Genomic DNA, 56,398 nt, shown 5'->3' with positions numbered 1-56,398 from the left:
TTCGAGCACATCGACCCCGCAGGCTGGCGCCGGTCCGGGCGCGATCCCATCGCGTTCCTCGGCGACGTCGACGCGCGGCGCCTCGACGAACTGGCGGCCGACGATGGCTTCATCGCCTGGGCCGAGCGCGAGCGAGACGCGCTGCGCGCCTACGTGTCCGAGCCGCGCTGGTACCAGTCGCTCGGCGCAGACACGCCGAGGACCGTCGCGTACTTCTCGCCCGAGTTCGGCATCACCGAGGCGCTGCCGCAGTACTCCGGCGGACTCGGCATCCTCGCCGGCGACCACCTGAAGGCCGCCTCCGACCTGGGGGTCCCGCTCATCGCGGTCGGCCTGTTCTACAAGGCCGGGTACTTCTCGCAGGCGATCGCGCCCGACGGGTGGCAGCAGGAGCGCTACCCGGCCCTCGATCCCGACGGGCTCCCGCTGTCGGTCCTGCGGCGCGCCGACGGCACGCCGGTGCAGGTCACGCTCGCGGTGCCCGGCGGACGCAGCCTGCACGCCCGCGTGTGGCAGGCCGCGGTCGGCCGGGTGCCGCTGCTCCTCCTCGACACCGACATCCCGGCGAACGACGACGACCTGCGCCAGGTGACCGACCGGCTCTACGGCGGAGGTGGAGAGCACCGCCTCCAGCAGGAGCTCCTCCTCGGCATCGGCGGGGTCCGCGCGATCCGCGCCTGGAGCGGACTGACCGGCCGCCACTTCCCGGACGTGTTCCACATGAACGAGGGCCACGCCGGGTTCCTCGGACTCGAGCGCATCTCGGCGTGCATCGGCGACGGGCTCTCCTTCGCCGAGGCGCTGGAACTCGTGCGCGCGGGCACCGTCTTCACGACGCACACGCCGGTCCCAGCCGGAATCGACCGCTTCGATCGCGCCCTCGTCGCCAGCTACCTCGAGTCCGGACTGCTGCCCGGGATCGACCCCGCCGACGCGCTTCCGCTGGGCCTCGAGCCCGGCCTGCCCGCTGAGGACAGCGCGTTCAACATGGCGATGATGGGCCTCCGGCTCGCGCAGCGCGCGAACGGCGTGTCGAAGCTGCACGGCGAGGTGAGCCGGCGCATGTTCGGCGAGCTGTGGCCGGGCTTCGACGCCGACGAGGTGCCGATCACGTCGGTCACGAACGGCGTGCACGCCCCGACGTGGACCGACCCGGCGCTGCTCGCGCTCGCCGAGGAGCGGCTCGGCACCGGGGACACCGAGCACGCCGACTGGATGAGCGCCGCGGTCAGCGACGCCGAGCTCTGGGGCGTGAAGCGCGGCATGCGCCTGCAGCTCGTCGAGGACGCCCGACGCCGGCTCGCGAGCGCCTGGGCGGGCCAGCACGGCGGCGCCGTGGCGCCCGACTGGGTGCGCCGCGTGCTCGACCCGGACGTCCTCACGATCGGCTTCGCCCGCCGGGTGCCGACGTACAAGCGACTGACGCTCATGCTGCAGGACCCCGACCGGTTCGCGGCGATCCTCACCAACCCCGACCGTCCCGTCCAGTTCGTGATCGCGGGCAAGGCGCACCCCGCCGACGACGAGGGCAAGCGGCTCATCCAGCGCCTCGTGCAGTTCGCGCAGCGGCCCGAGCTCCGCGAGCGCATCGTGTTCCTGCCCGACTACGACATCGGCATGGCCCAGCTCCTCTACCCGGGCTGCGACGTCTGGATGAACAACCCGCTCCGACCGCTCGAGGCGTGCGGCACGTCGGGGATGAAGGCCGCCATGAACGGCGCGCTCAACCTGTCGATCCTGGACGGCTGGTGGGCCGAGTACGCCGCCGACGACCACGGCTGGGTGATCCCGACCGCCGACGCCGCCGGCGACCAGGCCGAGCGCGACCGGCTCGAGGCATCCGCCCTGTACGACCTCATCGAGCACCGGATCACGCGGCTCTTCTACGATCGCGACCGCGACGGCGTGCCCACCGAGTGGATGGCGCGCGTGCGCCGCACGCTCGCGCACCTCTCGCCCGAGCTGGGAGCGGACCGCATGGTGCGGGAGTACGTCGAGCGGCTGTACCGCCCGGCGGCCGAGCACGCCGCCGTGGTCGGAGCGGAGGGCGCGAAGCCGGCGCGCGAGCTCGCGGCCTGGGGTGCGCGCGTGCGCGCCGCGTGGCCGGGCGTGCATGTGGCCCACGTCGAGTCGGGCGGCGTCGAGTCGACGCCGCACGTCGGCGACGAGCTCCACCTCCGCGCGCACGTCGCACTGGGCGACCTCTCCGAGTCCGACGTGTCCGTCGAGGTCGTCTACGGCCACTCGCACGGCGACGACCGCATCGACCACGCGAGCGTGGCCGAGCTCGTGCCCGACGGAGCCTCGACCACCGACACCGCCACCCGCGTGTACGTCGGCACGGTCACGCTCGACCGGGCCGGGGCGTTCGGCTACACGGTGCGCGTCGTGCCCCGGCATCCGCTGCTGGTCTCGACCGCGGAACTGGGACTCGTCGCTGCCGCGGGCTGAGCGTCGGGCGGTTCAGCGGGTGCGCGCGATCGGCGCGTACCCGCCGGACGTCACGGCGAGCAGGTCGTCGGGGGCGAGTTCGAGGTCGAGGCCGCGGCGCCCGCCCGAGACGAGGATGGTCTCGAAGAGGATCGCCGACTCGTCGAGCACGGTCGGGAGCGCGACCTTCTGCCCGATGGGGCTGATGCCGCCGACGACGTAGCCCGTCTTCCGCTCGGCGAGCGAGGGGTCGGCCATCTCGGCACGCTTGCCGCCGAGCGCCGTCGCGAGCGCCTTGAGGTCGAGCTGGTCCGACACGGGCACGATGCCGACCGCGAGCGATCCGTCGACGTTCGCGAGGAGCGTCTTGAACACGCGCTCCGGCTCGATGCCGAGCTTCTGCGCGGCCTCGAGGCCGTAGGCCGCCGCCCGGGGGTCGTGCTCGTACGGATGAGCGGTGAAGCGGATGCCCGCCCGCGTCAGCGCGACGGTGGCGGGCGTGCCCGCCGTGCCATCCGATCGCCTCGTCATCGGGCCGGCGCCTCGGGAGCGACGTCGGCGCGGCGCCCGTCGCGTGCGTCGTCGGCCTCGTCCGCCCCGGCGCCGAGCGAACCGGCAGCGGCATCGACGAGCACAGGTGCGGGATCGCCCGAGGCGCGGAAGAGTCGCATCGACTGCGGCGCCATCACGAGACGGGTGCCCGGCTCGTGTCGCGCGCCGAGCTCGTCGCCGGGCTCGTCGACCGCCGAGTCCCACAGCAGCTCGTAGTCGTCGACGCCGGGGTGCTCCGGCAGCAGGACCTCGACCTCGCGCTCGGAGGCGTGGACGACGAGGAGGATGCGGTTGAAGCCCTCGAACTCGGGCGTCGAGGCCGCGAGGAACTGCAGCGTGCGCTGCGACGGGTCGTGCCAGTGCTCGATGGTCATGGTCTCGCCGTCGGCGTTGTACCAGTCCATCTGCGAGGCGCTCGGGACACTCTCGCCGAAGCGGCCGTAACGCACGGGCCGCAGGGCGGGGTGCTCGCGGCGCAGGCGGAGCAGGTGCCGGGTGGTGGCCTCGATCGCGACGTCGCGCTCGTCGGGCGACCAGGCCAGCCACGTGAGCTCGGAGTCGTGGCAGTACGCGTTGTTGTTGCCGCGCTGGCTGCGACCGTACTCGTCTCCGGCCGTCAGCATCGGCACGCCCGCCGAGAGCAGCAGCGTGCCGAGCAGGTTCCGGATGCTCCGTCGACGCGCCGCGGCGATCTCGGGGTCGTCAGTCGGTCCCTCGACGCCGTGGTTGTAGGAGTTGTTGTGGTCGGCGCCGTCGCGGTTGTGTTCGCCGTTGCCGAGGTTGTGCTTGACGTCGTAGGCCGTCAGGTCGGCGAGCGTGAAGCCGTCGTGCGCGGTGATGAAGTTCAGGCTCGCGAGCGGGCCGCGCTCCTCGGCGAAGGTGTTCGACGAGCCCGCCAGGCGCGTCGCGAAGCGGCCGATGCCGCTGCCGTGCTCGTCGTGGCGCTCGCGGCGCAGGTCGCCGAGCCAGAAGTCGCGCATGCGGTCGCGGTAGCGGTCGTTCCACTCGGAGAACCCGGGCGCGAAGTTGCCCGTCTGCCAGCCGAACGGCCCGACGTCCCACGGCTCGGCGATGAGCTTGCCCGCGCCGATCACGGGGTCGGAGAGCATGGCGGCGAGGAGCGGATGGTGGGGGGAGTAGGCGCCGAGCGCGTCGCGGCCGAGCGTCGCGGCGAGGTCGAGGCGGAAGCCGTCGACCTGCAGCTCCTCCGCCCAGTACCTCAGGGAGTCGAGCACGAGGCGCATCGGCGCGTCGTGGCCGAAGTCGAGCGTGTTGCCGCACCCCGTCGTGTCGACGTACCGGCCGTGCACGTCGTGCCGGTAGTACGAGGCGTTGTCGATGCCGCGGAAGCTGTATGTCGGCCCCTGACGACCCTCCTCCGCCGTGTGGTTGTAGACCACGTCGAGGACGACCTCGAGGCCGGCCTCGTGCAGTCGCTTGACCATGCCCGCGAACTCGCGTCGCACCGCGGACGGACCCGCGGCCTGCGCCTCCGGGCTCGCGTACGGCGCATGCGGCGCGAAGAAGCCGAGGGTGTTGTAGCCCCAGTAGTTGACCTGGCCCTGGCGCACGAGCCGCTCCTCGGCGACGAACGCCTGCACCGGCAGCAGCTCGACCGTCGTGACCCCGAGGTCGGTGAGGTACTCGAGCGACGCGTCGTGCGCGAGTCCCGCGTAGGTGCCGCGCAGCGGCTCAGGGATGCGCTCGTTCAGCCGGCTGAACCCCTTCGGATGGGCTTCGTAGACCACGGTGTGGTCGAGCGGCACGCGGGGCTTGCCGACCCCGCCCCACTCGAAGCCCTCTGCTGCGAGGGAGTCGAGCACGACGCCGCGCCACGACCCGTCCGCCGCCGGCTGCAGCCCGCGCGCCCACGGATCGAGCAGCGTGTGCGCGGGATTGAACGCGTGCTCGATGCCCGCGGGGCCGTCGACGCGCAGGCCGTAGCGGGCGCCCGGCACGAGGGCGGGGGATGTCGCCTCCCACACGCCGTCCGCACCGCGCATGAGCGGCAGCCGCTCGACGGCCCAGTCGAGGTCCTCTGGGGCGAACACCTCGAGGTCCACGGAGGTCGCGTGCTCGGACCAGACGCGGATCGTGCCGCCTGCGGGTCCGGTGCGCACGCCCAGGTCGCGGAGCGGATCGGCCGGAGACATGCGAACTACAGTAGTTCGTGGGGAACCGGTTCCCGGTCAGGAGGTGCTCGATGCCCCGCCGCGACCCGGTCTACCTCGACCACGCCGCCACCACGCCGCTCCGTCCCGAGGCGATCGACGCGATCACCCACGCGCTCCGGCTCGTCGGCAATCCGGCCTCGATCCACGGCGCAGGGCAGCACGCCAAGCGGCTGCTCGAGGAGGCCAGGGAGCAGGTCGCCGCGACGGTCGGCGCCGACCCGATCGAGGTCGTCTTCACCGGAAGCGGCACCGAGGCCGTGAACCTCGCGATCAAGGGCCTGTTCTGGCGTCGGCGCGCCGAGGCGTCAGCCCGCCGCATCCTGCTGCCCGGCGGCGAGCACCACGCCACGATCGACACGGTCGAGTGGCTCGCGGGGATGGAGGGCGCGGAGGTCGTCGAGCTGCCCCTCGACGCGGTCGGGCGACTGCGGGTCGACGCGCTCGCCGCCGAACTGGGGCGCGACGCGGCGTCCGTCGCGCTCGTCACCATGCTCTGGGCGAACAACGAGGTCGGCACGATCGAGCCGGTGCGCGAGGTCGCCGACCTGTGCGCACGGGCCGGCGTGCCGCTGCACGTCGACGCGATCGCCGCGTACGGGCACGTCCCCGTGGACCTGCACGCCGTCCGGCGCGAGACCGGAGCTCCCGCGGGCGCGGGCCTCGTCGCGGTCAGCATCTCGGCGCACAAGGTCGGCGGTCCGGTCGGCATCGGCGCGCTCGTGCTCGACCGGTCGACGCGCATCGAGCCGCTCCTCCACGGCGGCGGGCAGCAGCGACGCATCCGCTCGGGCACGCAGGACGTCGCGGCGGCGGCCGGGTTCGCCGCTGCCGCCCGCGCGACGGCCGAGCAGGCGGCGGCCGAGGACGAACGGATGTCGCGCCTGCGCGATCGGCTCGTGGCGGGGGTCGCGGCGTCCGTGCCCCACGCGCGACTCTCGGGCGACCCGGATCCCGCCGGGAGGCTGCCCGGCAACGCGCACTTCTCGTTCCCCGGGTGCGAAGGCGACTCGATGCTGTTCCTGCTGGATGCCGCGGGCGTGGCGGTCTCGACCGGGTCGGCGTGCCAGGCCGGCGTGCCCGAACCCTCGCACGTGCTGCTCGCGATGGGCCGCACCGAGGGGGAGGCGCGCGGTGCCCTGCGGATCACCCTCGGGCGCACCACGGCCGACGCCGACGTCGACGCGTTCCTCGAGGCGCTCCCCGCCGCCGTCGAGCGTGCGACCCGGGCCGGCATGGCCGACCGGGTCACCAGCTTCGACCGCTGATCGCCGCGCGCGGCATCCGCTCAGGGGCCGTTTCGTACACTGGAGGGCATGCGGATCCTGGCAGCGATGAGCGGCGGCGTCGACAGCGCCGTCGCGGCCGCGCGCGCCGTCGAGGCGGGCCACGACGTGGTCGGCGTGCACCTCGCGCTCAGCCGAATGCCGGGCACCCTCCGCACGGGCAGTCGCGGCTGCTGCACGATCGAGGACTCGATGGACGCCCAGCGCGCCGCGAACGTCCTCGGCATCCCGTACTACGTGTGGGACTTCTCCGAGCGGTTCAAGGCCGACGTCGTCGACGACTTCATCGCCGAGTACGCGGCGGGCCGCACCCCCAACCCGTGCATGCGCTGCAACGAGCGCATCAAGTTCGCCGCCCTGCTCGAGAAGGCCCTCGCGCTCGGCTTCGACGCGGTCGCCACGGGGCACTACGCGAAGATCACGACGGATGCCGCGGGTCGCCGCGAGCTGCACCGCGCGAGCGCGGAGGCGAAGGACCAGTCGTACGTGCTCGGCGTGCTCACCACCGAGCAGCTCGCGCACGCGTACTTCCCGCTCGGCGACACCCCGTCGAAGCAGCTGGTGCGCGAGGAGGCCGCACGGCGCGGCCTGTCGGTCGCGCAGAAGCCGGACTCGTACGACATCTGCTTCATCTCCGACGGCGACACGAAGGGCTGGCTGGCCGAGAAGGTCGGCACCGCGCCCGGCGACATCGTCGACCGGTCGGGCGAGGTCGTCGGCGCGCACGAGGGCGCGCACGCGTACACGGTCGGGCAGCGCCGCGGGCTCCGGCTCGGCACCCCGGCCGCCGACGGCAAGCCCCGGTTCGTGCTCGAGGTGCGGCCCAAGGAGCGGACGGTCGTCGTCGGCCCGAAGGAGGCGCTCGCGGTCGCCGAGGTCGCCGGGTCCCGGTTCTCGTGGGCCGGCGCCGACCCCGTGGCATCCGGCCTCGTCGTCGTCGACGGCGACGCCTTCGACTGCGAGGTGCAGATCCGGGCGCACGCCGACCCGGTGCCCGCCGTCGCGAGGGTGGCGACGGATGCCTCCGGCTCCGCCGAGCTCGTGATCACGCCGGGCACGCCCCTCGACGGCGTCGCGCCGGGCCAGACGGCCGTCGTCTACGTCGGCACGCGCGTGCTCGGCCAGTGCACGATCGACCGCACGGTCAGCGCCGTCCCCGTCGACGTCTGAACGCCCGCTGGACGTTCGCTGGACGGCGCGAGTGTGCCATCCGGGCGTTTGTCAAGGCCTCCTCGCCCGATCCGCACCCCGCGTAGGGTCTCAGGCGCGCCGAGGGGCATCCCCCTGCGGCGACGAGACGACGAGAGGGACCACACCATGAGCACCTCCACCGACCGACCCGGACACGATGCGAACCGCGACCCGCGCACGGGAACGACGCCGACCGACCGGCGCGTCGACGCCGACGGCGACGGCATCCGCGACGACCGGGAGGCCACGGCCACCGACCGGACGGACGCCGACCGGAACGCGGACTCGCCGACCGCCGCCTACGACCGGAAGGTCGACGAGCGCGCCGCGGCATCGGAGCGCGGGGACGCCGTCCCGGCCGACCGTCGCCGCCCGGAGGACGAGCGCCCGCTCGCCGACCCGGCGGTACGGGCGGCCGTCATCGACCGGGAGCGCGAGCGGTTCGGCGGCATCAAGTTCGGCGCGGCGTTCTTCGGCTGGCTCACCGCGCTCGGCCTCGGCGCGCTCCTCACCGCGTTCCTCGCCGGCACGGGCGCAGCGCTCGGCCTCGGCAACGTCGGAGCGGCCGTCGACGACGCCGTCGCGGAGGATCCGCAGGCGATCGGCGTCGTCGGCGCGATCGCGCTGCTGGTCGCGCTGTTCGTCGCGTACTTCGCGGGCGGCTACGTCGCCGGGCGGATGGCGCGCTTCAACGGGCTGAAGCAGGGTGTCGCGGTCTGGCTCTGGGCGATCGTGATGGCGGTCGTCGGCGCGGCGCTCGCCGCGCTCGCCGGCACCCGGTACGACGTGCTCGCGACGCTCAACACGTTCCCGCGCATTCCCGTCAACGAGGGCGAGCTCACGGTGGCCGGCATCGTCACCCTGGTGCTCCTCGTCGTCGTCACGCTCGGCGGCGCGGTCCTCGGCGGCAAGGCGGGCACCCGCTACCACCGGAAGGTCGACGCCGTCGGGTTCGGCGCGTAGTCGGGAGGTTGCACGACGATCGGGGCGCGCGGGGATCCGCGCGCCCCGATCCGCGTCCGCGCGAGCCGCACCGGGACATCGCGCCGCGCGCCGCACTCCGCTGCGGCGACGTCGGCGGTGGCTTCTAGGATGACTCCGTGAGCGACATCCCCACCGAGTTCGACGACGCCCGCATCGAGTCCGAGGCGCTCCGCGAGCGAATCGATCGGTATCGGACGACGTACTACTCCGAGGGCGTGAGCCTCGTCAGCGACGCCGAGTACGACGCCGACTTCCACCGGCTCGAGGCCCTCGAGCGGGCGTTCCCGGAACTGGCCGGTCAGGACAGCCCGACGCAGCAGGTCGGTGCGGCGCTCGTCTCCGCCGGCTTCCCGTCGCACGAGCACGCCGAGCGGATGCTGAGCCTCGACAACGTGTTCAGCCTCGACGAGTTCGCCGAGTGGGCGACGAAGGCGCAGGCAGCCGCAGGGCGGACGGTCCGCTGGCTCTCCGAACTCAAGATCGACGGACTCGCGATCAGCCTCGCCTATCGCGACGGCGTGCTCGAGACCGCGACGACGCGGGGCGACGGTCGCGTCGGCGAGGACATCACCGAGAACGTCGAGTTCATCCCTGCGATTCCGCGTCGGCTCGAGGGCGCGGGGTTCCCGCCGTTCTTCGAGGTGCGCGGCGAGGTCTTCCTGCGGTCCGCGGACTTCGAGGCGCTCAACGAGCGGCAGCATGCGCTGCAGGCCGAGTTCGCCGCGGAGCAGCGTGCGAAGGGTCGGGCCGACGAGGCGATCCCGACCCGGTTCCCGGAGTTCGCGAACGCCCGCAACACCGCCGCGGGCAGCCTCCGGCAGCGGCGCGAGAACAAGAGCCCGCTGCAACTCGAGCTCATGCGCGAGCGGCTCGGCCGGCTCGCCCTCCACCTGCACGGCATCGGCGCGTGGCAGGACCCGCCCGTGTCGAGCCAGTCCGAGATCTACGGGCTGCTGTCCGGGTGGGGGCTCCCGGTCTCCCCGCACTCGCGCGTGTTCGACACGATCGAGGAGGTCACCGCGTTCATCGCCGATCGCGGCGAGCACCGTCACGACGTCGAGCACGAGATCGACGGGATCGTCGTGAAGATCGACGAACTGGCGCTGCACGACGAACTCGGTGCGACGAGTCGCGCGCCGAGGTGGGCGATCGCGTACAAGTACCCGCCGGAGGAGGTGCACACGAAGCTCCTCGACATCCGCGTCGGCGTGGGCCGCACGGGTCGCGCGACGCCGTACGCGGTCATGGCGCCGGTGAAGGTCCAAGGGAGCACGGTCGAGCAGGCGACGCTCCACAACCAGGAGGTCGTGAAGGCCAAGGGCGTCCTGATCGGCGACACGGTGGTGCTGCGCAAGGCGGGCGACGTCATTCCCGAGATCCTCGGCGCGGTCGAGGAGCTCCGCGACGGCACCCAGCGCGAATGGCGCATGCCGGAGCGCTGCCCCGAGTGCGGGACGCCGCTGCGCCCCGCGAAGGAGGGCGACATCGACCTCCGCTGCCCGAACGCGCGCAGCTGCCCGGCGCAGGTCCGCGGCCGGGTCGAGCACATCGGCTCGCGGGGAGCACTCGACATCGAGGCGCTCGGCGAGGTCACGGCCGCCGCGCTCACCCAGCCCGTCGTCCCGTCGACGCCGCCCCTCGTGACCGAGGCTGGGCTCTTCGACCTCACGGTCGACGAACTCGTCCCGATCGAGGTCATCGTCCGCGACGCCGAGACCGGCGAACCGCGAACCGACCCGGTGACCGGCGAGGAGGTTCGACGAGCACCCTTCCAGAAGGTTCGGGTCACCTATCCGCCGGGCACCGAGCGGATGTCGGCCGCTGAGCGCCGAGCGGCCGGGATCCGGAAGGACCATCGCGAGCTGCTCCCGTCGGAGGCGGCCACGAAGCTCCTCTCCGAACTCGAGAAGGCGAAGACCAAGCCGCTCTGGAGGATCCTCGTCTCGCTCAACGTCCGGCACGTCGGACCGGTGGCGGCGCGAGCGCTCGCCGACCACTTCGGCTCGCTCGACGCGATCCGCTCCGCGAGCCGCGAGGAACTCGCCGAGGTCGAGGGGGTCGGCGGGATCATCGCCGACTCGCTGCTCGAGTGGTTCGACGTCGATTGGCACCGCGACATCGTCGAGCGCTGGGCAGCGGCCGGCGTCCGGTTCACGACGCCCGACCACCCCGGCCCGGGGCGGGCCGCCGAGGCCGGCGGCGTGCTCGCCGGACTCACCGTGGTCGCCACCGGCAGCCTCGAGGGGTTCACGCGCGAGGGCGCGCAGGAGGCGATCATCGCGGCGGGAGGCAAGGCAGCGTCGAGCGTGTCGAAGAAGACCGACTTCGTCGCAGCCGGCCCCGGCGCCGGGTCGAAGCTCGCGAAGGCTGAGGAACTCGGCGTCCGCGTGATCGACGCCGCGCAGTTCGCGATCCTGGTGACGGAAGGGCCCGACGCGCTCGTCGGGTGAGAGCGGGAGGGGCGAAGATGCATCCGCTCACCTGGCCAGTCACCATGCCGCAGTCGCACCTGGCCGGCGACCACGCCGCAGTACACCCCGCCGAACCCCGAGGCGACGCCGTCGCACCCCGGCGACGCGCATCGAGCCGCCACGCTGAGCCCGCCGGTGAAGGGCCCGCTCGGCCTGCTCATCGCCAAGTCCGGCCACGGCGAATCGGAGCCGACGTCCTACGGCGAGGCGGACGAGTTGCTGCAGAAGCACGGCGTCGGCCTGTTCGGCGCGCCTCGGTAGGATTGCTGCATCCCCATTCCCGGACGACGGAGCAGCATGTCTGAAATCAGCGCCGAGCAGGTCGCGCATCTCGCGAACCTCGCACGAATCGCGCTCACCGAGGAAGAGATCGAGCACCTCACGACGGAGCTCGGCCAGATCATGCAGGCGGTCGAGAAGGTGAGCGAGGTGGCCACGCCAGACGTGGTGCCCACGAGCCACCCCATCCCGCTGCACAACCCGCTTCGCGAGGACGTGCCGGCCGACGTGCTGGGCGTCGAGCAGGCGCTCTCGGGCGCCCCCGAGCACGACGGCACGCGCTTCGTGGTCTCGGCGATCCTGGGGGAGGAGCAGTGAGCGACCTGATCCGGCTGAGCGCCGCCGACCTCGCCGCGAAGCTCGCCTCCGGCGAGGTCTCGTCGGTCGAGGCGACGAAGGCGCACCTCGACCGCATCGCGAACGTCGACGGCGCGGTCCACGCGTTCCTGCACGTGAACGCCGAGGCGCTCGAGACCGCCGCCGACGTCGACCGCCGTCGCGCCGCAGGCGAGGAGCTCGGCCCGTTGGCCGGCGTGCCGATCGCCATCAAGGACGTCCTCGTGACCAAGGGGATGCCGTCCACGTCGGGTTCGCGCATCCTCGAGGGCTGGATCCCGCCGTACGACGCGACGCCCGTGCGCAAGGTCCGCGAGGCCGGCATGGTGCCGCTCGGCAAGACGAACATGGACGAGTTCGCCATGGGCTCGTCGACCGAGCACTCGGCCTACGGCCCGACGCACAACCCGTGGGACCTCGATCGCATCCCCGGAGGCTCGGGCGGCGGCTCGGCCGCGGCCGTCGCGGCGTACGAGGCGCCCCTCGCGCTCGGCAGCGACACGGGCGGCTCGATCCGCCAGCCGGCGCACGTGACCGGCACCGTCGGCACCAAGCCCACCTACGGCGGCGTGAGCCGGTACGGCTCGATCGCGCTCGCCTCGTCGCTCGACCAGATCGGCCCGGTGAGCCGCACCGTGCTCGATGCCGCGCTGCTCCACGACGTCATCGCCGGCCACGACCCGCACGACCAGACCTCGATCCCCGAGGCGTGGCCATCCATGGCCGAGGCCGTGCGACGGGCGGATGTCTCGGGCCTGCGTATCGGCGTCGTCAAGGAGCTCGACTCCGACGGCTTCCAGGCGGGCGTCCGCCAGCGCTTCCACGAGTCGCTCGAGCTGCTGCAGGCGAACGGCGCCGAGATCGTCGAGGTGAGCGCGCCGAACTTCAAGTACGCCATCGCCGCGTACTACCTGATCCTGCCCGCCGAGGCGTCCTCCAACCTCGCGAAGTTCGACTCGGTGCGCTTCGGCCTGCGGGTCGTGCCCGAGGGCGGCGGCACGGTCGAGGAGGTCATGGCCGCGACCCGCGAGGCGGGGTTCGGGCCCGAGGTCAAGCGCCGCATCATCCTCGGCACCTACGCCCTCTCGGCCGGCTACTACGACGCGTACTACGGCAGCGCCCAGAAGGTCCGCACCCTGGTCCAGCAGGACTTCGACGCCGCGTTCGCGGAGGTCGACGTCCTCGCCACGCCCACCGCGCCGACCACGGCGTTCAAGCTCGGCGAGAAGCTGCACGACCCGCTGTCGATGTACCTCAACGACGTCGCGACGATCCCCGCGAACCTCGCGGGCGTGCCCGGCATCTCGGTCCCCGCCGGCCTCGCTCCGGAGGACGGCCTGCCGGTCGGCATCCAGTTCCTCGCGCCGGCGCGCGAGGACGCGCGACTGTACAACGTCGGCGGCGCCCTCGAGGCGCTCCTCGTCGACCGTTGGGGCGGGCCGCTGCTCGCCCAGGCGCCCGACCTGTCCACCCACGAACTCATGGCGACCGAGGAGGGCGTGGTCTGATGGCGCGCGCAGCACTGATGGACTTCGACGAGGCGCTCGAGCGCTTCGACCCGGTCATCGGGCTCGAGGTGCACGTCGAGCTCAACACCCGCACCAAGATGTTCTCGTCGGCGCCGAACCCGGCGAACGACGAGTTCCACGGCGCCGAGCCGAACACGCTCGTCGCGCCCGTCGACATGGGCCTGCCGGGGTCGCTCCCGGCCGTGAACGGAACGGCCGTGCGGTACTCGATCTCGCTCGGGCTCGCGCTCGGCTGCTCGATCGCGCCGTCGAGCCGGTTCGCGCGGAAGAACTACTTCTACCCCGACCTCGGCAAGAACTACCAGATCTCGCAGTACGACGAGCCGATCGCCTTCGAGGGGGCGATCGAGGTCGAGCTCGAGAGCGGGCGCACGTTCGAGGTCGCGATCGAGCGCGCGCACATGGAGGAGGACGCGGGCAAGCTCACGCACGTCGGCGGCACCACGGGGCGCATCCAGGGCGCCGAGTACTCGCTCGTCGACTACAACCGCGCGGGCGTCCCGCTCGTCGAGATCGTGACGAAGCCGATCGTGGGGGCCGGCGCGGATGCTCCCGCGCTCGCGCGCGCGTACGTCGCGACGATCCGCGACATCGTGCTCTCGCTCGGCATCTCCGAGGCGCGCATGGAGCGCGGCAACCTCCGCTGCGACGCGAATGTCTCGCTCCGCCCGAAGGGCCAGGAGAAGTTCGGCACGCGCACCGAGACGAAGAACGTCAACTCGATGCGCTCGGTCGAGCGCGCGGTCCGCTACGAGATCCAGCGCCAGGCGGCGATCCTCGCCGACGGCGGCACGATCACGCAGGAGACGCGCCACTGGCACGAGGACACCGGGACCACGAGCCCGGGTCGCCCGAAGTCCGACGCCGACGACTACCGGTACTTCCCGGAGCCCGACCTGCTCCCGGTCGTGCCCGACCCTGCGGTGATCGACGAACTCCGCGCCGCGCTGCCCGAGCCGCCGGCCGCGCGTCGGCGTCGGCTGAAGGCGGAGTGGGGCTTCACCGACCTCGAGTTCCAGGACGTCGCGAACGGCGGGCTCCTGAACGAGGTCGCCGCGACGATCGACGCGGGTGCGACCCCCGCTGCCGCCCGCAAGTGGTGGACCGGCGAGCTCACGCGCCTCGCGAACGCGCAGGGCGCGGATGCCGCGGGCCTCGCCGAGCCGGCGCACGTCGCCGAGCTGGCGGCGCTCGTCGAGGAGGGCACGCTCACCGACCGCCTCGCCCGCCAGGTGCTCGAAGGCGTCGTCGCCGGCGAGGGGTCGCCGCGCGAGATCGTCGACACTCGAGGCCTCGCGGTCGTCTCCGACGACGGCGCGCTCATCGCCGCGATCGACGAGGCGCTCGCCGCCCAGCCCGACGTGCTCGCCAAGATCCGCGACGGCAAGGTGCAGGCCGCGGGCGCGGTCATCGGCGCGGTCATGAAGGCCATGCAGGGCAAGGCCGACGCGGCACGCGTGCGCGAGCTCGTGCTCGAGCGCGCGGCCTCCGACAGCTAGGTCGACCCCGTCGACGGATGCTGCGGCGCGCATGGTCGCGCCGCGGCATCCGTCGGCGTCTCCCAGCCCGCTCTTGGCGGGCGTCAGTAGCCTGAACCTCCCCGAACCACTTGCGAGGACACCATGGGATTCCTGGACCGACTCTTCGGCGGCGGCGACGACCGCTCCGCCCGCCCCGCCCCGCCCGTGCCCCAGGCGCGGCGACTCAGCGAAGACGAGCTCGCGATCGAGCGCTACCGCTACCTGCTGCGCACGGCGCCGCCCGAGTCGATCGAGGCGGTGCACGCCGAGGCGTTCTCGAAGCTCACGCCCGAGCAGCGACAGCAGGTGTACCGGTCGCTCGCCGAGCAGGCGCCGGCGGGGGAGCGGCTGGTCTCCGACGACCCCGGCGCGCTCGCCCGGGCCGCAACGCGGCAGGAACTGCGGCAGCCGGGCTCGATGGAGCGCGCCTTCGCGGGCGCGCCGGGGGCGGCGGGCGCGGCGCCCGGCGCGCGTGGCGCAGCGCCGTCGTTCGGATCGATGGTGGGCGGTTCGATGCTCGGCACGATCGCGGGCGTCGTGATCGGCTCGGCGATCGCGCAGGCGTTCCTCCCCGACCCGTGGGCGTTCGACGCCGCGGGCGCGACCGACGGCGGGGCCTCGGGCGGCGACGACGTGGGCGCTGACGCCGGTGCCGACGCGGGGTCGATCGACGCCGCGGGTGCGGGTGACGCAGGCGGCGACTGGGGCGGTTTCGGGGACTTCGGCGGTGGCGGAGACTTCGGCGACTTCGGGTTCTGACCCGGGTGTCGGCGGCGCGCGCTAGGGTCGCTGCGTGAGCAAGCAGGACGGCTCGTCGAGGCAGGTCACGATCGGTCCGGTCGACGACTCCGCGACCCCGATCCTGCACGTCGACATGGACGCGTTCTTCGTGTCCGTCGAGCTCCTTCGCCGGCCCGAGCTGCGCGGCAGGCCCGTGCTCGTCGGCGGGACCGCGGGGCGAGGGGTCGTCGCCGCCGCGAGCTACGAGGCCAGGCGCTACGGGGTGAACTCGGCGATGCCGATGTCGGTCGCGCTGCAGCGCTGCCCCACCGCGGTCGTGCTCCGGGGCGACTACCGGCGCTACTCGGAGTACTCCGAGCGCGTCATGGAGATCTTCCGCGAGCTCACGCCCGTCGTCGAGCCGCTCTCGATCGACGAGGCCTTCCTCGACGTGTCGGGCGCGCGCCGCCTGCACGGCAGCCCGGCCGAGATCGCCTGGACCATCCGCCGACGGGTCCACGACGAGACCGGCCTCACCTGCTCGGTGGGCGTCGCCGCGAGCAAGTACGTCGCGAAGGTCGCGTCCTCGCGCGCCAAGCCCGACGGCATGCTCGTCGTCCCCGCGTCCGAGACGACCGCATTCCTGCACCCGCTGCCCGTGTCGGCGCTCTGGGGCGTCGGCCGCGTGACCGAGGAGTCGTTCCGCAAGCTCGGCCTCCGCACGGTCGGCGACGTGGCCGACATGCCGGAGGACGCGCTGGCCCGCGCGGTCGGCCCGGCGCTCGCGGCGCGCCTGACCCGATTGGCCGACGGCGTCGACCCGCGCGACGTCGAGACGCGGCGGGTCGAGAAGAGCATCGGCCACGAGACGACGTTCCATCACGACCTCGTCGCGCACGACGAGATCGCGCGCGAGCTCCTGCGATTGGCGACCGACGTCGGCGTTCGGCTGCGCCGTGCCGGAATGCTGGCGCGTACCGTCACCCTGAAGCTCCGCTACGGCGACTTCACGACGGTCACCCGGTCGCGCACGCTGGCCGAGCCGACCGACGTCGCGCGACGCATCTACGAGGAGGCGCTCGTGCCGCTCGGCGAGCTCGTGGGCGATGGTCGGCGCGTCCGGCTGATCGGCGTGCGAGCCGAGCACCTCCGGCACGCCGGCGACGGGGCACCACTGTGGGACCCCGACGAGGAATGGCGCGACGCCGAGCGGACGATCGACGAGGTCGTGCGCCGGTTCGGCCGCGGTGCCGTGCGGCCGGCGGCGCTCGTCCGGCCGGCGGCCGAGTCGGCGGCACCGACGGTCCGCGACGCGGCAGAGGAGGAACCGCCGCCCGGGCCGCGTTCGTTCTGGTGACCCGACGAGCTCGCCCGGCCGTGCGGCGCGCGACCGCGGGCGCCGCCGCGCAGTCCACGGGGCGAGGCATCCGTCAATGCCCTTCCGACCGCCGCGCCGCGCCGGTAGCGTGGCGACATGGCTGATTTCGTGCTCGAGCTCGCAGACAAGGTCGCCGGGGTCGGCGTCCGCACCTCCTACGCCGACAAGGTCGAGATCGGCGGTGCCGAGGTCGTGCCGGTCGCGCTCGGCGCCTACGGCTTCGGCGGGGGCGCCGGCACCGACGACGAGCAGAACGAGGGGTCGGGCGGCGGTGGCGGCGGCTGGTCGGTTCCGCTCGGGGCGTACGTCGGCCGCGGCGGCGACGTCCGGTTCGAGCCGAACGTGCTGGGCCTGCTCATCGTGACGATCCCGCTCGTCGTGGTGACCGGCAAGGCGCTCCGGATGGTGATCCGCGCGCTGAAGAAGTAGGCCCGCACCGCGACATCCGAACGAGCGGTCGCCCGGCGTCACCGACGACGCAGGCGGCGCCCGGCGCGCGTATACTCGTCGTCGAACACGGGAGTCCGGTGAGCCGGGCTGAGAGGAAGGTTCTCCAACCTTCGACCGTCGAACCTGATCTGGGTCATGCCAGCGCAGGGAGGGCATCCAATCTCATTTCCCGTGCCGCTTTCCACGAGACGAAAGGGCACGACAGTGCACGAGACATCCACCGACCAGACCCCCACGGCCGGCTCGAACGGCGCGCGTGAGGGCGCGGCGCCCCGCAGCACCCGCTGGCGGGTCGTCGACATCGTCGTCGCGAGCGTGATCGGCGTCGCGACGGGGCTGGTCTTCCTCTTCTGGAACAACGTCGGCTACGCCTGGTTCAGCGCCGCCGACGCGCTCACGCCGGGGCTCGGCGGCATCGCCGTCGGCATCTGGCTGATCGGCGGCGTGCTCGGCGGGCTCATCATCCGCAAGCCCGGCGCGGCGCTCTACGTCGAACTCCTCGCCGCGATCGTGTCGGCGCTCGTCGGCAACCAGTGGGGAATCGAGACGATCTACTCCGGCCTCGCGCAGGGACTCGGCGCCGAGCTGGTCTTCCTCGCGACCGGCTACCGACGGTTCGGCGTCGTCACCGCGATGCTCGCGGGTGCGGCGGCGGGTGCCGCGGCGTGGGTGCTCGAGCTGTTCCTCTCCGGCAACCTGCAGAAGTCGGCCGAGTTCCTCGCCCTCTACTTCGGCACCGTCGTGGTCTCCGGAGCGGTCCTCGCCGGCCTCCTCGGCTGGATCGTGGTCCGCGCGCTCGCAGCGACCGGCGCGCTCAGCCGATTCGGGGCCGGACGGGACGTCGCCGGGCGGGTCTGACCCGTGGACCGCACACCGGGAGCCGCCGGTCCCGCCCGCGTGGACGCCACGGGGTGGGGCTGGCGGCATGCCGGCCGCCGTCGCCCGGCGGTGCAGGACCTCGACCTCCGGATCCACGCGGGGGAGCGGGTGCTGCTGCTCGGTCCGTCCGGATCGGGAAAGTCGACCCTGCTGCACGCCCTCGCGGGCGTCCTCGGCGGCGACGACGAGGGCGAGCACCACGGTCGGCTGCTCCTCGACGGCCGTTCGCCCGCGGATGCGCGCGGGCGGGCCGGCCTCGTGCTCCAGGACCCGGATTCCCAGGTGATCCTCGCGCGGGTCGGTGACGACGTCGCGTTCGGCTGCGAGAACCTCGGCATCCCGAGGGAGGAGATCTGGCGACGCGTGCGTGACGCGATCGACGCGGTCGGCTTCGACCTGCCGCTCTCGCATCCGACGTCGCGCCTGTCGGGCGGGCAGAAGCAGCGGCTGGCGCTCGCCGGGGCGCTCGCGATGCGCCCGGGCCTGCTGCTCCTCGACGAACCCACGGCGAACCTCGATCCCCGCGGCGTCGCCGAGGTGCGCGAGGCGGTCGCTCGCGTGCTGGATCGGACCGGCGCGACGCTCGTCGTGGTCGAGCACCGGGTCGACGTCTGGCTCGACCTCGTCGACCGGGTCGTGGTGCTCGGCGCCGACGGCCGGCTGCTCGCCGACGGCCCGCCCTCGGTCGTGCTCGACGAGCGGCGCGAGGCGCTCGCGGCGGCCGGCGTGTGGGTTCCGGGCGTCCCGCTCGACGTGCCCGGTGCCACGCATGCCGCGGCGCCCGGCGCGGCGCCCGCGCTCTCGACCGAGGGGCTCGCGATCGGCCGACCGCGTGGCGCCGTGCTGCACGAGGGACTCGACGTCGTCGTCCCGGCGGCATCCTCGAGCGTGCTGACGGGCCCCAACGGTGCGGGCAAGTCCACCCTCGCCCTCACGCTCGGCGGGCTGCTCGCGCCGCGCGCGGGGCGGGTCGTCGCCGCGCCGACGCTCGCCCGCGGGATCGGCGATGCGCCGGTGCGATGGCGCTCCCGCGAACTGCTCACCCGCATCGGCACGGTGTTCCAGGAGCCCGAGCATCAGTTCGTCGCGACGACGGTCCGCGACGAGGTCGCCGTCGCGCCGCGCGCACTCGGCCTCGCCCCCGCGGAGGTCGACGCCCGCGTCGACGAGGTGCTCCACCGGCTCCGCCTCGACCACCTCGCGGGCGCCAACCCCTTCACGCTCTCGGGCGGCGAGGCACGGCGCCTCACCGTCGGGGCGGTGCTGGCGACGCGACCGAGCGCGGTGATCCTCGACGAGCCCACGTTCGGCCAGGACCGGCTCGGCTGGATCGAACTCGTCCGGCTGCTGCACGAGCTCGTCCGCGAGGGCACCGCCCTGCTCTCGGTGACGCACGATGCGGCGTTCATCGCATCGCTCGGAGCACACCGCATCCGGCTCGATGCGCGCACGTCCGCCGACGCCCGGACCGCGGCCGGAGGTGGGCGCGGATGAGCGCGATCGACGTCGCCGACGCGACACCCGCCCCGACCCTGCGCTTCGTCGATCGGGTCAACCCCGCCTCCCGGCTCGCAGCGGCGATGGTGCTGACGACGCCGCTGCTCGTCACGGTCGACTGGGTGAGTGCCGCGATCGCGCTCGCGATCCAGCTCGTGCTCTTCGCCCTCGCGGGCGTGACCCCCGCCCTGCTCGTGCGACGCACCTGGCCGATCCTCATCGCGGCGCCGCTCGCCGGCATCAGCATGCTGCTCTACGGCCGCCCGTCGGGCACGGTGTACGGCGAGTTCTGGCTGGCCAGGGTGACGGACGGGTCGATCCAGCTCGCGATCGCGGTGACCCTGCGCGTCCTCGCCATCGGCCTGCCCGCGGCGCTGCTGTTCCTCCGGGTCGATCCCACCGACCTCGCCGACGGCCTCGCCCAGGTGTGGCGCCTGCCCGCTCGCTTCGTGCTCGGGGCCCTCGCGGCCACGCGGCTCGTCGGACTCTTCGTGGAGGACTGGCGTGCCATGGCGCTCGCCCGCCGGGCGCGCGGCATCGGCGACCACGGCGCGGTGCGGCGCGCGGCGACGATGGCGTTCGCACTGCTCGTGCTCGCGATCCGACGCGGATCGAAGCTCGCGACCGCGATGGAGGCGCGCGGGTTCGGCGCCGACACGCCGAGGAGCTGGGCGCGGCCGTCCACGGTCGGCGCTCCCGATGCGCTGCTCGTCCTGATCGCGGCCGCGATCGCGGCAGTGGCGATCGCCGGCGCCGTCTGGGCGGGAACGTACCACCCGGTGTGGGCGTGAACGCGGCCGGCGTGCTCGCGCTGCGCCCGGCGCTCGATGCGGTGCTCCGTGCGACGCGGGCCGGGCGGCATCCGCTCGTGCTCGTCGACGGGCCCAGCGGAGCCGGGAAGAGCACGTTCGCGGCCGCGCTCGTCGAGGCCTGGCCCGGACGCCCTCCGTCGCTCGTGCGGGTCGACGAGGCGATCCCCGGATGGCGCGGCCTCCGCCCCGGTGCCGTCGCCCTGGGTCCCCGACTCGTGCGCCCGCACGGCGCCGGCCTCGTCGGCGCGCTGGACCGCTGGGACTGGCACGCCGATCGGCGCGGAGCCGTCGAGCGCATGCCACCCGGTCGGCCGCTCGTGCTCGAGGGGTGCGGTGCGTTCCTCGCGGGAGCGCGAGCGACGGGCGCCGTCCGCGTCTGGCTCGACGCGCCGTACGAGACGCGCAGAGACCGAGCGCTCGAGCGCGACCAGGGCGCGTTCGACGACTTCTGGACCGCGTGGGAGTCCGACTGGCGGCGGTACCGAGGGCAGTCCGGTGCCGCGCGGCGCCCGGCGATCCGCGTGCGACTCGCCGCCTGATCAGCGCGGATGCTGTCCCGCGGACCCGGCCGGGACTACGCTCGGCACATGGGTGATGCGACATATGTGGCGGAGTTCATCGACGGTCCGCTCGAGGGCGACTTCGAGCAGCGGGCCCTCGTCCGCGGCGAGCCGGAGAAGCGGGTCGGCATGGTCGCCGCCGTCGACGGCCTCGAGTCCTTGTTCTGGTACGACGCCGTCGAGCAGAAGGACGTCGGCGGTCAGTTGCGCGTCCGCTTCCGCTTCGACGCGGCGGACTCCGACCCGGTCGAGTCCGACGAGGAGAACGACTGACTCAGGCGTTCCCGGCGAGGAACGCCCCGATCAACTCACCGGGGTGGGTGAGCCGCCAGATCGGACCCGGGTCCGTGATCGCACGGTCGAGTTCGAGCTTCGAGCTGACCTCGCGTTCGCCGATCGCGACGGTGACCGTGCCGACCTGCCTCCCCACGGGTGCGGTCGTGAAGGGCGCCACCTCGACGCTCGCGTCCTCTGCGACCGCCCCGAACGCGGCATCCGTGCGACCTGCCGTCGCGATCAGTCGTGCCCGGTCGCCCCACGCCGACGTGACCTCGCCGTAGCTCGCACCGGCGGCGATGACCTCGATGGGCTCGGATGCCGCCTGCATCCCCTCGACCGCGGCGAGCACCGCCGGGTCGAGCGTCTCGTAGTCGTCGACCCCCGTCATCGCGCCGACCATGGTCCGTCGCTCGTCTCCTGAGCGCAGCTCGGCCGTCCACACGAACGTGATCGCCGCCTGGTCGGTGAAGCTCCGGCTGATGGCGCGGATGCCGTCGTCGCCCAGGTGGGCGATCGCGTCGGGGATGCGTCGATCGACGCTCGACGTCGGCGCACTCCCGTCGTGTCGGAGCATCGCGCCGAGGGTCGGCTCCGCGAGTGCGAGCCCGGCGAGTCGGGTGAGCTCCGTCGCGGTGCCGACGTTGTCGCCCGAGAGCCCGGTGGTGTCGACGACCCTCGTCGAGGTGAAGCCCTGCTCGGCCAGCCAGTCGTTGGCCGCAGTGACGTAGGCGTCGACGCTGCCGAACGCCCACCTGGCGAGCGTGTCGGAATGGTTGTTGCTCGAGGCGAGGAGCACGGCGCGGACGACGTCGCGCTCGCTCCAGGAATCGCCCGGCGAGACCTGCACGGTTCGCGAGCCCTCCCCGGAGTAGCGGAGGTAGTCGGTGTAGTCCTCCGGCCCGATCCGGATCGAGGGGCCGTCGTCGTCGGCGGTCAGGGGGAGGGTGTCGAGCACCACGAGCGCGGTGACGAGCTTCGCGGCGCCGCCGATCGGGGAGGCCTCGTCATCCGCGGAGGCCGCGACGAGCGCCGCCGTCCCGTCGTCCTCGATGAACGCGACCGCAGTGGCGTCGTCCGCCGGGAGGGCGACCGAGCTGGTCGCCGGCGCGGCCGCCTGCGCGGTGTCGACGCTCACCTGGACGTCGGGGAGCGGACCCAGGAGCATCGCCGGGCCGTACACGCCGATGCCGAGGATCGCGAGCGCGCCGACGGCGATGCCGACGACGCGTCCGGGGGAGGGGCTCATGCGAATCAGGCTAGCGCGGCTTCGCTCACGCCCAGCCGAGCTCGTGCAGCCGGTCGTCGTCGATGCCGTAGAAGTGGGCGATCTCGTGGACGAGGGTGACGTGGATCTCGTCGCGCAGTTCGTCCTCGGTGTCGGCGATCGCGCAGAGCGACTCGCGGTAGAGCACGATGCGGTCCGGCATCTCGCCGAACCCGTAGCGGTCGCGCTCGGTCAGCGAGACGCCCTCGTAGAGGCCGAGGAGGTCGAGCGAGCCGTCCTCCGGGCGGTCCTCGACGACGAACACGACGTTCTCGAGGCCCTCGACCATGTCGTCGGGCAGTTCGTCGAGCTCATCGACCACGAGCCGCTCGAAGGCCTCGGCGTCGAGTTCCACGAGTGGCTCCGATCTGGAGGCGATTGGGGTGAGTAACGGGGCTTGAACCCGCGACCTCCTGGACCACAACCAGGCGCTCTACCGACTGAGCTATACCCACCATGTGCCGCTCGTTCGCACCAGCGGCAACCATACGAGATTACACCACGTTCGAGGCGCTCGTGGACACGTGGGACCCCTCGGCGGCCACCTCGGCGGCGATGGCCTGCAGTTCCTGGCTGGTCGGCCCGGGGTCGGCGACGAACACCGCACGCCGGTAGTACTGGAGCTCGCGGATGGACTCGAGGATGTCGGCGAGCGCACGGTGTCCGCCGTCCTTCGCGGGCGCGTTGAAGTAGGCGCGGGGGTACCAGCGCTTCGCCAGCTCCTTGATCGACGAGACGTCGACGTTGCGATAGTGCAGGTGCGCGTCGAGGCGCGGCATGTACCGGCTGATGAACGCCCGATCGGTGCCGATCGAGTTGCCCGCGAGCGGTGCGCGCTGCTCCTCGGGGACGTGCTTCAGCACGTACTCGAGCACCTGGTACTCGGCGTCGGCCACGGACACGCCGTTCGGGATCTCCTCGATCAGCCCGGACTGCGTGTGCATGGCCCGCACGAAGTCGCCCATCGACTCGAGCGCACTCGCGTCGGGCTTGATGACGATGTCGAGGCCGTCGTCGACCGGTCGGAGATCGTAGTCGGTGATCACGACCGCGATCTCGACCAGCTCGTCGACCTCGAGGTCGAGTCCGGTCATCTCGCAGTCGATCCAGACCAGTCGGTCGCTCGAGGATGCCATGCGGTGAGTCTAGCCGCGCGGCCCGACACGACCGCGTCCCGCGAGCCCGGGCGCGCTCGGAACCCTGAGGTATCGTGGTGGCGATCGGCCCTCGTAGCTCAGCGGATAGAGCAGGAGCCTTCTAATCTCTTGGTCGCAGGTTCGATTCCTGCCGAGGGCGCCGAGACCCGCTTCGCGTGATCGCGATGGCGATGAGCGGGAACAGCAGGAGTGAGAGCAGGCCCGCGCCGACGAGGGCCGAGGCCGTGCCCGAGTCCATGTCGCCGGCCTCCACTCCGATCGTGGTCACGGCGACGATGATGGGCAGCCCTGTGGCTCCGAAGAGCCCAGTCGAGACCCGGTCGCGCACGTGCGAGCCCGGCGCGGCGAGCAGGGCCGACGGCACGCCGCGCACCACGAGCAGCAGCACCGTGAAGAGCGGAAGCATGAGGAGAGTGCGCGCATCCCCGAAGAGCGCCTCGAGGTCGAACGTGACGCCCGTGTAGATGAAGAAGACGGGCACGAAGACGCCGAACCCGATGCCGTCGAGCTTCACCTCGATGGTGCGACGGTCCTGCTCGGGCGCTCCGGCGAGCAGGAGGCGGGCGATCACGCCGGCGGCGAAGGCGCCGAGCAGCATGTCGAGGTCGAGGACGATGGAGAGTCCCACGAGCGCCAGCATGACCATGATCACCAGCCGGATCGCGAACTGCCCGCTGGTGTGCAACGTCGCGCCGATCGCCCCGTGGAGACTGCGGCCGTCGCCCCTGGACGCGCGCCAGATCGCGAGGCCCGTGATCACCGCGAAGGCGAGCAGCACGATCGCGGCATGGAGCGGCGAGCGTCCCGACAGGAAGATCGAGATCGCGATGAGCGGCAGGAACTCTCCCGCCGCCCCGATCGCGAGGACCGACACGCCGAACGGCGTCCGGAGCATCCCGGCGTCGCGCAGGATCGGCAGCAGCGCGCCGAGCGCGGTCGACGTCAGCGCGATGCCGATGAACACCGCGCCGGCATCGGGGTCCACGAGCCATCCCGCGGCGAGGCCCAGCGGAACGGAGATCGCCCAGCCGAGGCTCGCTCGAATCAGCGGCCGACCGCGGATGGCCTCGAAGTCGATCTCCTGCCCGGCGAGGAAGAACAGCATCGCGAGCCCGAAGTCCGAGATCAGTTCGATGAACGGATCGGGCTGGACCCATCCGAGCACCGATGGACCGAGTGCGATGCCGAGGACGATCTCGAAGATGACGACCGGGATCGCCAGCCACTTCCCGAACGCCCTCGTGGCGAGCGGGGCGATCGCCGCGATCACCGGGATGAGTACCAGTGTGGGTACGTCGACGTGCACGCGGGCCCCCTTCGTACGGAGGAATGCTATCCGACGACGTGGCCTCGACCTGCGAGGCTGCATGCGTCATCCGCCCGTCACACGCGTGTCGTATCGTCGTGGCATGCGCGACCTCCAGGCACGGATCATCGAAGAACTGCACGTCGAGGCCTCCATCGAGCCGGCCGACCAGGTCCGCCGGCGCGTGGACTTCCTGAAGGCCTACCTCGACGCCTCCGGCGCGAACGGCCTGGTCCTCGGCATCAGTGGGGGCCAGGACTCCACGCTGGCGGGCAGGCTCTGCCAGCTCGCGGTCGAGGAACTCGAGGCCGAGGGGCGGTCCGCCCGGTTCATCGCCGTCCGGCTGCCGTACGGGGTGCAGCGCGACGCGGCCGACGCCGAACTGGCGCTCGGCTTCATCCGCCCGTCGGAGACCGTCGAGTTCAACGTCGAGCAGGGCGTCGACGGACTCGCCGCCGAGTTCGAGTCCGCCGTCGGCGGACCGGTCAGCGACTTCGGCAAGGGCAACGTCAAGGCGCGCATGCGGATGGTCGCGCAGTACGCGCTCGCGGGCGAGGGCGGGCTCCTGGTCGTGGGCACCGACCACGCGGCCGAGGCGGTCACCGGCTTCTTCACGAAGTTCGGCGACGGCGGCGCCGACCTGCTGCCGCTGTCCGGGCTGACCAAGCGCCAGGGCCGGTCGATCCTGGAGCACCTCGGCGCCCCCGAGCGCCTGTACCTGAAGACCCCGACCGCCGACCTGCTCGACCACGACCCCGGTCAGGCCGACGAGGCCAACCTCGGCCTGACCTACCGCGACATCGACGACTTCCTCGAGGGTCGCGAGATCGACGACCTGGTCGCCGAGCGGATCGAGGCCCGCTTCCTGCAGACGCGGCACAAGCGGGCGGAGCCCGTCACGATGTTCGACTCGTGGTGGCGCGACTGAGCCGCTTCGCAGGGCGGGCGGGGCTCGTGCGCCGGCGTGGCGCGGTCAGTCCCGCTGGGCGACCGCCCGACGGTCCGTGTCCGCGTCCGCGACCTCGTCGGCCGGGGCCTCGGGGGAGGTCGTGACCGGCTGCGTCGCCGCATCGTCGACGAGGGGAGCCTGCGCGTAGCGCTCGTGGTGCTGTTCGGCGACCCAGGAGTCCTGCTCGGCGGCGAGCTCCTGCACCGGCTCGTCGCGCTGCGCACGCCACCGCTCGAGGTCGTTGCGGAAATCGCGTCGGGTGCGCGACGGATGCCGCTGCCACTCGAGCATGCGTTCGCGGAACTCCGCGACGGCGGGGTCGAGCTGGTATCCGAAGGTCGCCGAGGCGCGCTTCAGCTCGTGCAGCTGGTGGGCCGCCCAGTCGGCGGCGACATCCGCTCCGCGCAGCGGCAGCAGGCGGACCTGGATGTCGGCCTGCCCGACGGCCCGATCGGCGAGGACCTGCTCCTGCGGCGTCAGCGAGTTCCAGACCGACGCCTCGGTCGCGGCGTCGATGAGCGTCGCGATCGCGGCGTGGCGCAGTTCCCGGTCGCGCTGCCGGATCAGGCCGCGCACCGCGGACCGGGCGATCCACGCCGACAGCAGTCCGGAGACGAGGACCGAGATGAACACGACGCCCGCCGTGAACAGCACGGGACGGTTCTCGTCCGAGAGGAGCCAGGCGACGAAGTCATTCCACCACTGCATGAGCGCAGGCTAGCGCCGCACGGCGGCGGCGCTGCGCAGCCGGCCCGGCGTGCCTCGCGACCGCCGCGGCGTCGCGCATCGCCGCGGACGCGGCATCCGCTCAGCCGAGCACGGTGCCGTCGGCGGCGTACGGTTCGATCGCGGCGATCTCGTCGTCGGCGAGCGGGGCCGCGTCGAGCGCGGCGACGTTCTGCTCGAGCTGGGCGACGCTCGAGGCGCCGATGAGCGCGCTCGCGACCTGCGGCACGCGGAGGACCCACGACAGGGCGAGCTGAGCGAGCGACTGCCCGCGGTCGGCGGCGATCGCGTTCAGGGCTCGCGCACGCTCGAGGTACTCCTCGCTGATGCGCTCGGCGGGCAGGAAGTGGCTCGTCGCCGCGCGGGAACCCGCGGGCACCTCCCCGGAGAGGTAGCGATCGGTGAGGAGCCCCTGGGCGAGCGGGGAGAACACGATGGCCGACGCCCCGACCTCGTCGAGCGCGGGGAAGAGCCCCTCCTCGATGTGCCGGTCGAACATCGAGTAGCGCGGCTGGTGGATCGTCAGCGGCACGCCCTCGGCGGCGAGCGCTGTCGCAGCGGCGATCGTCTGCTCGGGCGAGTAGTTCGAGATGCCCGCGTACAGCGCCTTGCCCTGGCGGACCGCGTGCGCGAGCGCGCCCATCGTCTCCTCGATCGGCGTCTCGGGGTCAGGGCGGTGCGAGTAGAACACGTCGACGTAGTCGAGTCCGAGCCGGCCCAGGCTCTGGTCGAGCGAGGCGAGGAGGTTCTTCCGCGAACCCCATTCCCCGTACGGTCCCTCCCACATGTGGTAGCCCGCCTTCGACGAGATGATGAGCTCGTCGCGGTAGGGCTTCAGGTCGGTCGCCAGCAGGCGACCGAAGTTCTCCTCGGCGCTGCCGGGAGGCGGGCCGTAGTTGTTCGCGAGGTCGAAGTGCGTGACGCCGAGGTCGAATGCGCGGCGCACGATGGCGCGCTGCGTGTCGAGCGGACGGTCGTGGCCGAAGTTGTGCCAGAGCCCGAGGGAGAGGGCGGGCAGCTTCAGGCCGCTCCTCCCGATCCGGTTGTAGGTCATCCGGTCGTAGCGGTCGGGGGAGGCGACGAAGGTCATGCCGGTAGCCTATGGCCGTGATGGAAAGCTTCGTTCTCGCCGGCGGCTGCTTCTGGTGCCTGGATGCCGTCTACCGCACGCTCCGCGGCGTGCACGACGTCGTGTCGGGCTACACGGGCGGTGCGACGCCGAACCCGTCGTACGAGCTCGTCTGCACGGGTGCGACCGGGCACGCCGAGGCCGTGCGCGTGGACTTCGACCCCGAGGTGCTGCCGCGCGAGGTCGTGCTCGACGTCTTCTTCACGTTGCACGATCCGACGCAGCTGAACCGCCAGGGCGCCGACGTCGGCACGCAGTACCGGTCAGCGATGTTCTTCACGGGCGACGAGCAGCGCGAGCTCTTCGAGGCGGCGCGCACGCGCGCCGCCGACTGGTGGCCGGGCGAGGTCGTCACCACGATCGAACCGCTCGGCGACTTCTTCCGGGCCGAGGAGTACCACCAGGACTTCTTCGCGAAGAATCCCGGTCAGGGCTACTGCCTGGCGGTCGCCCTGCCCAAGGTGAACAAGATCCGGCGGTCGTACGCCGACTACATCGTCGCCTGACCCCTCCTCACCAGCTCCGTCCCCATCCGCGCCGTCCTCGGAAGGGCCGGCGGTCCACGGATGCCGCGTCCCCGGCCGCAACGCTGTGGTAAGCGGCATCCGGGGTCGTTCCGGCACGAGGGCCCCGGATGCCGCGAGCCGCCGATCCGCGGCGGCGTCGAGCCCTGAGGAGCATCCCAATGTCCGACCTCGTGACCATCACCGGCGTCATCGGCAGCGACCCCCGACACACCGTCACTGCGACGGGCCTGCCGATCACCAACTTCCGGCTGGCGTCCACGCGCCGCTTCTTCGACCGGGCCACCGGCGCCTGGACCGACGGGGAGACCAACTGGTACACCGTCTCATCGTTCCGGCAGCTCGCGCTGAACACCGCGCGCTCGCTCCGCAAGGGCGAGCGCGTCGTCGTGCACGGCCGGCTCCGCATCCGGGCCTGGGAGACCGGCGAGCGCTCGGGGACCGCCATCGAGATCGACGCCGACGCGATCGGCCATGACCTGTCGTGGGGCGTCGCGGTCTACTCCAAGACGTCGGGCGCCCGACTCGTCGAGACCGCCGGCGCTGAGGAGGAGTCCTCGAACGCGTCCGCCGACCCGGTCGAGGGCGATGGCGAGGTGCACCGCACCGACGTGCCCGACTGGGCGGAGGGTGCCGACTGGACGGTTCCGGAGGACGATGACGATGACGTCGAGCCGGCCCTCGCCGGCGAGGGGGCGGTGCTCACGCCGCTGGCCGCATCCTGATCGTCCGGCTCCCGTGGTCCTGCGGTCGCCGGGTCGTAGACTCGGCCTCCGTGGAGACCGAGCAGCGACCGGCGTCGGCTGCGGCCCCTTCCGGGATGCGGGCCGGGTCGCTCCTGGGTGCGCTCGCCGCAGGGGCGCTCGCGATCGCGCTCGCCGGGTGCGCGAGCCCGGAGCTCGACGCCGCGACGGCGACGTCCGGGCCACCGCCCTCGGCCGGGTCCGGAGGCGATCCGGCGACCGCGACGCCCGCACCGTCGTCCGGTCACGAGCTCGCCCGATTCGACGAGGTGAACCGCGCGGTGGTCGCGGCCGACGCCTCGGCGGGAGGTCGCGCGTTCATCGACGCGCTCGCCGCGGCGGGTTTCGACCGCGCCGCGATGCAGGTGACCTCCGACACCACGACGCTCGGGGAGCCGGCCGACTCGATCCAGTTCTCGGTCCGGATCGGGGATCGCTGCCTGGTCGGGCAGTACGGTCCGGCCTCGGACGGGTACCGGAGCGCCGAGCGCCCCGGGCTCGGCACGGGCGGATGCCTGATCGGCGCGACGGTCCCGGTCGGCGGGTAGCGGCCAGCGAGCCGTCCCGGCTCGACGCGCCGACGCGGGCCGCTAGGCTGGAGGGCTGAACCGCGCACTTCAGACGTGAGGAACTCAGTGGCTGACTACATTTACTCGATGGTCCGCGCCCGCAAGGCGGTCGGTGACAAGGTGATCCTCGACGACGTCACGATGGCGTTCCTCCCCGGAGCGAAGATCGGCGTCGTCGGCCCGAACGGCGCCGGCAAGTCGACGATCCTCAAGATCATGGCCGGGCTCGACCAGCCCTCGAACGGCGAGGCGCGGCTCACGCCCGGGTACTCGGTCGGCATCCTGATGCAGGAGCCCGAGCTCGACGAGACCAAGACCGTCCTCGAGAACGTGCAGGAGGGCGTCGGCCCGATCAAGGCGAAGGTCGACCGGTTCAACGAGATCTCCGCCGAGATGGCGAACCCCGACGCCGACTTCGACACCCTGCTCGCCGAGATGGGCGCGCTGCAGGAGGAGATCGACGCCGCAGACGCCTGGGACCTGGACTCGCAGCTCGAGCAGGCGATGGATGCCCTGCGCTGCCCCCCGAGCGACACGCCCGTCTCGGTGCTGTCGGGCGGTGAGAAGCGCCGCGTCGCGCTCTGCAAGCTGCTGCTGCAGAAGCCCGACCTGCTCCTCCTCGACGAGCCCACGAACCACCTCGACGCCGAGAGCGTGCTCTGGCTCGAGCAGCACCTCGCCAAGTACCCGGGCGCCGTGCTCGCGGTCACGCACGACCGGTACTTCCTCGACCACGTCGCGGAGTGGATCTGCGAGGTGGACCGCGGCCGGCTCTACCCCTACGAGGGCAACTACTCGACCTACCTCGAGAAGAAGGCCGAGCGCCTGCAGGTGCAGGGCAAGAAGGACCAGAAGCTCCAGAAGCGCCTGAAGGACGAGCTGGAGTGGGTCCGCTCGAACGCCAAGGGGCGTCAGGCGAAGTCGAAGGCCCGCCTCGCGCGCTACGAGGAGATGGCGGCCGAGGCCGAGCGGACGCGGAAGCTCGACTTCGAGGAGATCCAGATCCCCGCGGGGCCGCGCCTCGGCGACGTCGTGCTCGAGGCCAAGAAGCTCGAGAAGGGCTTCGGCGACCGCACGCTCATCGACGGGCTCAGCTTCACGCTCCCGCGCAACGGCATCGTCGGCATCATCGGCCCGAACGGCGTCGGCAAGACGACGCTCTTCAAGAGCATCGTCGGCTTCGAGCCGCTCGACGGCGGCAACCTCAAGATCGGCGAGACCGTGAAGATCTCGTACGTCGACCAGTCGCGCACGGGCATCGACCCGAACAAGACGCTGTGGGAGGTCGTCTCCGACGGACTCGACTACATCCAGGTCGGCAAGACCGAGGTCCCGAGCCGCGCGTACGTCTCCACGTTCGGCTTCAAGGGGCCCGACCAGCAGAAGCGGGCGGGCGTCCTCTCGGGCGGCGAGCGCAACCGCCTGAACCTGGCGCTGACGCTCAAGCAGGGCGGCAACCTGCTGCTCCTCGACGAGCCGACGAACGACCTCGACGTCGAGACGCTCTCGAGCCTCGAGAACGCGCTGCTCGAGTTCCCCGGCTGCGCCGTGGTCATCACGCACGACCGGTGGTTCCTGGACCGCATCGCGACGCACATCCTCGCCTACGAGGGCACCGACGAGAACCCCGGCGAGTGGTACTGGTTCGAGGGCAACTTCGAGGCGTACGAGGCGAACAAGGTCGAGCGCCTCGGCCCCGACGCGGCGAAGCCGCACCGGTCGACGTACCGCAAGCTCACGAGGGACTGACATGCGCCTGCACGTGCCGACGCCGCTCCGCTGGAGCGACCTGGACGCGTACGGGCACGTGAACAATGCCCGGATGCTGAGCCTGCTCGAGGAGGCTCGCATCCAGGCGTTCTGGGTGAACGACGACGGTACCGCCGAGCATGCGGTCGGCGCGTCGACCGCCGTGATCGACGCGTCACCGGGCTCGGCGACCCTCTCGCTCATCGCACGGCAGGAGGTCGAGTACCTCGCGCCGATCCCGTACCAGCGGCTCCCGCTCGACATCGAGCTCTGGATCGGACGGATGGGCGGCGCGAGCCTCGAGGTCTGCTACGAGGTCTACTCGCCCGCCGGCTCCGAGCCGCGAACCCTCTACACGCGCGCCGCGACCACGATCGTGCTCGTGGACGCCGCGACCGAGACGCCGCGTCGCATCACCGACTCCGAGCGGCTCGCGTGGGAGCCCTACCTCGGCGAACCGGTCGCGTTCCGGCGCCGCTGACGCACGCCTCGAGCCGGCGCTCCGGCCGGCCGCCCGATCGGAGCGGCGCGCGAGGCATCCGTCCTACCGGTCCTCGAGCGGCACGTCGCTGAACGAGCCCTCCCAGACGGCGCGGCTCCCGGCCTCGCCGATCCGGACGGTGGTCCAGACCGCGCCGACCCCGACGCCGATCGCCGCGACGAGCAGCAGGATCGCGATCGCGACCCGGGCGGGGCTCCGTCGTACGGGCGTCGAGACGCCGCGCGCGGCGGCGACCTCGGCGTCGGTGGCCCGGTGCGCGGCGCGGCGCTCGACGACGGCGAGTGCGCCGATGAGGGCGGCCACCGCGACGAGTGCGAACACCCACGGCAGGATGTCGTCGCCCTGGTCGGCATGCTCCTCGATGAGCGGCGTCTCGGGCACCCGCTCGACGAGCCACTCTCCGGCCTCGACGGTGAGCCAGGTCAGGCCGAGCAGCACCACGGCACCGATGAGCGCCGGGATCCAGAGCACCCGCCGCGCGGCCGTCCAGGCCGCCAGCACGACGAGGAGGAGGGCGAGCAGCGGCACGCCGACCACGACCACGTGCACGAGCAGCACGTGCATCGGCAGGCCGGCGACCTGGAAGTCGAACAGCTCGCTCATCCGGCGATCACGCGGTCCCCGTCGACGCTGACCGGCACCGAGGGCAGCGGCTCGAGCGCCGGGCCCTGTTCGACGTCGCCGGTCGCGGGGTCGAAGGTCGAGCCGTGACACGGGCAGATCCATGCCGCCCCTTCGGGCGCGACCGTGCATCCCTGGTGCGTGCAGATCGCGCTGAAGGCCACGACCTCGCCCGCGGACGGCTGGGAGAGCAGCACCGGCTCGCCGCCGATCGAGGCGCTGATGCTTCCGCCGACGGGGATGTCGGCGAGGGCCGCGACGTCTTCCCCCGCGGCAGCCGTCGGGGTCGGGTCCTCGCCTCCTGCGTCGGTGCCCGTCTCCGACGGGGCGCCGGTACCGGCCGGTTCCTCCGCGGGGGCGCATCCGGCGAGGATCAGGGCGCCCCCGAGCGCCCCGCTCCCACCCAGCGCGAGCGCCGTGCGGCGCGAGAGTTCACGCGCGTCGTCCATGTGCTGCCTCCCTCATCGGGCCGCGGGGCGCGGCGGTGGTGCCATTCTGCGGCACATCGCACGGCGGATGCCGCATTCGCCGCGATCGTTCAGGGAATGCGTCGCGGACCGATCAGGCGAGCGCGGCCGGATCGGGCACGCGGACCATGCCCTCCTGTGCCACGCTCGCGACGAGCGTGCCGTCGCGGGTGTAGATCCGGCCGAGCGAGAGACCACGCCCGCCGCTCGCCGACGGCGAGTCCATCGTGAACAGCAGCCACTCGTCGACGCGGGCGTCACGGTGCCACCACATGGCGTGGTCGAGGCTCGCGACCTTCAGGCCGGGGGTGGCCCACGCGATGCCGTGCGCTCGGAGCACCGGCTCGAGGATCGAGTAGTCGCTGGCGTAGGCGAGCGCGGCGCGGTGCTGGCGGACGTCGTCGGGCAGGCGGCCGAACGCCTTCATCCAGACCACCTGGTGCGGCATCCGCTCGCCCTCGACGGTCAGGTAGACCGGCGACGGGATGTGCCGCACGTCGAAGGCCCGTTCGCTCGACCAGTACCGCGCGACATCGTGGTCGAGCTTTCCGAGCACGTCGGCGGTCGACGGCAGCGTCTCGGGGTCGGGGAGGTCGTGGGGCATCCCGATCTGGTGCTCGAAGCCCTCGTCGCGGGTCTGGAACGATGCGATGAGCGACAGGATCGGCTGGCCGTGCTGGAACGCCTGCGTGCGCCGCGTCGAGAACGACCGGCCGTCGTGGATGCGGTCCACGGAGAACGTGATCGGGTGCTCCACGTCGCCGGGCCGGAGGAAGTACCCGTGCATCGAGTGGATGGGGCGGTCGTCGGGCACCGTGTTGCTCGCGGCGATGATCGACTGGGCCAGCACCTGGCCGCCGAAGACGCGGCCGCGCGGCATCCACTGCGACGGCCCCGTGAAGATGTCCTCGTCGGTCCGTGCTCCGGTGTCCGTGAGTCGCAGGGTGCTCAACAGCCCCTCGATCGAACTGCTCATCGTTCCTCCGTCTGGATCGTTCGACCGTCGCTCCGCGGATCGGCGGGCGCGCGACGGGCGGGGCCGCGGCGCTCTCTCGGTAGTCTAGACAGGCCATGGTCCAGCAATTCACGCTTGCCGACAGCCTGTCGCTCGGCGATCTGCACACCTACCTGCAACGCGCGTCGCGCGTCGAGGACGGTTCGGTGCGCCTCGTCGCGGCGAACGGCATCCTGGCCGTGTACACCGCGATCCTGTACCCGCGCGGCATCCTCGACGAGAGTCCCACCGTGCTCGGACTCCGGACCTTCCAGCTCTTCGAGACGGACGACTTCGACGTGGTCGTGCCGATGCGCTCCGTGGTCGATCGGATCGTCCGGGCGCGAGGCGAGATCGGCGAGGACGACGAGTCGCGTCCGGTCACCATGACCCGGCCGCCCGAGGTCAACACCGTCACCTGGGCGGGCATCTCGCCCCCGCGGGGCGGCTGGCGACCGCTCGGCGAGACGGATGCCGCGACGCTCGAGCGCGCGGCCCGCGAGGGCATCGACGAGGTCGCGGCCACGATCCCCGAGGGGACCGGCGAGCAGCTCGTGCAGCGCGTGCGCTCCGAGGTGTGGGGCCGGGGCATCGACGGGCTCGAGTACGTCCCCACGGGTGCGGCGTTCGCGGCGTTCACCCTCGGCTTCCTCGGCGACGACCCGACCTCGCTGTTCGAGACCGGACCGTGGACGCGGCTGAGCTCGCGCCGAGGTCACGTGCTCGTCAGGCGGAAGGCCTGGACGCTCAAGGCGTAGCCTCGCCGTCCGTCGTCGTGGCGCACGGGTCGCCGACGCCCTGCGGCGGCCGCCGGGCCGCAGTCCGGGCCGCGGCTCAGCTCGCGGCGATCGCGCGCCCCGCCGCGCGCCCCGTGAACAGGCACCCGCCGAGGAACGTCCCCTCGAGCGCCCGATAGCCGTGCACGCCGCCGCCGCCGAAGCCCGCGGCCTCGCCGACCGCGAAGAGACCGGGAACGGGCGCGCCGTCGGCGCCGAGCGCGCGCGAGTCGAGGTCGGTCTGGATCCCGCCGAGGCTCTTGCGCGTCAGGACGTGCAGCTTCACGGCGATGAGCGGGCCGGCCTTGGGATCGAGGATGCGGTGCGGCGGCGCCACGCGGATGAGCCTGTCGCCGCGGTAATTGCGGGCGCCGCGCACGGCGGTCAGCTGGAGGTCCTTGGAGAACTCGTGCTCCACTTCGCGGTCGCGCGCGACGATCTCGCGCTCGACGTTGTCGGTGTCGAGGACGTCGCCGGGGTCGAGGCGACGCATCCCGTCGAGGAGTTCCGGGAGGGTGTCGGCGACCACGAAGTCGACGCCGTGCTGCTTGAACGCCTCGACCGGGCCGGGCGCCCCCGAGCCGAGGCGGTCGGCCAGCAGGCGGAGGTCCCGGTTCGTCAGGTCGGGGTTCTGCTCGCTGCCGGAGAGCGCGAACTCCTTCTCGATGATGCGCTGGGTGAGCACGAACCACGAGTGGCCGTGGCCGGTGTGCGCGAGGTGCTCGAGCGTGCCGAGCGTGTCGAAGCCGGGGAAGAGTGGTGCGGGCAGGCGTGCGCCGGTCGCGTCGAACCACATCGACGAGGGGCCGGGGAGGATCCGGATGCCGTGGCGGGCCCAGACCGGGTCCCAGTTGGTGATGCCCTCGGTGTAGTGCCACATGCGGTCGCCGTTCACGAGACGGGCACCGGATGCCTCGGCGATGCCGAGCATGCGGCCGTCGACGTGCGCCGGGACCCCCGAGAGCATCTCGGACGGGGGTGTGCCGAGTCGATCCGGCCACGCCGCGCGGACCAGGTCGTGGTTGCCGCCGATGCCCCCGGAGGCGACGACCACGGCCGGTGCCCGGAGCTCGAATTCGCCGACGACGTCGCGGTTGGATCCCACGCCGCGGTCGACCTCGTCGGGCGCGAGCCGCGCACCCCTGACGCCGACGACCGCGCCGTCCTCGACGATGAGCTCGTCCACCCGGTGACGGAACCGCAGCGACACGAGGCCTGCCGCCTCGCCCGCGCGAACGCGTGCGATGAACGGCTCGAGCACACCGGGCCCGGTGCCCCAGGTGATGTGGAACCGGGGCACCGAGTTCCCGTGCCCGACCGCCATGCCGGCGCCCCGTTCGGCCCAGCCGACGACGGGGAAGAACTTCAGGCCCTTCCCCCGGAGCCAGGACCGCTTCTCGCCGGCCGCGAACTCGAGGTAGGACTCGGCCCATCGGCGGCCCCACTCGTCCTCGTCGCGGTCGAAGGCGGCGGTGCCGAGCCAGTCCTGGCGTGCGAGCTCGAGCGAGTCGCGCACGCCGAGCCGTCGCTGCTCCGGCGAGTCGACCAGGAACAGCCCGCCGAAGGACCACCACGCCTGGCCGCCGAGGCTCGCCTCAGGCTCCTGGTCGACGATCACGACGTGCTTGCCCGCGTCGACGAGCTCGGACGCCGCGACGAGGCCCGACAGGCCGCCGCCGATGATGACGGCGTCGACCTCGGTACGAGCGTCGGGCGCGGTGGGCGGAGTGGTCGGGTCGGCCACGGGGACTCCTTCGTCTCGGGCGGTGCGGCGGATGCTCCGGGGGAGCGGATGCGTCGGGCTGCGCCGTGGGCTTGAGTGACGCCCCGGCTACTCCTCGAACGTGTTCACCATGGCGAACGCCGCCCGCTGGAGATAGTCCCACAGGGTGGCCTCCGCGATGGGCGGGAGGTCGAGCGTGTCGACGGCCGCGCGCATGTGGGCGAGCCAGCGGTCGCGCGCGTCGGGGTTCACCTTGAACGGCTGGTGCCTGAGCCGCAGGCGCGGGTGCCCGCGCTGCTCTCCGTACGTGGTCGGTCCGCCCCAGTACTGCTCGAGGAACATCAGCAGCCGCTCCTCGGCGGGGCCGAGGTCCTCCTCCGGGTACATGGGCTTCAGGACGGGGTCGTCCGCGACGCCCCGGTAGAACTCGTGGACGAGCCTCGCGAAGGTCTCGTGTCCGCCGACCTCGTCGTAGAAGCTCGGCGCGGGGAGGTTGTCGGGCAGGCTCACGGGGTGTCCTCCGGGCTGGGGTCGGTGTCGGTGACGGTCGGGACGCTGCCCGTGCCGGTGACGGTCTTGGCGGCGCGCATGGCGCGGAGCAGGCGCTTGCTCGGCGCCTGGCGTTCCATCTGGCGTTCCATGACGGGGCTGGGCTCGGTCTTCGGCGGCTTCGCCCCCTTCACGCGGGTGACGCCGTCGAAGCCCGACAGCACGACGCTCGTGAGGCTCGGCAGGGTCAGGCCCATCTCGTCGAGCGTGCGCTTGAGTCGGACCCGGAGCTCGCGGGCGACGTCGTCCTTCGACGAGGTCCGGACCTTCATGACGATGCGGATGATCATCGCCTCGGACGAGACCGATTCGAGGCCCCAGATCTCCGGCTTCTCGAGCACGCGCGAGCGCCACTTGCCCGAACGCGCCATCTCGTCGGCGGTGCCGAGCATCGCCGCCTCGACCTCGTCGACGTCGGCCGTGTACGGCACGGCGAGGTCGATGATCACTCGAGCCCACCCCTGCGACATGTTGCCGACGCGGTTGATCTCGCCGTTGCGCACGAACCAGAGCGTGCCGTTGACGTCGCGAATCGAGGTCACGCGGATGCGGACCTCCTCGACGATGCCCGACGCGTGGCCGAGGTCGACGATGTCGCCCACGCCGAACTGGTCCTCGACGACCATGAACATGCCGTTCAGGGCATCCTTCACGATGTTCTGCGCGCCGAAGCCGAGCCCCGCGCCGATCGCCGCCGAGAGGAGCGTGAAGGACCCGAGGATGTCGGGCGCGAGGATCATGACGACCAGGAGGACGACGATGACGGCGATCGTGACGTTGACGATGTTCGTGAGCACGGAGCCGAGCGTCCGGGTCCGCTGGACCACGCGCACCGCAGCGAGGGGGGAGGCGGCGTTGAGCGCCTGCGTGTCGGTGACCTCCTGCTTGCGCTTGACGCCCGTGACGATCTGGTTCACGGTGCGGCGGATCACGATGTGCAGCAGCCAGCGCACGAGCAGCGCGACCGCGACGACGACGGCGATCGCGATCAGGTTCGACAGGACCTGGCCGTACCACGTCTGCCAGAACCCGTCGACCTGGACCCAGATGTCGACCTGCTCGGAGTCGGTCTCTTCGAACGCGCGCATGATGCTCGAATCCTACTGAGCCGGACCGGGGTGCATGCTGCACGCCCGGCGACGACCCGCGGCCCGCCGACGGCCCCTGACGGGGCGGCCGCGGGCCGCGGGTCGGAACGGTGCGCCTGCGCTCAGCCTGCGGTCGCGGCGTCGCACTCGCGCGCCGCGAGCGCGCGCTCGAGCTCGCTCAGCTGTTCCGCGACGAGTCGGTGCAGCGGCGCGGGTTCGGTGTGCGCGGCCAGCCACGCGCGGACGCGCGAGGCGAGCTCGGCATCGACGACGGGTGCCGGGAACAGCCTGCGCACGATGACCGAGGCCATCGTGAAGCTCCGCTCGGTCCACACGCGGTCGAGCATGCCGAGGTAGTCGTCCACGGTGCCGGCGAGGAGCGCGGCATCCGTCGTCCGCTGCCAGCCGTCGGCGATCGCACGGGCGAGGTCGTTCGACAGGGTCGTGTCGGTCGCGACGCGGCGCCACGCCGCATCCTTCGCCCCCTGGTCGGGTCGCGAGGCACGCGCGGTCTCGGCGAGCTGGCGCCCCTTCGCAGTGTCGTCCGCGGCGAGCGCCGCGTCGACCTCGTCGTCGGAGGCCGCTCCGAGCACCGCCCGGGCGATCGTGATCTCCCACCGCAGGTCGAGGTCGACCTCAAGGCCCGCCAGGCTCGTCTCGCCGGTGGCCAGCGACTCCAGGACGTCGGCGTGCGCGGGCACGCAGGCGAGTCGCGTGAACGCCTTGACGAACTGCAGTTGCGCGTCGGAGCCCGCCGGGGCGAGCTCGGCGAGCGCCCACACCGCGTCCGCGGCCTCCTCGGCGAGCACGTCGCGATGGTGGTCGGCGAGGTACCGGGACACCGCGAGCTCCAGCCGGGAGAGCGCGAGCCCGCGCGCGGCCGACTGCGTCTCGTGCCCGACGTTCGCCACGACGAGGCGCACGAAGTCGGCCGCTGGGATCTCCGCGTCGCGGACGCCGTCCCACGCCGATCCGAGGACGACCGCACGGGCGACCGGATCGACGAGGTCCGACAACCGGTCGCGCGCGACCGCGAACGACCGCTCGCCGAGGCGCACCTTCGCATAGGTCAGGTCGTCGTCGTTCACGAGCAGCAGCGCGGGGCGCGGCCGACCGACGAGTTCGGGCACGTCGGTCGACCCGCCGTCGACGTCGAGCTCGACGCGGTGCACCCGCTCGAGGCGGCCGTCGACGTCGTCGTACGACCCGATCGCGATGCGGTGCGGGCGGAGCGTCGGGTGCGAGTCCGCAGCAGACTGCTCGACCCGCGCCGCGGTGATCACGCCCGCGGCATCCGTCTCGACCCGGAGCCGCAGCGTGTTCACGCCCGCGGTCTCGAGCCACTTCGCCGACCAGTCCGCGAGATCGCGGCCGCTGGCACCCTCGAGTTCGACGAGGAGGTCGGCGAGGGTCGCGTTGCCGCCCGAGTGACGCGCCAGGTAGGCGCCCACGCCGCGCTGGAACGCCTCCAGCCCGACCCACGCGACGAGCTGCTTGAGCACGGACGCGCCCTTGTCGTACGTGATCGCGTCGAAGTTCACCTCGACGTCGCCGAGGTCGCCGATCTCGGCGACGATCGGGTGCGTCGAGGGCAGCTGGTCCTGCTCGGCGGCGTGCGACTTCTCGTCGCTCGCGAACGTCGCCCACACGTCGGTGAACTCGGAGATCCGCGACGTCGCGAGCGTCGACGCCCAGGTCGCGAACGACTCGTTGAGCCAGAGGTCGTTCCACCAGCGCATCGTCACCGAGTTGCCGAACCACATGTGGCTGAGCTCGTGCAGCACGACGATCGCGCGCTGCTCGCGGCGGGCGTCGGACACGCGCGAGCGGAACAGGTAGCCCTCGTTGAAGGTCACCGCGCCGACGTTCTCCATCGCGCCCCAGTTGTACTCCGGCACGAAGACCTGGTCGTACTTGCCATAGGGGTAGGGCACGCCGAACGCGTCCTCGTAGAACGCCAGCCCGCCCTGCACCAGCTCGAACATGACGTCGGGCTCGGCGTACTGCGCGAGCGACGCGCGCGTGAACAGGCCGAGCGGCACCTCGCGCCCGTCGCGGCTCGTGGCCGACGATCGCCACGACGCGTACGGGCCGGCGATGATCGCGACGATGTAGCTCGAGATGACCGGGCCGGTCTCGAACGCCCACACCGCGGTGCCGGATGCCGCGGGGTGCGGCTCGGGCGACGGCGCGTTGCTCAGGACGCTCCAGTGGCCGGGAGCGGTGATCGTGAAGCGGACGGACGCCTTGAGGTCGGGCTGGTCGAACACGGCGTACACGCGGTTCGCCTCCGCGACGGCGAACTCGGTGTAGAGGTACGCCTCGCCGTCGACGGGATCGACGAAGCGGTGCAGCCCCTCACCGGTGTTCGTGTACTCGCGCGTCGACACGACGAGCAGCTCGTTCTCGGCCTCGAGGTCGTCCAGCCGGATCCGGTAGCCGTCCGAGACGGATGCCGCATCGAGCGGCCGGCCGTTCAGGATCACCTCGTGCAGCTCGGCGGTCGTCGCCTCGATGAACGTCGACGCACCCGGCGTCGCGGCGAAGCGCACGAGCGTGTCGGACCGGAACCGGCCGCCGTCGCCCGTCAGGTCGAGCGTGACCTCGTAGGCGGGCGAGGCGAGGAGCGACGCGCGCTCCTCGGCCTCCGCCCGCGTCAGGTCCGGGCGCCCCGACATCAGCCCTCCCGGGCGTCGCGCGACTGCGCCGCGAGCGCGCGGTCCACGCCGGCGAGGTTCTCGACCACGAGGCGCCGCAGCGCGGCGGGCGCCTCGGGGTTCGCCTCGAGCCATCCGCGCGACGCGTCGGCCAGGGCGCGGTCGGCCAGCGTCGACGGGTAGAGCCCGTCGACGAGCTTCTCGGCGATCGCGTAGCTGCGCTCCGTCCAGACACGACCGATCATGGCGAAGTACCGGTCGACGAACCCGGCGAGGAGGGAGAGGTCGGCCGATCGCACGAAGCCGATCGCGGTGTCGCGGACGATCGAGTTCGTCGCCGTGTCGCTGTCGACGAGCGACGACCACGCGCGCTCCTTCGCCTCGGCCGTCGGGATCGCCGCACGCGCCTTCGACGCGGCCTCGCGGCCGGTGACGGTGTCGTCCTCGGCGAGGCGGGCGTCGATCTCCGCGTCACCCGCGCGACCGGCTGCGGCGAGCGCGATGAGCAGCTCCCAGCCGAGGTCGGTGTCGACGGCGAGGCCGTCGAGCGAGACCGTCCCGGCGTAGAGGTCCTCGAGCGCGCCGAGGTTCGAGCCGTGCTCGGCGATCGCGGCGAACGACTTCACGAACTGGAACTGGGCGTCGCTGCCGGCCTCGGCCTCGTTCGCGAGCTCCCAGAAGCCGTCGGACAGGAGGCGCAGCGCGTCGTGGCGGCGGCCCGGCTCGACGTACGCGCTCGCGGCGAGGATCGAGTTCGCCAGCACGATGCGCAGCGTCGTCGACTCGGTCTCGCTCGCGATGTTGCCGAGCACGAGCGCGAGGTAGTCGCTCGCGCGGGTTTCCGCGTCGCGCGTGGCATCCCACACCGAGCTCCACACGAGCGCCCGCGCCAGCGGGTCCTCGATCTCCGACAGGTTCGCCAGGGCCACGCCGTGCGATGCGGCGTCGAGGCGGATCTTCGCGTACGCCAGGTCGTCGTCGTTCAGCAGCACGAGGTCGGGACGCACGAGGCCGACGAGCTCCGCGACCTCGGTGCGCTCGCCGTCGACGTCGAGCTCGACGCGGTGCTCGCGGACGAGCTTGCCGCCGGTGAGGTTGTAGAAGCCGATCGCGAGTCGGTGCGGGCGGAGGGTCGGGTACGCCTCGATCGCGGACTGGAGCACGGCGAACGAGGTGATCCGGCCGTCGTGGTCGGTCTCGATCTCGGGCCGCAGCGTGTTCACGCCGGCGGTCTCGAGCCAGAGCTTCCCCCAGTCGGACAGGTCGCGACCGCTCGCGACCTCGAGCTCGGCGAGGAGGTCGGCGAGCGTCGTGTTGCCCCAGGCGTGCTTCCGGAAGTACGCGGAGACGCCGGCGAAGAACTCGTCGACGCCCACCCAGGCGACCAGCTGCTTCAGCACCGACCCGCCCTTGGCGTAGGTGATGCCGTCGAAGTTCACGAGCACGTCCTCGAGGTCGCGGATCTCGGCGACGATCGGATGCGTGGAGGGAAGCTGGTCCTGGCGGTACGCCCAGCTCTTCTCCATGGCGTTGAAGGTCGTCCAGGCGCCCTCCCACTCCGTGGCCTCGGCGGTCGCGATCGTCGACGCCCACTCGGCGAACGACTCGTTCAACCAGAGGTCGTTCCACCACTTCATGGTGACGAGGTCGCCGAACCACATGTGCGCGAGCTCGTGCAGGATCGTCACGACCCGGCGCTCGCGGATGGCATCCGTGACCTTCGAACGGAAGACGTACACCTCGGTGAAGGTGACCGCGCCCGCGTTCTCCATCGCGCCGGCGTTGTACTCGGGCACGAACAGCTGGTCGTACTTGGCGAACGGGTACGGCACGCCGAACTTCGCCTCGAAGTACTCGAAGCCCTGCTTGGTCTTCTCGAAGACGTAGTCGGCGTCGAGGTACTCCGACAGGCTCTTGCGCGCGAACACGCCGAGCGGGATCACGCGGCCGTCGGCGCTCGTGAGTTCGTCGCGCACGACGTCGTAGGGGCCGGCGACGAGCGCCGTGATGTAGCTGGAGATGCGCGGCGTCGGCTCGAACGCCCACGTCCGGGCGCCCTCGTGGGCGTCGGCCGGTTCGGGCGTCGGCGAGTTCGACACGACCTGCCAGTGCGCCGGCGCGGTCACGGTGAAGCGGAACGCCGCCTTCAGGTCGGGCTGCTCGAACACCGCGTACACTCGGCGCGAGTCGGGCACCTCGAACTGGGTGTAGAGGTAGACCTCGTCGTCGACCGGGTCGACGAACCGGTGGAGGCCCTCGCCGGTGTGCATGTAGCGGCCGTCGGCGACGACGGTCAGCTCGTTCTCGTCCTCGAGACCGGGCAGCTGGATGCGGACGCCGTCGCTCACCTCCGCCGGATCGAGCTCGCGGCCGTTCAGCGTGACCGAGTGCACGGCCGCGGTGATCGCGTCGATGAACGTCGACGCACCCTTCCGGGCGGCGAAGCGCACCGTGGTCTCCGAGCGGAACACCTCCGGCCCGGTCGTGACGTCCAGCCGGACGTCGTAGTCGTGCACCGTGACGAGCGCGGCGCGCTCCTCGGCCTCGATGCGGGTGAGGTTCTCTCCAGGCACTCGGGTCTCCATCTGCGTCGAACGGATGCGTCACCCCGGCGTTCGTGGCGCGGGACAACCCGATCAGCCTAGTCCCGCCCACCTGACGGCGGGAGGTGTGCCCGGCTCCCTAGACTTGGCCCATGCGCATCCACATCGCGACCGACCACGCCGGCCTCGAGTTCAGCCGGACGCTCCAGGCGCACCTCGTCAATGGCGGTCACGAGGTCGTCGACCACGGGCCCGTCGAGTACGACGCGCTCGACGACTACCCCGCCTTCTGCATCAACGCCGCGCTCGCCGTCGCCCGTGACCAGGCCGCCGGCGTGAGGACGCTCGGCGTGGTGTTCGGCGGATCCGGCAACGGCGAGCAGATCGCGGCGAACAAGGTCGCCGGCATCCGCGCCGCCCTCGTCTGGAGCATGGACACCGCGATCCTCGCGCGCCAGCACAACGACGCGAACGTCATCTCGATCGGCGCGCGACAGCACACGGTCGAGGAGGCGATCCGCTACATCGACGCCTTCATCGCGGAGCCGTTCTCGGGCGACGAGCGCCACGTGCGGCGCATCGGCCAGCTCGCGGAGTACGAGACCACGGGCGACATCGCCGGCAAGGGCGTCGACGTCGACGGCTCGACCGGCCGCGTCGTCGACGCGCCCGCGGAGTAGCCGGTGCCCGAGGGCCACTCCGTCCACCGCATCACGCGCCAGTTCGAGCGCAACTTCGTCGGCCACGTCGTGCACGCCTCCAGCCCGCAGGGCCGATTCGCCGAGGGCGCCGCAGACCTCGACGGCCGGCGCATGGTCGACGCGCGCGCCGTCGGCAAGCAGATGTTCCTCGGGTTCGAGGGCGACCGCTGGCTGCGGGTGCACCTCGGCATGTACGGCGCGTGGGACTTCGCGGGCGACATCCTGATGGACGCCACCATCGCGTCGTCGAACGGACGCATGGGCCAGACGAACCAGCGGGGCACCTTCCTCGACGGCCCGAACCCCGACGCGGTCGTGTTCGACGGCGCCGGCGAGAACTCGGTCACCTCGATCGGCGCGCCGCGCCGCACGCGGCTGCGGATGTCGGAGTCGGAGAAGGAGGGGGCCGCGCTCGAGGCCTTCCCGCCGGAACCGGTCGGGCAGGTCCGCGTGCGCCTGCTCACCGACACGGTCGTCGCCGACCTCCGTGGCCCGACGGCCTGCGAGGTGCTCGATCCGGCGCAGGTCGAGCAGGTGGTCGGCAGGCTCGGCCCCGACCCGCTGCTCGACGACGGCGCCGAGGCGGAGGATCGCTTCACGAGCGTCGTCCGCCGGAAGCCCACGCCCATCGGGCTCCTCCTCATGGACCAGAACGTCGTCTCCGGCATCGGCAACGTCTACCGCGCCGAGCTGCTCTTCCGCGCCCGGCTGAACCCGCACACCCCGGGCCGGCTGGTGCCGGAGGAGACGGTGCGCGAGCTCTGGCACGACTGGGCGCGGCTGCTCCGCGTCGGCGTCGAGACCGGCCAGATGATGACGATGGACGGCCTCGAGGGCGAGGCCTGGCGCGCCGCCATGGCGAACCGCGACGATCGTCACTGGGTGTACAAGCGCGAGGGCCTGCCGTGCCGCGTCTGCGGGACGAACATCGCCCTCGAGGAGATGGGCGCCAGGAAGCTCTACTGGTGCCCGAACTGCCAGGCCTAGGAGCGCGAACCCCATGAGACAGAACCCCAGCTTCACCCTCGCGAGCGAGGAGGGCGTGAAGCGCCTCGTGCGCGAGCATCCGTGGGCGACGATCGTGTCGATGACGGATGCCTCGGGGCTCGTCGCCTCGCACTACCCGGTGCTCCTCGACGAGACGGCCGACGGCATCGCCCTGCTCACCCACGTCGGGCGGCCCGACGACGTCGTCCACGAGCTCGGCCGGCACGAGGTGCTCGTGATCATCCAGGGGCCGCACGGCTACGTCTCGCCCGGCTGGTACGACGCGAACCCCGCCGTGCCGACGTGGAACTTCGTGACCGCGCACCTGCACGGCACGCCCGAGCTGCTCGAGCCCGACGAGAACCTGCGGGTCCTCGACGCCCTCGTCGACCACTTCGAGGGGCGGATGCCGGAACCCCGCGGCATGCGCTCGACGCCCGCGAACGCTGCCTACGCCGAGCGCATCGCCGCCGGCACGGTCGGCCTCCGCATCCCGATCACGCGGTTCGTCGCGAAGAACAAGATGAGCCAGAACCGCCCCGACGAGACGGTCGACCGGATCATCGCCGAGCTCGATGGCGACGGGCCGTACGCGAGCCCCGCGCTCGCCGCGGAGATGCGCCGGACGCACGACGCGCTCCGCGCGGCGCGCGCCGCGCGCGGCTCCGACGCGTCGCCTGCGCCCGCCCCAGGGGAGCCGGCATGAGCCGCGCGGATGCCGCGGCGCGACCCCCGGCTCCCGACGCGCTCGTCCTCGCCGGGGCGCGCCTGCCCGGCGAGGCGCGCCCGGTCGACGTGCACCTCGACCGCGGCGTGGTCCGCGCCGTCGTGCCGGCGGGCAGCGTCGAGCCCTCGCCTGCCGCGCGACGTCTCGAACTCGCCGGCCGCTGGGTCGTCCCGGGCCTCTGGGACCGCCACGTCCACCTCTCCCAATGGGCGATGGTGTCGCGCCGGCTCGACCTCGGCGGGGTCGGATCGGCCGCCGAGGCCGCGGCGCTCGTCGCGGCATCCGTCACCGGCGGAGCCGACGAGGTCGTCGGCTTCGGCTACCGTGACGGCCTCTGGCCCGACGTGCCCGCCATCGACCTGCTCGACGCGGTCTCGGGCGACGTGCCGGTCGTGCTCGTGTCCGCGGACCTGCACTCCTGCTGGGTCAACCGCGCCGCGGCGAGGCGCCACGGTCTCGCGGAGGCGGCGGGGGAGACCGGCGTGCTGCGCGAGGACGACTGCTTCCGCCTCGTCCGCGAGCTCGACGACCTCGCCGACGACGTGCTCGACGCCTGGGTCGACGAGGCCTCGCGCGCGGCCGCGGCCCGAGGCGTGGTCGGCGTCGTCGACCTCGAGATGCGGTGGAACCGCGACGATTGGGCGCGGCGGGCGGCGGGCGGGGCCGACGCGCTTCGCGTCCGGTTCGGCGTCTACACGCGCGACCTCGACCGCGCCCAGTCAGCGGGCCTCCGCACGGGCGACGAGGTCGAGGGCACGGGCGGGCTCGTCCGCGTCGGACCGTACAAGGTGATCACCGACGGCTCCCTCAACACCAGGACCGCGTGGTGCGTCGACCCGTACGCCGGCCTGGCGGCCGACGAGCACCCGCACGGCCTCGTGAACGTGCCCTACGACGAGCTCGTCCCGCACCTCCGGCACGCCGACCGGATCGGACTCGCTCCGGCCGTCCACGCGATCGGCGATCGCGCGAACGAACGCGCGCTCGACGCGCTCGAGGCGGTCCGTCCGGGCGGATGGCGCGGTCGCGCGTCGATCGAGCACGCGCAGTTGCTGCGCCGCGACGACCTCGCCCGGTTCGCCGCGCTCGGGGTCGTCGCGAGCGTCCAGCCCGAGCACGCCATGGACGACCGCGACGTCGCAGACCTCTACTGGGCGGGCCGCACGGATCGCGCGTTCATGCTCCGCGACCTCGCCGCCGCCGGAGTCGACCTCGCGCTCGGCTCCGATGCGCCCGTCGCGCCGCTCGACCCCTGGATCGCCATCGCCGCGGCGGTCGGCCGGTCCCGCGGGGGGCGCGAGCCGTGGCATCCGGAGCAGGCGATCGACGCGCGCGTCGCCCTCGCCGCGTCCACCGACGGGACCGGCGCGGAGGTGCGCCGGGGCAGGGTCGCCGACCTCGCCGTCGTCGAGCACGATCCGCTCGCGGCATCCGTCGACGAACTGAGGGGGATGCCGGTGGCGCTCACGCTGCTCGGCGGACGCGTCACGCACGACGCGCTCTGAGGCGCGAGCGGCCGCGATCGCGACTCCGGTCCGCCCCCGTTCCGACGGGGGTGAACCCCCGTGCGGTTCGGGGTGGCCGTCGGCTGTGGCGGGCGCATCGCGCTCGGGAGGCTTGAGGCATGATCCGGCTCATCCGCCGACCCGATGGCGACGCGGATCCGGACACGCCGAACACCCATACCGGCATGCGGCGACACGCGGGCCAGGTGACGACGGGACAGTCCACCGTCGTCGAACCGTGTCGGCGTGCGACGATGACCGAGGAGACGAACGACCATGACCACGCTCACCGACCCCGCACCGACCGGCTCGATCACGCCGGCGGCGACGACGGATTCCGCCCCGCGACGCCGCGGATACGGCGCGCTCTGGGCGAGCCTGCCGCGCGAACTCGGTTACGTGCTCCTCGGGTTCCCGATCGCGCTCGTCGCGTTCGTCACCCTCGTGACGCTGTTCTCGACGGGCGTGAGCCTGCTCGTCGTCGTCGTCGGGCTCGTCATCGTCGTCGCCTCGCTCTACACCGCCCGCGGATTCGGCACCTTCGAACTGGTGCGGTTGCGCTGGGCGGGCCGGCCGGCCATCCGGCGGCCGCAGTGGGATGCCGCGGCGCCCGTCGGCGAGGGTCCGTGGCGGGCGTTCTTCGCGCCGTTCGTCGACGGCCACTACTGGCTCTACCTGCTGCACGGCATGGTGGTCGCGCCGATCGTGTCGCTGTTCACCTGGACCGTGACCGTCGTCTGGGCCTCGATCGCGCTCGGCGGCCTGACGTACTGGATCTGGGCGATCTTCGTGCCGCAGGACTCGCGCGACACCTGGCCGGTCGAATGGCTCCTCGACCGGGTCTGGCCGGGCGGATCCGCGGCACTCGCCCTGGACCCGCTCGTGGTCGAGGCCGTCGCGCAGTTCGTGCTCGGCGCCGTGTTCCTCCTGACGCTGCCGCTCATCACCGCCGGCTTCACGCTGATGCACGACGGGATCGGACGCGGCATGCTCGGCGCCTGGCGGTCGGAGGCGCTCGAACGCCAGGTGCAGCACCTGGCGGCGTCGCGCGGCGCGGCCGTGCAGGCGGAGGACGCCGCGCTGCGACGGCTCGAGCGCGACATCCACGACGGCCCGCAGCAGCGTCTCGTGCGCCTGCAGATGGACCTCGCGGCCATCGAGCGCAAGCTCGACGCCGACCCCGAGGCGGCGAAGGGGCTGCTCGCCGAGGCACGCGACCAGGCGCGCGACACCCTCGACGAACTCCGGGCGCTCTCGCGCGGGTTCGCGCCGCCGCTGCTGCAGGACCGCGGGCTCGCCAGCGCGCTGGAGTCCCTCGCTGCGCGGAGCCCCGTGCCCGTCGAGCTCGAGTGGATGCTCCCGACGGATGCCGCCCTGCCTGCCGCCATCGAGCGGAACGCCTACTTCATCGCCGCCGAGCTGCTGACCAATGCGGCCAAGCACTCGGGTGCGAGCGCCATCCGCCTGCGCCTCGCCCAGCGCGACACGGGCGCGACCGGCCTCTGGCTCGACCTCTGGGTGACCGACAACGGCCATGGTGGCGCGGTGGCGAGGCCGGGCCACGGGCTCGCGGGCCTCGACGAGCGCGTGCGCGGCCTCGGCGGCGTGCTGCTGGTCGACAGCCCCGCCGGGGGACCGACGGTGATCGGCGCCCACTTCCCGTTCACGCCCGTCGATAGGGTGGGCGCGTGAGCGAGACCGCAACGCCCGCCCCACCCGTCCGCGTCGTCCTCGCGGAGGACTCGATGCTCCTCCGCGAGGGGCTCGTGCGGCTCTTCGACGAGGCCGGCTTCGAGACGGTCGGCGCCTACGGCGACGCCGACGCGCTGCTCGCCGACCTGGACCGTGCAGCGCCGGAGGTCGCGGTGCTCGACGTCCGCATGCCGCCCACGTTCCGCGACGAGGGGGTCCGGGCCGCCATCGAGCTCCGCCGTCGGCGGCCGGGGATCGGCGTGCTCCTGCTCAGCCAGTACGTCGAGGGCACCTATGCGCACGAGCTGCTCGCCTCCGCCGACGGTGGGATGGGCTACCTGCTGAAGGACCGCGTGGCCTCGCTCGAGGACCTCGAGGATGCGGTGCTCCGCATCCGGGACGGCGGCACCGTGCTCGACCCGCAGGTCGTGCGCGAGCTGCTCTCGCGGCGCGGCGACCCGCTGGCCTCCCTCACTCCGCGCGAACGGGAGGTGCTGGAGCTCATGGCCGAGGGGCGCACGAACGCCGGCATCGCCGGGCAGTTGTTCATCGGCGTCGGCGCCGTCGAGAAGAACGTGACCTCGATCTTCCAGAAGCTCGGCCTCGAGGACTCGGGCACGGATCACCGGCGGGTGCTCGCCGTGCTGGCCTGGCTGCAGCGCTGACGGGGCCCACGCCGGCGATGTTCAGTCGTGGGGTGTCGGGCGAAGCGGCGTGTACGTGCCGAAGACCTCGCGGTACCGTACGTAGCCGATCCGAGCCCAGAGCACGAACCAGCCGACCGCGATGACGACGCCGACGCCCACTGCGACGGCGGTCCCACCGCCGAACGCGGTCACGACGGCGCCGATGAGCAGCCCGACCATGGCGCTCTCCACCGAAGTGATCACCGTCATCGAGCTGGCGAAGGGCTGGCTCGGGCGGGGACCGAACGGGAAGTAGGTGCGGTGCGCACCGAGCCGGTCGTCGTTCGCGGAGCTGAGCAGGTACGGGGCGAGCCCGGGATCGAGGTCGAGGTACGCGCCGCGCAGCCGGTTCATCGCGATGACGTAGGCGAGGTCCTCGGTCATGCCGTTGAGCACGCGCGTCTGCGTGATGAAGCCGAGCAGGGTGAGCAGCGCCAGCACGCTGATCGCCGCGACGCCGAACCAGCCGCGGAATCCGGTCACGTTGCCGAGCACGCTGAGCGTGACCAGACCCGCCGAGACGAGCGTCAGGAAGATCGCGATCCGCGTGAGCAACTCGCTCTGGGTGGTGCTCCGCGACGCGAGGAGGCTCCAGTGCTCGGTCGCGAGCATCTGCGCGCGGAGCGAGCGCTGCGCGTCGGTGAGTCCGTCGGCCGTGGGCCGACGGTCGTCGGCGGACGGAGGAGGGTCGATCCCGGGTGCATCCGACATGGCGGCATTCTGCCCTCGGTCCCCGATCGCCGCACCCCTCGGGACTCGACCGACCCCGGACGCGCTCAGTCGGCGGAGGTCGTCCGCAACGGGGAATGGAGGCGGAACATCGCGGTGTACCCGCGATAGCCGGTCCTCATCCAGGCGGCGATCGAGCCCAGGCCGGCGAGGACCCCGAGGCTGATCGCCAGCCAGATCGGGCCGGCGAGACCGAGCACCACGCCGCCGACGAAGAGGGCGATCACTGCAGCCACGACCACGGAGATGATCATCGCCGAGCTCGCCCAGATCTGGCCCGGTCGCGGGCTGTAGGCGTAGTACGTCTGTGCGCTCCCCGCCTCATCGTCGTTCGCGGAGGTCACGAGGTAGTCGGCGATCCCGGGATCGAGGTCGAGGTACGCGCCGCGCAGCCGGTTCATCGCGAGCACGAACATCAGGTCGTCGAGCGAGGCGTTGAAGGCCCGCTTCTGGGTGATGAGTCCGAGCAGCACGAGCAGCAGGAGCACGCCGAGCGCGGCGACGCCGAACCAGCCGCGGAACCCGGTCGCGTTCCCGAGCACGCTGAGCGTGACGAGACCCGCGGACACGAGCGTGAGGTAGATGGCGATGCGCGTCAGCACCTCGCTCTGCGTCGTGCTCCGCGACGCGAGGAGGCTCCAGTGCTCGGTCGCCAGCATCTGGGCCCGCAGCGACCGCTGGGCGTCCGTGAGCTCCTCGGCGCTCGGCCGCTCGGGATCCGGTCGACGCGACGCATCGGGCCCAGGTGCATCCGCCATGGCGGCATTCTGCACCCGGGCCCGTGTCGCCGCTGCCGTCGCCGCGGCGTGTCCGAGCTCGCGCCGGTCGACTACGTCACGCTGACGTGCGCAGCGAGGAACCACCGGTCCTTGTCGAGACCCTGGCGGATCGCGATCGCCACGTCCTGGCTCGCCGGGTCGAGTTCCTCGAGCCCCTCGATCGCCGCGTTCACCCGAGCCGTGGCGACGTCGATCTGCGCGACGACGTCGGCGATCGTGTCGTCGGACTGCTTGAAGCCCGCCTTCGGGTTGGCGGCCGCGCTCCCGGAGGCGATCGTCGCCATCCGCGCGTCGATCGGCAGCCCGAGGGCGACGACGCGCTCTGCCGCGAGGTCGGCCCACTCCTGCGCGTGGTCGACGACGGTGTCGAGGAACTCGTGCACCTCGAGGAAGTCGCGGCCGCGCACGTTCCAGTGCGCCTGCTTGCCGTTGATCGCGAGCACGGTCAACTCGTGGACGAGCGGCGTGAAGAACTGGGAGACGCCCGAGGCGACCTCCGGGTCGGCTCCGGCCATCGGAGCCGTGGACTTCGATGCGGTCTTCGAGTCGGTCATGTGGTCCCCTTCCACTCGTACCCTTACGGATGCCACGGTAGGGCCAACGTCCGCCGGCGTCGCGGGATTCCCCGCGGACTCGCAGGGGCTTGACTCCGGCCGACCGATGGTGGCGAATCACCGCACCCGCAACGAGAAACGGCTGAACCCGCGTGTCCGCGGTTCAGCCGTTCACGATGTCCTGGGACATCACAGGGAGGGGATGACGGGAATCGAACCCGCACCATCAGTTTGGAAGACTGAGGCTCTACCATTGAGCTACATCCCCGAGCACCCGCGAGCGGGCACCCGATCATCGTACACGCCGACGCGAGCCGGTTCGTGCACGAACGGGTCGCGGCGCGCCTCCCGTGCGGGCCGTGGGGGTTCGCCTCAGCGCAGCGAACCGATGGTGCGGATGACTCCGCGAGCCAGGCGCATCTGACGCTCGTACGTCGCCGCGATCGTGATCAGGAGCGCGCCGGCGATCCCGAGCCACAGCCACCACCACACCGCCTCGTACAGCAGCGTGATCCACGGCCAGAGCTGTGCGACCGTGTGCACGAGCAGCACGGCGCCACCCAGCAGGAGCGGTGCCTGGAGCCGGACCACCGCCCCGATCACGACCGCCGAGACCGCGACGACGCCGAGTGCCACCAGACGCCAGAGTGCGGGGTCGGTCCAGTCCGCGATGAGCGCGGGCACCATGAGCACGGCGAGGCCCGGACCGAGGGCCGGCCAGCTCCCCACAGCGGGCGATCGCCGCATCCGGATCGCTCCGGCGGCGACGAGCGCCGCGCCGATGGGAACCGTGACCAGGTCGAACGGATCGACCGAGCGCAGGACGAGCGCGAGCCCGCCGGCGCCGACCGCCATGGCGAGGGCGGTCCACCTGAGCGCGGCGCCGGCGAACGGCCGCGACCGCGTCGTGGTGCCGAGCACGTACGTACCGCCCAGGACGACGAGGAGCACCGCGGTGCGGAGGTCGGCGTCGACGCCCTCGGCGATCGCGATCGTGGTCGGGATCGCGGCCAGTGCGAGGGATGCCGCGAGCACAGCCTCGGCCGCGCGCTGCGGCTCGACGCGGTCTCGGACCCAGGGCACGACCGCGACGAGCCCCACCCCGAACGCGAGGACGGGCCAGAACTCGACGGGAAGCGCGCCGTCAACGCCTCCGGCGATCGCGGACCCGCGCAGGACGGCGGCGCCGGTCGCGGCCACCCACCCGGTCGCGACGACGAGCATCCGGATGGGGACGCCGCGGAGGAGATCCGGCGTGAAGCTCCCGGCGATCACGAACACGGCACCGGTCGCGACGAGCAGCAGCGTTCGCAGTGCTGAGTCGCCCGCCAGGGCGACGCTCGGCAGGACGGCAACGGCCGCCGCCGCCGCGAGGAGCGCGGTGCGCCCGGCGGCGGTCGAGTCGGTCGCCGGCCGCCTCCAGATGAGGAGCGCCGCCGACGCCAGCAGTCCGGCCGCGAGCGGAAGCGTGTACGTCTCGACCGCGTCGATGCCGCGGGCGTCGGGCCATGCCCAGACGGTCCCGACGCCGAGCGCGAGCGATCCCCATGACGCGTGCACCGCGGGCGAACCGCCCCCGATCGGATCGCCGAACATCGCGGCGATCAGCAACGGCACCGGCGTCAGGAGGAGGAGGACGAGCCAGGCCCCGCCGGATGGCGCGGATGCCGTGAGGCCGACCACTGCCGCGATCGTCGTGAGTGCGCCGGCGACGATGCCCCAGATCCGCCTGCCGAGCGGATCCGAGGGCAGCGCCACCAGCGCGACCCCCGCGGCCGCGAGGATCGCGGCAGCGAGCCCGATCGCGACGTTCCCGCCGGCGAGGTCCACGCTGATCCCGGCACCCGCGAACGCCATCGCCAGCGGGGTGCCCGCGGCGAACAGCGCACGCATCGGGCGGAGATCCGAACGGACCCAGACGAGCCCGACGACGGCGAGCGCAGTCGCGGGGGCCCAGGCCCAGGGCGTGAAGAACGTGACGGCGAGCCACGTCGTGGCGATCATCGCCCCGGCGAACAGTGCGGCTCCGGCTGTCACGCGGTCATCGGCCGGGAGCCTGCGGGCGACAGCGAGGGCGCCGAGCGCGAGCGTCGCGACCACGGCGACGAGGAACGCGGGTTCGTCCCAGGGCGTCGAGATCGGCACGCCGGATGCCGCAGCCCAAGCGGGGAACGCGACGGTGGCGAGAAGCGCAACGAGCGAGGCGGCCACCACGTGCAGCACGCGGACCGTCGCCAGTGCCGTCCGCGCCACGCGAGCGGCGAGGACGCGCCCCGCGATCGACAACGCGACCACGGACGGCACGACCCACCACCAGAGGCCCGTCGACGAGTGGCCGACCAGCCACGCGAGTGCGGCCGCAGGGATGCCACCTGCGGCGAGAACGACGATCGCACCCCTGAGCCGCCGGACCGCGGGGATCGCAGCGGCCACCAGCGCGACGGCGGCGACCACGATGAGGCCGATGGCAGCCGCGGCCACGGTCGGCATGAGCACGGCGGCGGCGAGTGCGGTCGTGAGGGCGCCCGCGATCGCCGCCGCCGCGAAGCGGAGCAGGCGGCCGGTCAGCGCGAGGACGGCGATCAGCGCGACGGTCGTGACTGCGAGCGCGAGCACGGAGGCCCCGCCCTCGTCGGGCACGTCCCGCGGCGCGGTCGCACTGAGCGCCCACAGCCCGATCACGTCGGAGGCGAGGCTCGCCAGGCCGCCCAGCGCGATGAGGAGCGCCGGGAGCGTCGCGGCGAGTGCGACCGCGGAGGCTGCGAGGAGTGCGGGCAGCGCATCGCGGCGCACCGCGCCCATCCTCGTGGTCGCCGCGATGGCGCAGGTCACGAGCGCGGCGAGTCCGGGTGCCAGCCAGACCGTCGTCGTCCCACGGTCGAGCGCGATCCCCAGGACGAACGCGAGCGGGACGCTGAGGCCGACGGCGACCGACGCGAGGACGCGCCATCCGCTCGTCCCTGCCGCCGACGACGGCGACGCGACGAGGACGACGGCCCAGACGACCGCGACCGCGAGGAAGGACCAGAACGCCCCGAGCCCGACGGACGGGAGTGCCCAGGCGGCGGTCGCAAGGGCGATCCCGCCGCCGGTGAAGCCGAAGGTGCGCACGATGATCCGCTCGGGCCTCGGCCCGATGAACCGGGATGCCACGCCGAGGAGGGCGACGGCCGTCCCACCGAGCCACAGTCCCGTGGCGACCTCCCCGTCCGGTGCGATGGCGAAGCCGCCCGAGAACACGCCCGCGGGTGCGAGCGCCGCCGCCGCGAGCCTCGGGAGGCGCAGTCGGCTGAGGATTCCCGCGCCCGCGAGGACCGCTGCGACGACGAGCAGCGCCGCACCCCAGTAGGCCGCGGATTCGACGCGCTCCGTTCCGAAGAGGCCGTTCGCCCGGATGATCCAGGCGTCGAGGACGAGGAGGACGGCGCCGACGGCCGACACGCCCTCGGCGGTGCCCGGGAGCCGTCGGGCGCGGAGGAACCATGCGAGGACGAGGACGATCACGCTCACCGCGGCGGTGATGAGGGACCGCATCTCGAGGTCGGCGACGACGAACGCGAAGAAGAGGAAGACCATCGCGGCGACCGAGAGCAGCACGACGCCGAGCGCGAGCAGCAGCACCTGGACCCCGGAACGGCGCGGAGCCGTGGGAGGCGCCGCGCCCGGCCCGGCACCCCGGACGGGCGTCTCGGGAGCCGCGCCCACGTGCGGCGGCAACGGCGGTGCGGCCGGCGGCGGCGCTGCGATCGGCACCCCGGGCGAGGACGCGGAGCCCGCGCCAGCACTGCTCGGCACGGATGCCACGGCCGGCGGGGCCTGCTCCGCACGCATCCGGGTGATGATCGACTGCCGGTCCGCCTCCGCATCGCGCACGCGCACGCCCGCGGCCAACAGGTCGGTCGCCGCGGCGACGTCGAGCCGGAGCCCGCACACGTCGCACGTGACGCCGAGCAGGCGCGAGAAGCAGGCGGGGCACAACGTGGTGTCGGCGAACTGGGCGGGATCGCTCGGCCAGCGACGCAGATCGGGCGCGGCGGGACGCGTCGAGTCGGTCATGCGCACACTCTCGCATCGGGCCCGTTCCGGGCACCATAGGTGCCGGCCCTGACTTCGTCATCCACAGGCGGCGCGGGCGGGTCGGATCGACGCATCGGGCGCACCACGGCTCGTGCAGTAGACTTTCCCGGGTCCAATCCGTGCTTCGACGTGCTTCGGCGTGCCGACGCGCAGGACCGGCGAGTCAAGCCGGCGACTCGGGGCGTAGCTCAGCTTGGCTAGAGCGCCCGCTTTGGGAGCGGGAGGTCGCAGGTTCGAATCCTGTCGCCCCGACGAGTCGCATCGGCTCGACCACGTACTTCCACCAAACAGGAGAAACTTCCCCATGCCGACCACTTCGGTTGAGAAGCTGAGCCCGACGCGCGCCAAGCTCACCATCTCGGTGACGCCCGAGGAGCTGAAGCCCAGCATCGCCCACGCCTACGAGCACATCGCCGAGCAGATCAACGTGCCCGGTTTCCGCAAGGGCAAGGTGCCCGCGCCCGTGATCGACCAGCGGGTCGGCAAGGCCGCCGTCCTCGAGCACGCGGTCAACGAGGGCCTCGACGGCTTCTACCGCGCCGCGGTCACCGAGCACGAGCTCCGCCCCCTCGGCCGCCCGAATGCCGACATCGTCGAGTGG

General features: G+C 72.5%; 51 protein-coding genes, 4 tRNA genes and 1 riboswitch (2 of these 56 cut by a window edge). Of the genes, 33 read left to right on the top strand and 22 right to left on the bottom strand.

Annotated elements, in window-relative coordinates; all coding sequences use genetic code 11:
* Positions 1–2,451 carry the 3' portion of an alpha-glucan family phosphorylase gene (gene glgP / locus ACFVHK_RS12310; RefSeq protein ID WP_376929042.1) on the top strand. The gene continues 114 nt to the left of window position 1, outside the view, so 2,451 of the gene's 2,565 nt are visible here — the last part of the coding sequence; the start codon falls outside the window, past its left edge; the stop codon is at positions 2,449–2,451.
* A 12-nt stretch (positions 2,452–2,463) separates the two neighbouring features.
* Here the strand turns inward: glgP and ybaK are convergent, their stop codons facing one another.
* Positions 2,464–2,961 (bottom strand): Cys-tRNA(Pro) deacylase, encoded by a 498-nt coding sequence (ybaK, locus tag ACFVHK_RS12305; protein WP_376929041.1) that lies wholly within the window; start codon positions 2,959–2,961, stop codon positions 2,464–2,466.
* Positions 2,958–5,135, bottom strand: coding sequence for a glycogen debranching protein GlgX (gene glgX, locus ACFVHK_RS12300; RefSeq protein WP_376929040.1), 2,178 nt, complete (start codon positions 5,133–5,135; stop codon positions 2,958–2,960). Before glgX ends, ybaK begins: the two co-directional genes overlap by 4 nt.
* A 50-nt stretch (positions 5,136–5,185) precedes the next feature.
* Between glgX and ACFVHK_RS12295 the strand changes: the two genes are divergently transcribed.
* The 16 genes from ACFVHK_RS12295 (at position 5,186) to ACFVHK_RS12220 (ending at position 21,318) form a co-directional block, all read left to right on the top strand.
* Positions 5,186–6,421: a cysteine desulfurase family protein gene (locus ACFVHK_RS12295; RefSeq protein WP_376929039.1), complete on the top strand. Its 1,236-nt coding sequence runs from the start codon at positions 5,186–5,188 to the stop codon at positions 6,419–6,421.
* A gap of 48 nt (positions 6,422–6,469) precedes the next feature.
* Entirely contained in the window at positions 6,470–7,609 is a 1,140-nt protein-coding gene (gene mnmA / locus ACFVHK_RS12290) for a tRNA 2-thiouridine(34) synthase MnmA (RefSeq protein WP_376929038.1), read from the top strand.
* Positions 7,610–7,756: 147 nt separating this feature from the next.
* On the top strand, positions 7,757–8,593 hold the full coding sequence (locus ACFVHK_RS12285; RefSeq protein WP_376929037.1) for a hypothetical protein: 837 nt from the start codon (positions 7,757–7,759) through the stop codon (positions 8,591–8,593).
* A 137-nt stretch (positions 8,594–8,730) separates the two neighbouring features.
* Positions 8,731–11,064 carry an NAD-dependent DNA ligase LigA gene (gene ligA, locus ACFVHK_RS12280; protein ID WP_376929036.1) on the top strand — a complete coding sequence of 778 codons (2,334 nt, stop codon included), beginning with the start codon at positions 8,731–8,733 and terminating at the stop codon, positions 11,062–11,064.
* A 156-nt stretch (positions 11,065–11,220) separates the two neighbouring features.
* Positions 11,221–11,346 (top strand): hypothetical protein, encoded by a 126-nt coding sequence (locus tag ACFVHK_RS12275; RefSeq protein ID WP_376929035.1) that lies wholly within the window; start codon positions 11,221–11,223, stop codon positions 11,344–11,346.
* A gap of 36 nt (positions 11,347–11,382) precedes the next feature.
* The gene (gene gatC / locus ACFVHK_RS12270; protein ID WP_376929034.1) at positions 11,383–11,682 is read left to right on the top strand and encodes an Asp-tRNA(Asn)/Glu-tRNA(Gln) amidotransferase subunit GatC; all 300 of its coding nucleotides are present in this window, start codon (positions 11,383–11,385) and stop codon (positions 11,680–11,682) included.
* On the top strand, positions 11,679–13,208 hold the full coding sequence (gene gatA, locus ACFVHK_RS12265) for an Asp-tRNA(Asn)/Glu-tRNA(Gln) amidotransferase subunit GatA (RefSeq protein ID WP_376929033.1): 1,530 nt from the start codon (positions 11,679–11,681) through the stop codon (positions 13,206–13,208). Before gatC ends, gatA begins: the two co-directional genes overlap by 4 nt.
* A complete protein-coding gene (gene gatB / locus ACFVHK_RS12260; RefSeq protein ID WP_376929032.1) occupies positions 13,208–14,728 on the top strand; it encodes an Asp-tRNA(Asn)/Glu-tRNA(Gln) amidotransferase subunit GatB in 1,521 nt (506 codons plus the stop codon). Before gatA ends, gatB begins: the two co-directional genes overlap by 1 nt.
* A gap of 123 nt (positions 14,729–14,851) precedes the next feature.
* On the top strand, positions 14,852–15,508 hold the full coding sequence (locus tag ACFVHK_RS12255) for a hypothetical protein (RefSeq protein WP_376929031.1): 657 nt from the start codon (positions 14,852–14,854) through the stop codon (positions 15,506–15,508).
* 34 nt (positions 15,509–15,542) lie between these two features.
* Positions 15,543–16,826: a DNA polymerase IV gene (locus ACFVHK_RS12250; RefSeq protein WP_376929030.1), complete on the top strand. Its 1,284-nt coding sequence runs from the start codon at positions 15,543–15,545 to the stop codon at positions 16,824–16,826.
* Between the two features lie 117 nt (positions 16,827–16,943).
* The gene (locus ACFVHK_RS12245; RefSeq protein ID WP_129235818.1) at positions 16,944–17,276 is read left to right on the top strand and encodes a hypothetical protein; all 333 of its coding nucleotides are present in this window, start codon (positions 16,944–16,946) and stop codon (positions 17,274–17,276) included.
* Between the two features lie 77 nt (positions 17,277–17,353).
* Positions 17,354–17,464: riboswitch (TPP riboswitch) on the top strand.
* Between the two features lie 37 nt (positions 17,465–17,501).
* Complete coding sequence (locus ACFVHK_RS12240) at positions 17,502–18,155, top strand: ECF transporter S component (RefSeq protein WP_129235819.1); 654 nt, start codon at positions 17,502–17,504, stop codon at positions 18,153–18,155.
* A gap of 3 nt (positions 18,156–18,158) precedes the next feature.
* Positions 18,159–19,670, top strand: a complete 1,512-nt coding sequence (locus ACFVHK_RS12235) for an ABC transporter ATP-binding protein (RefSeq protein ID WP_376929029.1) — start codon at positions 18,159–18,161, stop codon at positions 19,668–19,670.
* Positions 19,667–20,464: an energy-coupling factor transporter transmembrane component T family protein gene (locus ACFVHK_RS12230; RefSeq protein WP_376929028.1), complete on the top strand. Its 798-nt coding sequence runs from the start codon at positions 19,667–19,669 to the stop codon at positions 20,462–20,464. Before ACFVHK_RS12235 ends, ACFVHK_RS12230 begins: the two co-directional genes overlap by 4 nt.
* Positions 20,461–21,024, top strand: coding sequence for an AAA family ATPase (locus ACFVHK_RS12225; RefSeq protein WP_376929027.1), 564 nt, complete (start codon positions 20,461–20,463; stop codon positions 21,022–21,024). Before ACFVHK_RS12230 ends, ACFVHK_RS12225 begins: the two co-directional genes overlap by 4 nt.
* A gap of 48 nt (positions 21,025–21,072) precedes the next feature.
* On the top strand, positions 21,073–21,318 hold the full coding sequence (locus ACFVHK_RS12220) for a hypothetical protein (RefSeq protein ID WP_129234736.1): 246 nt from the start codon (positions 21,073–21,075) through the stop codon (positions 21,316–21,318).
* 1 nt (position 21,319) lies between these two features.
* On the opposite strand, the gene ACFVHK_RS12215 is transcribed toward ACFVHK_RS12220, so the two are convergent.
* The 4 genes from ACFVHK_RS12215 to orn form a co-directional block, all read right to left on the bottom strand.
* Entirely contained in the window at positions 21,320–22,570 is a 1,251-nt protein-coding gene (locus tag ACFVHK_RS12215; RefSeq protein ID WP_376929026.1) for a hypothetical protein, read from the bottom strand.
* A 25-nt stretch (positions 22,571–22,595) separates the two neighbouring features.
* The gene (locus ACFVHK_RS12210; RefSeq protein WP_129234738.1) at positions 22,596–22,943 is read right to left on the bottom strand and encodes a metallopeptidase family protein; all 348 of its coding nucleotides are present in this window, start codon (positions 22,941–22,943) and stop codon (positions 22,596–22,598) included.
* Between the two features lie 24 nt (positions 22,944–22,967).
* A tRNA-His gene (locus ACFVHK_RS12205) sits at positions 22,968–23,043 on the bottom strand.
* Positions 23,044–23,082: 39 nt separating this feature from the next.
* The gene (orn, locus tag ACFVHK_RS12200; protein ID WP_376929025.1) at positions 23,083–23,724 is read right to left on the bottom strand and encodes an oligoribonuclease; all 642 of its coding nucleotides are present in this window, start codon (positions 23,722–23,724) and stop codon (positions 23,083–23,085) included.
* A gap of 87 nt (positions 23,725–23,811) precedes the next feature.
* On the opposite strand from orn, the gene ACFVHK_RS12195 reads away from it, so the two are divergent.
* Positions 23,812–23,884, top strand: a tRNA-Arg gene (locus tag ACFVHK_RS12195).
* Here ACFVHK_RS12195 and ACFVHK_RS12190 read toward each other — a convergent pair.
* Complete coding sequence (locus ACFVHK_RS12190; protein WP_376929124.1) at positions 23,846–25,114, bottom strand: cation:proton antiporter; 1,269 nt, start codon at positions 25,112–25,114, stop codon at positions 23,846–23,848. The two genes, ACFVHK_RS12195 and ACFVHK_RS12190, sit on opposite strands and share 39 nt — an antisense overlap.
* Before the next feature lie 40 nt (positions 25,115–25,154).
* Between ACFVHK_RS12190 and nadE the strand changes: the two genes are divergently transcribed.
* On the top strand, positions 25,155–25,979 hold the full coding sequence (nadE, locus tag ACFVHK_RS12185; RefSeq protein ID WP_376929024.1) for an ammonia-dependent NAD(+) synthetase: 825 nt from the start codon (positions 25,155–25,157) through the stop codon (positions 25,977–25,979).
* 45 nt (positions 25,980–26,024) lie between these two features.
* Here the strand turns inward: nadE and ACFVHK_RS12180 are convergent, their stop codons facing one another.
* Both ACFVHK_RS12180 and ACFVHK_RS12175 read right to left on the bottom strand, forming a co-directional pair.
* Positions 26,025–26,708: a hypothetical protein gene (locus tag ACFVHK_RS12180; protein ID WP_376929023.1), complete on the bottom strand. Its 684-nt coding sequence runs from the start codon at positions 26,706–26,708 to the stop codon at positions 26,025–26,027.
* Positions 26,709–26,808: 100 nt separating this feature from the next.
* Positions 26,809–27,816 (bottom strand): aldo/keto reductase, encoded by a 1,008-nt coding sequence (locus ACFVHK_RS12175; RefSeq protein ID WP_376929022.1) that lies wholly within the window; start codon positions 27,814–27,816, stop codon positions 26,809–26,811.
* Between the two features lie 20 nt (positions 27,817–27,836).
* Here ACFVHK_RS12175 and msrA point away from each other — a divergent pair, with 20 nt between their 5' ends.
* The 5 genes from msrA (at position 27,837) to ACFVHK_RS12150 (ending at position 31,921) form a co-directional block, all read left to right on the top strand.
* A complete protein-coding gene (gene msrA / locus ACFVHK_RS12170) occupies positions 27,837–28,361 on the top strand; it encodes a peptide-methionine (S)-S-oxide reductase MsrA (protein WP_129235754.1) in 525 nt (174 codons plus the stop codon).
* A 179-nt stretch (positions 28,362–28,540) separates the two neighbouring features.
* Positions 28,541–29,104 (top strand): single-stranded DNA-binding protein, encoded by a 564-nt coding sequence (locus tag ACFVHK_RS12165; RefSeq protein ID WP_376929021.1) that lies wholly within the window; start codon positions 28,541–28,543, stop codon positions 29,102–29,104.
* A gap of 50 nt (positions 29,105–29,154) precedes the next feature.
* Entirely contained in the window at positions 29,155–29,670 is a 516-nt protein-coding gene (locus ACFVHK_RS12160) for a DUF6993 domain-containing protein (RefSeq protein ID WP_376929020.1), read from the top strand.
* 87 nt (positions 29,671–29,757) lie between these two features.
* A complete protein-coding gene (gene ettA / locus ACFVHK_RS12155) occupies positions 29,758–31,440 on the top strand; it encodes an energy-dependent translational throttle protein EttA (RefSeq protein WP_376929019.1) in 1,683 nt (560 codons plus the stop codon).
* Between the two features lies 1 nt (position 31,441).
* Complete coding sequence (locus tag ACFVHK_RS12150; RefSeq protein ID WP_376929018.1) at positions 31,442–31,921, top strand: acyl-CoA thioesterase; 480 nt, start codon at positions 31,442–31,444, stop codon at positions 31,919–31,921.
* 63 nt (positions 31,922–31,984) lie between these two features.
* On the opposite strand, the gene ACFVHK_RS12145 is transcribed toward ACFVHK_RS12150, so the two are convergent.
* From ACFVHK_RS12145 to ACFVHK_RS12135, 3 genes are all read right to left on the bottom strand, one after another.
* The gene (locus tag ACFVHK_RS12145) at positions 31,985–32,545 is read right to left on the bottom strand and encodes a hypothetical protein (protein WP_376929017.1); all 561 of its coding nucleotides are present in this window, start codon (positions 32,543–32,545) and stop codon (positions 31,985–31,987) included.
* The gene (locus ACFVHK_RS12140; protein WP_376929016.1) at positions 32,542–33,012 is read right to left on the bottom strand and encodes a QcrA and Rieske domain-containing protein; all 471 of its coding nucleotides are present in this window, start codon (positions 33,010–33,012) and stop codon (positions 32,542–32,544) included. Before ACFVHK_RS12140 ends, ACFVHK_RS12145 begins: the two co-directional genes overlap by 4 nt.
* 112 nt (positions 33,013–33,124) lie before the next feature.
* On the bottom strand, positions 33,125–34,006 hold the full coding sequence (locus ACFVHK_RS12135) for an acyl-CoA thioesterase (protein ID WP_376929015.1): 882 nt from the start codon (positions 34,004–34,006) through the stop codon (positions 33,125–33,127).
* A 95-nt stretch (positions 34,007–34,101) separates the two neighbouring features.
* Here ACFVHK_RS12135 and ACFVHK_RS12130 point away from each other — a divergent pair, with 95 nt between their 5' ends.
* Positions 34,102–34,782, top strand: coding sequence for a hypothetical protein (locus ACFVHK_RS12130; RefSeq protein ID WP_376929014.1), 681 nt, complete (start codon positions 34,102–34,104; stop codon positions 34,780–34,782).
* Positions 34,783–34,858: 76 nt separating this feature from the next.
* On the opposite strand, the gene ACFVHK_RS12125 is transcribed toward ACFVHK_RS12130, so the two are convergent.
* The 5 genes from ACFVHK_RS12125 to pepN (ACFVHK_RS12105) all read right to left on the bottom strand — a co-directional run bounded on the left by ACFVHK_RS12125 (position 34,859) and on the right by pepN (ACFVHK_RS12105) (position 43,390).
* Positions 34,859–36,544, bottom strand: coding sequence for an FAD-binding dehydrogenase (locus ACFVHK_RS12125; RefSeq protein WP_376929013.1), 1,686 nt, complete (start codon positions 36,542–36,544; stop codon positions 34,859–34,861).
* 87 nt (positions 36,545–36,631) lie between these two features.
* Positions 36,632–37,033, bottom strand: a complete 402-nt coding sequence (locus ACFVHK_RS12120) for a globin (protein WP_376929012.1) — start codon at positions 37,031–37,033, stop codon at positions 36,632–36,634.
* Complete coding sequence (locus ACFVHK_RS12115; protein ID WP_376929011.1) at positions 37,030–38,160, bottom strand: mechanosensitive ion channel family protein; 1,131 nt, start codon at positions 38,158–38,160, stop codon at positions 37,030–37,032. The genes ACFVHK_RS12120 and ACFVHK_RS12115 overlap by 4 nt, the downstream gene beginning before the upstream one ends.
* Positions 38,161–38,282: 122 nt before the next feature.
* Entirely contained in the window at positions 38,283–40,838 is a 2,556-nt protein-coding gene (gene pepN / locus ACFVHK_RS12110) for an aminopeptidase N (protein ID WP_376929010.1), read from the bottom strand.
* Complete coding sequence (gene pepN, locus ACFVHK_RS12105) at positions 40,838–43,390, bottom strand: aminopeptidase N (protein WP_376929009.1); 2,553 nt, start codon at positions 43,388–43,390, stop codon at positions 40,838–40,840. The genes pepN (ACFVHK_RS12110) and pepN (ACFVHK_RS12105) overlap by 1 nt, the downstream gene beginning before the upstream one ends.
* Before the next feature lie 122 nt (positions 43,391–43,512).
* On the opposite strand from pepN (ACFVHK_RS12105), the gene ACFVHK_RS12100 reads away from it, so the two are divergent.
* From ACFVHK_RS12100 to ACFVHK_RS12075, 6 genes are all read left to right on the top strand, one after another.
* On the top strand, positions 43,513–44,040 hold the full coding sequence (locus tag ACFVHK_RS12100; protein WP_129235119.1) for a ribose-5-phosphate isomerase: 528 nt from the start codon (positions 43,513–43,515) through the stop codon (positions 44,038–44,040).
* A 3-nt stretch (positions 44,041–44,043) separates the two neighbouring features.
* Positions 44,044–45,048 carry an Fpg/Nei family DNA glycosylase gene (locus ACFVHK_RS12095; RefSeq protein WP_129235121.1) on the top strand — a complete coding sequence of 335 codons (1,005 nt, stop codon included), beginning with the start codon at positions 44,044–44,046 and terminating at the stop codon, positions 45,046–45,048.
* 13 nt (positions 45,049–45,061) lie between these two features.
* Positions 45,062–45,754, top strand: coding sequence for an FMN-binding negative transcriptional regulator (locus ACFVHK_RS12090; protein ID WP_376929008.1), 693 nt, complete (start codon positions 45,062–45,064; stop codon positions 45,752–45,754).
* The gene (locus ACFVHK_RS12085) at positions 45,751–47,280 is read left to right on the top strand and encodes an amidohydrolase (RefSeq protein ID WP_376929007.1); all 1,530 of its coding nucleotides are present in this window, start codon (positions 45,751–45,753) and stop codon (positions 47,278–47,280) included. The genes ACFVHK_RS12090 and ACFVHK_RS12085 overlap by 4 nt, the downstream gene beginning before the upstream one ends.
* A 276-nt stretch (positions 47,281–47,556) precedes the next feature.
* Positions 47,557–48,972 carry a sensor histidine kinase gene (locus ACFVHK_RS12080; RefSeq protein ID WP_376929006.1) on the top strand — a complete coding sequence of 472 codons (1,416 nt, stop codon included), beginning with the start codon at positions 47,557–47,559 and terminating at the stop codon, positions 48,970–48,972.
* On the top strand, positions 48,969–49,637 hold the full coding sequence (locus tag ACFVHK_RS12075; protein ID WP_376929005.1) for a response regulator: 669 nt from the start codon (positions 48,969–48,971) through the stop codon (positions 49,635–49,637). Before ACFVHK_RS12080 ends, ACFVHK_RS12075 begins: the two co-directional genes overlap by 4 nt.
* 21 nt (positions 49,638–49,658) lie before the next feature.
* Here the strand turns inward: ACFVHK_RS12075 and ACFVHK_RS12070 are convergent, their stop codons facing one another.
* The 5 genes from ACFVHK_RS12070 to ACFVHK_RS12050 form a co-directional block, all read right to left on the bottom strand.
* Positions 49,659–50,369 (bottom strand): hypothetical protein, encoded by a 711-nt coding sequence (locus ACFVHK_RS12070; protein ID WP_376929004.1) that lies wholly within the window; start codon positions 50,367–50,369, stop codon positions 49,659–49,661.
* 65 nt (positions 50,370–50,434) lie between these two features.
* The gene (locus tag ACFVHK_RS12065; protein WP_376929003.1) at positions 50,435–51,145 is read right to left on the bottom strand and encodes a hypothetical protein; all 711 of its coding nucleotides are present in this window, start codon (positions 51,143–51,145) and stop codon (positions 50,435–50,437) included.
* A 71-nt stretch (positions 51,146–51,216) separates the two neighbouring features.
* On the bottom strand, positions 51,217–51,720 hold the full coding sequence (locus ACFVHK_RS12060) for a Dps family protein (RefSeq protein ID WP_376929002.1): 504 nt from the start codon (positions 51,718–51,720) through the stop codon (positions 51,217–51,219).
* A 197-nt stretch (positions 51,721–51,917) separates the two neighbouring features.
* Positions 51,918–51,988, bottom strand: a tRNA-Gly gene (locus ACFVHK_RS12055).
* 104 nt (positions 51,989–52,092) lie between these two features.
* Entirely contained in the window at positions 52,093–55,776 is a 3,684-nt protein-coding gene (locus ACFVHK_RS12050) for an SCO7613 C-terminal domain-containing membrane protein (protein ID WP_376929001.1), read from the bottom strand.
* A 198-nt stretch (positions 55,777–55,974) separates the two neighbouring features.
* On the opposite strand from ACFVHK_RS12050, the gene ACFVHK_RS12045 reads away from it, so the two are divergent.
* Positions 55,975–56,049 (top strand) — tRNA-Pro (locus ACFVHK_RS12045).
* A 52-nt stretch (positions 56,050–56,101) separates the two neighbouring features.
* Positions 56,102–56,398 carry the beginning of a trigger factor gene (gene tig, locus ACFVHK_RS12040; protein ID WP_129235752.1) on the top strand. Its footprint extends 1,113 nt past the window's final position, so the window shows 297 of its 1,410 coding nt (coding positions 1–297); its start codon is at positions 56,102–56,104; its stop codon lies beyond the right edge, outside the window.

This window comes from Agromyces binzhouensis (genome assembly GCF_042672355.1).
GTDB classification, from domain to species: Bacteria; Actinomycetota; Actinomycetes; order Actinomycetales; family Microbacteriaceae; genus Agromyces; species Agromyces binzhouensis.
This window is presented reverse-complemented; position numbering and strand designations above follow the sequence as displayed.

What these genes read in the sequence shown, in the direction of transcription:
- ACFVHK_RS12255 (WP_376929031.1), top strand. Translation starts at nt 14,852, where the DNA reads ATGGGATTCCTGGACCGACTCTTCGGCGGCGGCGACGACCGCTCCGCC.
- msrA (WP_129235754.1), top strand. Translation starts at nt 27,837, where the DNA reads ATGGAAAGCTTCGTTCTCGCCGGCGGCTGCTTCTGGTGCCTGGATGCC.
- ACFVHK_RS12130 (WP_376929014.1), top strand. Translation starts at nt 34,102, where the DNA reads ATGGTCCAGCAATTCACGCTTGCCGACAGCCTGTCGCTCGGCGATCTG.
- ACFVHK_RS12215 (WP_376929026.1), bottom strand. Translation starts at nt 22,570, where the DNA reads ATGAGCCCCTCCCCCGGACGCGTCGTCGGCATCGCCGTCGGCGCGCTC.
- ACFVHK_RS12230 (WP_376929028.1), top strand. Translation starts at nt 19,667, where the DNA reads ATGAGCGCGATCGACGTCGCCGACGCGACACCCGCCCCGACCCTGCGC.
- ACFVHK_RS12065 (WP_376929003.1), bottom strand. Translation starts at nt 51,145, where the DNA reads ATGGCGGATGCACCTGGGCCCGATGCGTCGCGTCGACCGGATCCCGAG.
- ACFVHK_RS12140 (WP_376929016.1), bottom strand. Translation starts at nt 33,012, where the DNA reads ATGGACGACGCGCGTGAACTCTCGCGCCGCACGGCGCTCGCGCTGGGT.
- orn (WP_376929025.1), bottom strand. Translation starts at nt 23,724, where the DNA reads ATGGCATCCTCGAGCGACCGACTGGTCTGGATCGACTGCGAGATGACC.
- ACFVHK_RS12115 (WP_376929011.1), bottom strand. Translation starts at nt 38,160, where the DNA reads ATGCGCGCGTTCGAAGAGACCGACTCCGAGCAGGTCGACATCTGGGTC.
- ACFVHK_RS12085 (WP_376929007.1), top strand. Translation starts at nt 45,751, where the DNA reads ATGAGCCGCGCGGATGCCGCGGCGCGACCCCCGGCTCCCGACGCGCTC.
- ACFVHK_RS12190 (WP_376929124.1), bottom strand. Translation starts at nt 25,114, where the DNA reads ATGCAGCCTCGCAGGTCGAGGCCACGTCGTCGGATAGCATTCCTCCGT.
- ACFVHK_RS12090 (WP_376929008.1), top strand. Translation starts at nt 45,062, where the DNA reads ATGAGACAGAACCCCAGCTTCACCCTCGCGAGCGAGGAGGGCGTGAAG.
- ACFVHK_RS12050 (WP_376929001.1), bottom strand. Translation starts at nt 55,776, where the DNA reads ATGACCGACTCGACGCGTCCCGCCGCGCCCGATCTGCGTCGCTGGCCG.
- ACFVHK_RS12165 (WP_376929021.1), top strand. Translation starts at nt 28,541, where the DNA reads ATGTCCGACCTCGTGACCATCACCGGCGTCATCGGCAGCGACCCCCGA.
- ACFVHK_RS12220 (WP_129234736.1), top strand. Translation starts at nt 21,073, where the DNA reads ATGGGTGATGCGACATATGTGGCGGAGTTCATCGACGGTCCGCTCGAG.
- ACFVHK_RS12285 (WP_376929037.1), top strand. Translation starts at nt 7,757, where the DNA reads ATGAGCACCTCCACCGACCGACCCGGACACGATGCGAACCGCGACCCG.
- ACFVHK_RS12070 (WP_376929004.1), bottom strand. Translation starts at nt 50,369, where the DNA reads ATGTCGGATGCACCCGGGATCGACCCTCCTCCGTCCGCCGACGACCGT.
- gatC (WP_376929034.1), top strand. Translation starts at nt 11,383, where the DNA reads ATGTCTGAAATCAGCGCCGAGCAGGTCGCGCATCTCGCGAACCTCGCA.
- ACFVHK_RS12180 (WP_376929023.1), bottom strand. Translation starts at nt 26,708, where the DNA reads ATGCAGTGGTGGAATGACTTCGTCGCCTGGCTCCTCTCGGACGAGAAC.
- ACFVHK_RS12100 (WP_129235119.1), top strand. Translation starts at nt 43,513, where the DNA reads ATGCGCATCCACATCGCGACCGACCACGCCGGCCTCGAGTTCAGCCGG.
- ACFVHK_RS12145 (WP_376929017.1), bottom strand. Translation starts at nt 32,545, where the DNA reads ATGAGCGAGCTGTTCGACTTCCAGGTCGCCGGCCTGCCGATGCACGTG.
- pepN (WP_376929010.1), bottom strand. Translation starts at nt 40,838, where the DNA reads ATGTCGGGGCGCCCGGACCTGACGCGGGCGGAGGCCGAGGAGCGCGCG.
- ACFVHK_RS12135 (WP_376929015.1), bottom strand. Translation starts at nt 34,006, where the DNA reads ATGAGCAGTTCGATCGAGGGGCTGTTGAGCACCCTGCGACTCACGGAC.
- ACFVHK_RS12245 (WP_129235818.1), top strand. Translation starts at nt 16,944, where the DNA reads ATGGCTGATTTCGTGCTCGAGCTCGCAGACAAGGTCGCCGGGGTCGGC.
- ybaK (WP_376929041.1), bottom strand. Translation starts at nt 2,961, where the DNA reads ATGACGAGGCGATCGGATGGCACGGCGGGCACGCCCGCCACCGTCGCG.
- ACFVHK_RS12080 (WP_376929006.1), top strand. Translation starts at nt 47,557, where the DNA reads ATGACCACGCTCACCGACCCCGCACCGACCGGCTCGATCACGCCGGCG.
- nadE (WP_376929024.1), top strand. Translation starts at nt 25,155, where the DNA reads ATGCGCGACCTCCAGGCACGGATCATCGAAGAACTGCACGTCGAGGCC.
- ACFVHK_RS12060 (WP_376929002.1), bottom strand. Translation starts at nt 51,720, where the DNA reads ATGACCGACTCGAAGACCGCATCGAAGTCCACGGCTCCGATGGCCGGA.
- ACFVHK_RS12295 (WP_376929039.1), top strand. Translation starts at nt 5,186, where the DNA reads ATGCCCCGCCGCGACCCGGTCTACCTCGACCACGCCGCCACCACGCCG.
- glgX (WP_376929040.1), bottom strand. Translation starts at nt 5,135, where the DNA reads ATGTCTCCGGCCGATCCGCTCCGCGACCTGGGCGTGCGCACCGGACCC.
- ACFVHK_RS12150 (WP_376929018.1), top strand. Translation starts at nt 31,442, where the DNA reads ATGCGCCTGCACGTGCCGACGCCGCTCCGCTGGAGCGACCTGGACGCG.
- ACFVHK_RS12175 (WP_376929022.1), bottom strand. Translation starts at nt 27,816, where the DNA reads ATGACCTTCGTCGCCTCCCCCGACCGCTACGACCGGATGACCTACAAC.
- mnmA (WP_376929038.1), top strand. Translation starts at nt 6,470, where the DNA reads ATGCGGATCCTGGCAGCGATGAGCGGCGGCGTCGACAGCGCCGTCGCG.
- gatB (WP_376929032.1), top strand. Translation starts at nt 13,208, where the DNA reads ATGGCGCGCGCAGCACTGATGGACTTCGACGAGGCGCTCGAGCGCTTC.